Here is a 55,087-nt window from a genome sequence, read left to right as displayed (position 1 = left end):
GGGCTGTCGCGCTTCGTGTTCCGCGAGGAAGTCCCGCATCCAGTCGTCGGGGCGGGGCGCGCGCGGCGGCGCGCGAGGGGGCAGGGGACGCGGCGCGGCCGAGACGGGGCGGGGGAGGGGCGGGGACACGGGCACGCCGCCGCCCTGGCGCACCCGCGCGCGCAGCGTCCGCTCCGTCTCCGTGGGCCAGCCCGGGAGGGCGGCCAGGGCCTGCCGGGCGAGGTCGAGGAACTCCACCGTCCCGGCCTCGCGCGGCACCTTCACCTTCTCCGCGCGCAGCCACTCCGCCATGCGCGTGAGCAGGCCGGGGTGCTGCCGGCGGAGGAGGGCCACGTCGCCCTTCACCTCGTAGCCGCGCAGCTCCAGCTCCGCGACGGCCATGGCGCGGCTGGGCACCGGCAGCTCCATGCGGATCAACGCCTCCGGTCCCCGGTGTCCGGCCGCGTCCTCCTGCAGTTGGGCGAGCACGTCGTGGAGGACGCGCGACACCATGGGGCCGTTGGACGCGTTGCCCACCTGGAGCTCCGGAGGCACCGCCGGCCACGCCAGCACCACGCCCCGGCCCGCCGCGAGCACGTCCGGCCGGTCCCCCGGCAACAGCGCGTGGTAGCCGCGCGGCGCGGCGGGGCTCTCCGGCGTCGGCGTGTAGTGGAAGGCGTCCTGCGCGCCCTGCACCAGCCCCGCGAGCACGTCGCCGCGCGTCACCGTGAGCTGCCCCGGCACCCGCTGGGGGGCGCTCCCGGGCCAGGGGCCGGACAGGTGTCCGTAGAGGTACACGGGGTCGTTGAAGCCCTCCGCGTCGGCGGGGTGCTCCACCAGCTCCACCGCGAAGAAGAACAGCTCCGACGCGGCGATGCGCCGGGGCGTGCGCCCGGAGGCGACCTCGTGGTGCGCCAGCTGCGCCAGCGCCGACGCGGGCAGGAGGCCGCGCTCGCTCGCGGGGACGACGTGCAGCCCCCCCAGCGCGTCGATGCCCACCAGCCACTCGGGCTCCAGCACCTGGGTCGACTCCAGGTGGAAGGTGTCCACCACGTGCGTGATGGCGGTGGCGTCCGAGGAGACGGGCTCCGGCGGCGTGGCGGCGTGGGGGATGAAGTAGCGGGGGAGGTTCACGGCGGTGCGGGAAGGCTTGCGCAACCGCCAGGGCCAGGCAAGTGGCCTATTTCCAGAAGCCCGCGTGGACGTCGCGCGCTTCCCTCAGGTCCACCGGGCCCTCGACCTGGGTGGGACGGCTGCCCCGCTCGAGGACCTCGCGGCACGACATGAAGAGGCCGGCCCGCTTGTCACCCACCATCTTCCCGAACTCCGCCGACGACAGCGCGAAGACGACGCGGCCCACGCCGCCCCAGAAGATGGCGCCCGCGCACATCGCGCACGGCTCCGTGCTCGCGTACATCGTGCTGCTGGCGAGCACGTCCGGGGGATAGCGCCTGGTCGCCTCCCGCATGATGTTGGCCTCCGCGTGGCCGGTGCAGTCGCGCTCGGTGACGGCGGTGTTCTCGCCCTCCAGCAGCACCTTCCCCGCCGCGTCCACCAGCACCGCGCCGAAGGGCTGGTTGCCCCGTGCGCCCGCGCGGCGGGCCGCGTCGATGGCCTGGTGAAGGAACCGTGTCTCCTCGGGACGCATGGGCCTGCCTCCGTGTTCGGGGGCGGCAACCTAACGGCGGGGAGGAGGGAGCGCCACGGTTCCAGGGGGAGGCGCGACGTCGTGTTTCGGCTCCTCGACCCCTGGCGGCCCGGCGCGGTACCGCCCCCGGAGAGGGCCGGGCCTTCTTCCGGGGGCGGGCGCGGGATGAATCAGGTGTTCGTGACTACTGGTCGTCGCAGGGCGTGCCCAGGCGGATGCCCTCGTAGACGCCCAGGTCGTTGTAGATGAGCGGCAGGTTCTCCTCGACGGGCACCTGGCGCAGGTCGAGCGACTTCTTGGTGTTCTCGATCCACACCGACGACTTGGACTTGTCGAGCACCAGCCGCAGGTCGCCCTTCTTGGTGGAGAAGATTTCTCCCTCCGAGTCCGCGATGACGTTGGTCATCTTCTGCGGCTTGAGGCTGCCGCGCGGCCCGATGAAGACGCGGAAGTTCTTCTGCTCGGTGGGCTTCGCGCCGCGGTCCACGAAGTAGTAGTTGCCCTTGGTGTCACGCAGGAGCGCGTACGGCGCGAACTGGTTGGGGCTGGGGGCGTAGGACGCCTTGCGCAGCAGGTCCGCGCCGGCCTCCGGCTCCATGATGGTGAGGGGGATGGTCTTGTCGCCGCAGCGCAGGGAGCACTTCTTCTCCTTGCGCTCCAGCTCCACCTCGGAGACCACCCGGTAGTCGATGCCCCGGAAGTTGGGGTTGGCGGACTTGTTGAAGAAGCGCGGGTCCAGGAAGCTGGCGCCCGAGGTGTACGGGATGCGGTCCACCTGGGTGAAGTTCTTGCCGTCCCCGTAGAAGAGGTGGGTCCCGTTGGTCTCCTCGTCGGGAGAGAGGACGACGTAGTGGCCCTTGCCGTCCGCGCAGACGGACGTGGCCTCCATCACCATCTTCTGGCCCAGGTTCTGCTCCGTGCCCCAGGGGGGCTGGAGGTTGGACTCGGCGGCCAGGGTCGTGCTGCAAGCGAAGGACACCGCCACGGCGGCGAGACGCTGGAAGTTCATCGAAGGCTCTCGGGGACTACAGGGTCGTCTTGAAGAACTTCGTGGCGAAGTCCTGCTGATTGGAGGCGTCACGGGTGGTCGTCCAGATGAGGCGGTCCGCGTCGAGCTTCGGGTCCAGGCTGTCGCCGAGGCGGCAGGTGATCTGCTTCACGCGCGCCTGCACGGTCTTCTTCGCCACGTTGGAGGCGTCGCACAGCTGCTTGAGCGACTCGAGCGGCGGCTCGCAGTAGCCGGAGATGCTCAGCTCCTTGAGCTGGTCGTCGCTGACGCTCTTCCAGTCGATGCTCGCGGCCACGGACGCGCCGCACGCGGTGTTCATCTCCCGCAGCGTCTCCGCGAAGTCCTTGTCGTGACGGGCGGACTCGCCCGCGCGGTCGAACGCCATCAGCTTCTTCAGCGTGCCGTCCGCGTCCTGCTTCTGGTGCTCCTTGTAGACCTCCTCCGGCTTGAGCGCCTGGGTGCGCTTCTCGTCGAAGCTGACGCGGATCTCCTTGCCGCGGCCGGGGACGTACAGCTCGTAGTTCGAGTTGCGCACGTACAGCACGGTGTAGCCACGCCCGCCCCACTGGGTGACGTAGTTGTGCTGGAGCGAGCTGCTGGTGCTGTAGTCCTTGAGGTCGAAGGGCAGCACCTTGCCGTCGATGGGCGAACCCGTGCCCTTCACGCGCAGGATGTACTTCTTCGACTCCCGGGGCGTCAGCGGGATGACGGCGACCTCCTCGCCCTCGGCGCCGGAGTAGACCTTGCCCGCCTCGACGGGGGCGCCCGCCAGGCTGGGGGTGGCCCCCAGCGTGAGCGCCGTGACGAATACCGCGACCATGTGTCTCAAGCGATTCACCTCGTGATGCGGGCCCCCCCTCGGGCGACCCTCGTTCGGAGCCCGACCTCAGAGCTCGATGTCGTGCTGCTTGCAGTACTTCCGGACCTTGGCCTGTTCCGCCCGGGTGACCTTGGGCCACTGGGCCTTCGCGTTGCTCAGGTCCCCCTGGCGGCAGAAGGCCCGGGTGAGCAGCGAATAGGACGCCTGTGGGATGTTCTTGGGTTCCCTTCGCTGACTGCTCCGAGCCAACCGGATGGCTTCCGTCGTGTCTCCTCCCGTCAGGGCGCGCTCCGCGTCGTCCAGGAGCTTACGGACCTCGTCCGACAACTTCTCCGGCACCTCCGGGCGCGAGCTCGGGCGCGTGGACGGCGGCGGCGTCGGGCTCGTCGTGGCGATGGTGGGCAGGGCGTTCGGAGGCGCGACGTCCGGATCGGTGTGCGGCTCGTCGGTGGGGCCGGGGTTCGTCTGGGGCGTCGTCGGCGGCGGGGTCGCCACGGCGGTGGGTTGGGTCGGCGGAGGGGGGGGCGAGGCCACCTGCGTCGGAGTCGTGGGCGTGGGCGCCGTGGGCCCGCCGCCGGTCGGGTTCGCGCTGGCGGGGGGGCGCGTGGCCCAGAAGCCCACGCCGGCCACGACGATGAGGCAGGCCGCGACGATGGCCGCCACCGGCGCGCGCTTCTTCTCGGGCGGCGCGGCGACCGGGGGCGGCGCGGTCGCGACGGCGGGCGCCACGGTGGGCACCGGGACGGGCACCACGGTGTGCGGGGCGACGGCGGCCACCGGCGGACCCACCGCGACGACCTGCTTGGAGATGAGCGTCGGCTCCAGGCCCGGCGGGTCCATCAGCGGCGCGGCCTGGGGCTGCACGAGGCCCATCTGCCCGGTGCCACCGCTGGCGAACGCGGCGGGCGTGGGCTGGGGCTGCACGAGGCCCATCTGCCCGGTGCCACCGCTGGCGAACGCGGCCGGAGGCTGGATGCCGCTGGTGCGGCCGGTGCCCGGCGCCATCGTGGCGTCGAAGCCGTGCTCCGGGACGGGCCGCGACGCGGCGGAGCCGGGAGGCAGCGTGGAGGACAGCGACGGCGGGCCGTCCGAGGGCAGCGCGACGCCGGAGGGCGAGGCGCCCGAGCGGGTGCCCACCGAGTACGTGCCCGCGGACGGGGTGAGCGTCTGCAGGGGGCTGCCGGTCAGGTCCGCGACGAAGGCGGCGACGTCCGGGTAGCGCTCCTCGGCCTTCTTGGCGAGCGCGCGGTCCACCGCGGCGATGGCGTGCGGCGGGGCCTCCGGACACAGCGGGGCGAGCGGCGCGGGCGGCTCGTAGACGACGCGGAAGATCATCTGCGCGATGCCGCCGGCGCCGAAGGCGGGCGTGCCGGTCATCATCTCGTAGACGATGCAGCCGAACGCGAAGATGTCCGTGCGCGCGTCGATCTCCTTGTTGCGGCCCTGGGCCTGCTCCGGCGACATGTACTGCGGCGTGCCGATGAGCGTCGCCTCCTGGGTCTGCACCGTCCCGGAGTCGAGGACCTTGGAGATGCCGAAGTCGAGCAGCTTGAGCCGCTCGGCCACCACGCCCCCGGAGTCGGTGGGGATGAGGAAGACGTTGGCGGGCTTGAGGTCGCGGTGGACGATGCCCGCCGCGTGCGCGGCCTGGAGCGCGGAGCCCATCTGCCGGGCGAAGGACATGACGTCCGACAGCGGCAGCCGTCCGCGCTCGAGCCGGGCCTGGAGGCTCTCGCCCCGCAGGAACTCCAGCACGAGGAACGGCGTCCCGTCGTCCAGGGTGTCGTAGTCGAGCACCTCGACGATGTTGGGGTGTCCCAACCGGGAGGCGATTTCGGCCTCCCGCCGGAAGCGCGCGAAGATTTCGGGCGTCAGGTGGTCGCCGCCGCGCAGCACCTTCACCGCGACTTGCTTGCCGGGGAGGCGCAGGTGCTGGGCGAGATACACCGAGCCCATCCCCCCGCGCCCAAGGAGGGAGACGACCTTGTAGGTGTTTCTCAGGACTGAGTCGATGTCGAGGTCGCCGTCAGACGGTCGGCTCATGGGGATGGGGCTCGCACTGGGGTTCCATGGGGTGTTCAGCCCCATTCCATCCTCCCACCCTGCCATGAGGCAACCCTCCCGAGGCGGGATTCCGGACGGAGCCCCTCCCCGCCCGCTGGAACCGCTGGTGGCTTTCCGCCAGCCTGCTAAGGAAGCAGGTTGTATGACGAAAGCCGTTTCTCAGGACGCCCTCGAGGTCCGAGTCCGCCGCATCCACCGCCGTGACCTGAACCGCACCTGGGAGTTCCTCAAACTCGTTTTCCGAGACGTCAATCGGGAGACGGTCGAGTACCAGCGCCCTCGCTCGAAGCGCCGCTTCATGGAGGTCTACACCTCCGAGTGGATCGAGCAGTTGCTGTATGAGGTGGACGGGGAGATCGTCGGCTACTCCGAGTGCGCCTACGAGGCGACGGGAGACGACAACTGGGTGAACCCGCGCTGGTTCGAGAAGCGGGGCATGCGGCCGCTCTTCGTGGAGGAGCTGGCGGTGCACCCCAACTACCAGGGGCGCGGGGTGGGCAGCTTCATGCTGGATCAGCTCCAGCACCTGGCCCGGACGCGCGGCTGCACGCACCTGGTGTTGGAGGTGGCGGAGAACAACGAGTCCGCCCTGGCGTGGTACCGGGCCCGGACGTTCTACAAGCTGGATGCGGCCATCTTCCTCGCGCAGAAGGTGCCGGGAGAGCCGGACCTGCTTCCGCCGCGCCGCATCAAGCGCAAGCTGAAGCCGGCCGAAGAGGGCGCGGCCACGCCCGCCACCGGGCCCACGCCGGCCTCGCCCAACACGCGCGGCGGGGCGCGGCGGGGCCGCACGCCCACGGCGAAGTCCGCGAAGAAGGGGAGCTGAGGCGCCCTCGCGGAGGCCGTGGTCGAAGGCGTGGCGCTGATGCCCGACGTGAGGCCAGCGCCGCGTCGCGAGTCGAGCGGCGCCGAGGCACTCTCGCGGCGAGCCCTGCTGGCGGAAGTGGCGCTGATGCCTGACGTGAGGCCGGCGCCGACTCGCGTTGGTTGCGAGGATGAGAAGGATCCGGCGCGGAGGGCGGGGCTGGCGTTTCCGCGTGGCGGGCAGTCGGCCACGGAGGATGTGTGGCGCTGGCGGTCGTCGGTGGCTCCGGATGGTGACGCGGCTCTGCGAAGGTGGCCCCGACGGTGGGTGTCAGCGCTCCTGCCCGGTGGTCGTGAGCGTGCGGCGGAAGAAGCGCTCGGCGTCGTCCGCCAGCTGCTGGTGGAGCTTCACGCGGTCCACGCCCGTGGGGTCCACGCACAGCTCGGGGACGACGGCGACCATCTTCTCCCGGCAGGGCGCGAGGAACACGTAGTGCCCCGCGCGAGGCAGGGTCGTGTACTCCGGTGGCCGTGGGAGGCTGTCGCGGACGTTCACGGCGTTGGAGCTGATGGGGAGCACCACGTCCTCCTCCGCCGCGTAGAGCCTGACGGGGACGGTCACGTCCCGCAGGCCCCGCGCATCGAAGGGGATTCCGACGGGAGCCATGGAGAAGACGGCGCGCACCCGGGGCTCCGCGGTGGCGCGCAGCTCCGGGCGGTTGGTGCGGCGCACCTCGCTCAGGTCGGTGCACAGCTCGGACTGCCGGTTCACCTCGAGCGCGCAGGCGGGCTCGAAGCGGTCGAGGTCCGGCACCGCGCCCGCGAGCAGCAGCACGGTGTAGCCCCCCATGGAGAAGCCCATGGCCCCCACGCGCGCGGGGTCGACGCGTGGGCCCATCACGGCATCCCCGAGCACGGAGTCCAGCAGCGCGCGCACCTGGAGGGCGCGGCCGAGCCACACCTCGTCCGAGCCCGCGCGCTCGTTGTCCCCATACGTGTTTCCCGCATGGTCGAGCGCGGCGACGACGAAGCCCCGGCGCGCGAGCGCGGTGGCCAGGTCGCTGTGTCCCCAGCGTGTACCGCCATGGCCGTGTGAGACGAGCACCAGCGGATGCCGACCCGGCTCGGGCTCCAGGTCCTGGCTCGCCTCGACGCGCGCGAGGTCGTGGTCGACGGCGCCGGAGGACCGCGGGGACGGATAGAAGACGACGCCCTTCATGGGGCCGCCTCCCACGGGGTCCTTCATCGTCAGCTCGCGATAGCCCACGCCCCGCGTCCCGGTGGCACATGCCGACAGCGCGAGCAGCAGGGCGAGGGGGGCGAGGCGTTGGAGTCGAAGGAACAGGTCCGAGGGCGACATGGCCAGGGAACGTCCAGGGGCCGGGGATATTGCACGGGCGCCACGCTCGCCTGGCGCGGGGCCTCGTTACGACTTCCCCGGTTCGAGGTCCGAGAAGGCTTCGATGTTGCCAGGAGGATTGCGGTCGTGGCGGAAGCCCGCGAGGGAGCGCAGGACCTCGAGGGGGACGTCGAAGACGGCGTCCACGTTCGGCTTGCCCGTGCGTTGCTTCTGGAGGTGGCGCTCTCGAATCTCCGCGAGGCAGTCCGGTGGGGTCCCGGTCACCAGGAGATGCTCCCGGCCCTCGCCCGGGTCGTGGATGAGCTCCCAGCACTTGGCGCCGCCGCGGTAGGCCGAGGCGCGGGAGCTCATCACGGCCTCGTCGAGGTCACCCGCCAGCACGTCCGCTTGTCTCGAGAGGGCGAGCAGCGCGCCTTCCTCCAGGACGGGGCTCCACCCCTCCTTGCAGACGATGACGTACCAGCCCGCCTCCGTCTTCGCGCCCGCGTAGGGGCTCTCGTGGAAGTCCCGCAACTTCCAGCCCGTATCCACCAGCCCCAGCTCCTCCAGTGCCCTTGCGGGCGTGATTCCCTTCACGGCGACCCAGCTGAGGCGGAACCCCATGTGGCGCATTCCTTTCGTGCGGCGAGCCTACGTGTGCGAGCCGACCTGTCGCGAACCCGCGCCTGGGGCCCGGGTGCTTCCCCTCGAGACGCGGGTGCGTCGCGCGCGGACGCTCTCGACAGGCGGGGCGCGACCGAGGCGCTGGGTCTTGATGGAGTGATACCCGGGGCATGGCGTGTGCAGTTGCGTGCGGCGCTTGTTCGTCACGGGGGGGATACGCACATGCCCATGGTCGGGAAGATCAGCGGAGGCAGCACCATCATCGAGGACGTGAGCCGCAAGAGTTTCACGTTGGCTTCCGCGGTCGAAGGGAAGACCGGCGACAAGGTCCTCTTCGAGGAGTCGGACGACGGTGACGGCAAGGTGGTCATCATCGAAGAGGGGACGCTGCGACCGGTGTTCCGCCAACGCGCGCCCAGGGACTGCGCCCTGGCCGCGGTGCGCATGGCCTTCATCACCATCACCAGCGAGGACGTGGGGTTCGATGCCATCGTCGATGTCTTCGGGGACCTGAAGGCCTACGACAAGGCGCTCGGTGCCAGTGTCGAGGCCATTCCCAAGGTCATGAACCAGTTGTTCAAGCAGACCCATTACTGGCGCAACAGGACCCTGGACGTCCAGAAGATGTACCAGAAGCGTCTGGCGACCGTGGTGAGCGACCGCCGGCCCGCCTTCGCCATCCTCAAGGACCCGAACCACGTGGTGGTGGTCGACAGCGTCGTGCGAGGCGAGTTCCCCAAGGTGACCATCCACTACCGGGACCCGGCCTGCTCCTCGGTCCAGGTGTTCGACAAGGCGGCGTCCGGCAAGGAGACCGGCGAGTTCGGGGTCCGCGCGACGGGGTTGTTCTTCGTCAACCAGTGAGTCCTGGTGACTCGCGGACCGCGACCTGGGAGCGCCGACCCATGGGGACGGGCGTGACGTCGATGTCGCTCGCCCCGGGCCTTCGCACGTCTGCTCGCGTGTGGGCCGCTAGAAGCTCAGCGTCCCCAGGAGTTCGAAGGTGTTGCGGTACACGTGGACGGGCGCGGTGACGAAACCGGTGAACGCGCCTGGCGAGGACTGGGCCTTCACTCCCAGCTCGTGGCGGGACAGCGCGTAGCCGGCCCTCAGGCCTCCTCCCAGTCCGGGCAGCCCGGGGAAGAACCCCTTCACGAGGATGACGTCGAACCCCACGCCGAAGTGGAAGGTGTTGGGCCACAGGTTGCGGAAGAAGCCGGGCAGCCGCACCCAGTACGAGTTCGGGTTCGCCATGCGCTGGCCATTCACCGTGCCATCCTCCAGCCGGTACCACGTCAACCCGTAGCCGACCTTCACGTAGGGCTGGAAGCCGCCGGGCAGGAGGTTGTAGCGGATGCTGCCCGCGTACTCCCACATGTCGAGCCGGGTGCGGACCTGGAACGTGGAGAGGCCGTTCGCCAGGGGCACGTCGAGCCCCAGCGTGCTGCGCGAGTGCAGCAGCGTGTTCTCCGACGTGAAGTGATTGCCCAGGTAGAAGCTCACCTTCAGCGTGGCGGAGACGGCCGTGTCCACCACCGGTCGCACGAAGGCGGCCGCCGAGCCCTCGACGGATGGATCCGCGGCCAGGAGCTGCGGTCCCCACTCGGCGAACTGACGGTCGTTCAGCAGCAGCGCCGCGAAGTCGCTGTCCAACAACTGGATGCTGAGGCCCGCCTCCACGCTCATGCGTCGCCGGGGGAGGCTGGTGGCGGGCGTGTACACCGGCTCGTGTTTCTCCACCGCGGCGCGCACCGGCAACCCCAGCACCCGGTAGACGAAGTCCAGCGGCGGCAGGCTGATGAGCACCGCCACCGGCCCGTTGAGGAACCCCAGGTTGTTGGAGAAGTCGTCCTGGACGTCCAGGGGGAAGAACCAGGGCAGCTCGCTCGGCACGTACGCGGTGAAGCCCGCGTTGGGGGCGGGGCGGTTCCAGCCCTCGCTGAAGGCGGGCCCGGTGATGGAGAGGTTGCCCTCGTCCGCGTGCGCGACGATGCCCGCCAGGGGTGATGCGGCGGAGGGATAGCCCCAGCGCAAGGGCAACACCAGCCACGACCACTCGCGCCGCACCTGTGGGTCGACGATGGCCAGGTCGTAGACGCGCTCCCAGTCGGGGACGATTTCGATGCGCTCCGCGCGGTCGTAGCGCACCACGTCCTCGGGGAGGGGCCTGTCCGGGAACGTGAGGAAGTCCTGGTGCTTGAAGTGCTTGGGGACCTTCTCCGTGGAGTCCGCCGGGCCCACGCCCTTGAAGACGCCGGGAAGGGGATATGTGGCGTGCGACTCCCTCCCATGGGGCCCGGGCGCGGCGAGCAGCTGCTCCAGGCCCTTCGAGTCCGCGCCGATGTACGCGATGGGGTGCGTGTTGATGACGCGCTCCTCCGCGTCCGCCCAGACGTAGCTGCGCACCCGCTCCAGCAACGACTCCTGGCCCGGCCGGTCGTCGCGGCGCGCCTCCACCTGTGCGCGCCACGCGTCCCTCGGCTGGTAGGCGTTGGGGCTCGCGAAGTCGAACACCATCGCGTTGTGGTGGAACATGTACTCGGTGCGCTTGAGCACCAGCGGGTCCTCGCCGTCCGCGGGCCACTCACCGGCGAGGATGCGCCGCAGCTCGTCCTCGGACAGCGCCCGCTCCACCGCGGACCGCGGGGAGATGACCACGCCGATGTGCTCCCAGTCGCCCTCGTGGTTGTTGCCCCCGGCATTGAATGGATAGAAGAACCAGAACTGGATGAGCAGCTCGTAGCCGAGCAGCCCCTTCTCCGAGTCGCGCACCTCCGCGAGGAACGGGTGGGCGTAGACCTTCTCCGAGCCCTGGTATCGACGCGCGATCTGGTCCGGCGTGGGGCCGGCGTACGCCGCGTGCCAGGTCGCCGGGTCGTAGCCGGGGAAGTCGAAGTACATCACCGTGAAGGGGGCGTGCTCGGCGGGCACCGCGTCCCGGTCCAGGCGGGGCAGGGTGGGGTGGTCCGGGTGGAACTCCTGGAGGAGCGCCACCAGCCGGCAGTCGTCGCGCGCGTCCCGGCCCGCGCTCGCGGTGCGCAGGGTGGACTCCGGGACGCCGTCCTCCGGGCAGGGCTTGCCCAGGGAGGAGAAGTTGATGGAGTCGCTGCGCATCAGCACCGCGCCGGGCTGGGCCAGGTCCCACGTGTCCAGCGTGAGGAGCAGGCCCCCCGGCAGGTCGCGGAACACCTTGTGGTCCATGGGGAAGGTGTACGTGTTCCTCACCATGATGGGCGCGAAGCGCACGGCCAGCGCCTGGAGCACCTGGTGGCGCCGGTCGTCGATGCCGTCACGCGGGGCCTCGTCGCGATAGGCCGGGTCCGCCGTGTCGCCGTACAGCGAGAGGGCCACGCTCGCCTCGGTCTGCCGGACGATGCGGGGATAGGTCAGCGGGACGAAGCGGAAGTACTCCTCGCGCGTGGGCGGGCCCGAGCCCGCGGCGTCGCGTGAGGCCGCCAGGAGTCCCAGCGCGAGCAGCACGCGCGCGGCGTGGATGACGTGAGCTGGGCCCATGGCTTCCCCCGAGCAACCGCTGGACGGACGGCCCGTGGGTGGGCGTCCGGGAGGGCAGCGAGCCTAGGGGCGCGGTGGCGGCGGGCCCATCCGGAGCGAGGGGAGCGTCCGGCACCACACGCTGTCCGGCGCGGAGGCGGAGCGCGTCCGCCTCGACACACCGGCTGGTCAACAGTCCCGCGCGACGCGGATGGGGGCTCCACCGCGTCGCGCGAGGCGGGGACGGCTCAGGCGGGCAGCGGCTCCGTCGAGCGGGTGTGCGGCTCGCTCGGCGTGGTGCCCGGCGCGGCGGCGGGCGCCACGGGGGCGGGCACGGACTCGCCGCCGAGCGTCTCGCCGTGCTGGCTCAGGTCGAGCCCCATCTCCTCCGCCTCGCGGGTGACGCGCAACGGGACGATGCGGTCCACGACCTTGTAGAGCACGTACGAGCCGACGAAGGAGAAGACGGACACCAGCACCAGCGCCATCATGTGCATGAGGAACGTCGTCGTCTCGCCGTACAGCAGGCCCACGTCCTTGGCGAGCACGCCGGTGAGCACCATGCCCACCACGCCGCCCAGGCCGTGGCAGGGGAAGACGTCCAGCGTGTCGTCGATGGCGGTGCGGCTCTTGAAGTACACCGCCGCGTTGCTCACGAAGCTGGCGACGAGGCCGACGAGGATGCTCTGGCCCACGGTGATGAAGCCCGCGGCGGGCGTCACCGCGACCAGGCCCACCACCGCGCCCACGCACGCGCCCATGGCGCTGGGCTTGCGCCCGCGCAGCCAGTCGAAGGCGATCCACCCCAGCATCGCCGCGGCGGACGCGGTGTTGGTGGTGGCGAACGCGAGCGTCGCCAGCGACGAGGCCGCCAGCGCCGAGCCCGCGTTGAAGCCGAACCAGCCGAACCACAGCATGCCCGTGCCCAGCATCACGAAGGGCAGGTTGGCGGGGGCGTGCGACGTGTTCTCCAGGTGCACCTGCCGGCGCCCCAGCACCAGCGCGCCCGCCAGCGCCGCGAAGCCCGCGGACATGTGGACGACCGTGCCGCCCGCGAAGTCGAGCACGCCCAGCTTGCGCAGGAAGCCCTCGGGGTGCCACGTCCAGTGCGCCAGCGGCGCGTAGATGAACAGCGTGAAGAGCACCATGAAGAGCACGTACGCCTTGAAGCGCACGCGCTCCGCGAACGCGCCGGTGATGAGCGCCGGGGTGATGATGGCGAACTTCAACTGGAACAGCGCGAACAGCAGCAGGGGAATGGTGGGCGCCAGGTCCGGATGCGTCTCACCCCCCACGCCGCTGAACATGAAGAAGGTCCGCGGGTCGCCGATGAGGCCGTGGAAGCTGTCGCCGAAGCACAGGCTGAAGCCCACCACCACCCAGAGCAGGCTGATGACCGCCATGGCGATGAAGCTCTGCAACAGCGTGGACACCACGTTCTTCGTCCGCACCATGCCGCCGTAGAAGAACGACAGGCCCGGCGTCATCAGCAGCACCAGCGCCGTCGCGGTGAGGATCCACGCGGTGTCCGCCGCGTTGAGCGGGCCTCCCTGCTTCACCTGCGCCGCCGGGGTCACCAGCATCCCCGCGACTCCCACCCCCACCAGCAAGGCCACTGCCAGCCACTTCTTCATTGCGCCTCCACCCGGAAGACCTGACGCAACGCAGTATGGGGCCGATCAACGCCGGATTCAACGACCTGGAGGCTTGGTGTTTGTGTGCGGAGGCTAAATCCTCGGGTTTTTGACCTAGTTTCGAGGTCTGGAGCGGAATCCCTGGGGGCGCCAACTACTGGATGAGGATGCGGCCGTTCTTGATGTCGAGGTTCTCGCCGCCCTTGAGGACGACGGGGCCCCCGTCTGTCTGGACGGTGCAGGGGCCGGAGCCCTGGATGGTGACGGAGGCGGTCTGGCTCTTGCCGAACGTGACGCGGGTCTTCACGCCGCTGCACACGGCGGCCCAGGTGTAGTCGCGCGAGTCGCGGTTGTAGTAGCGCACGGTGACGGCCGCCGCCCACGCGGTCGTCGAGGCGAGAAGGCAGGCCGCGAGCGCGGCCAGCGGAAGTCGTGTCTTCATGCGTCCATCCCTCGAGGTGTGGATCGGCGCTGTCATAGCCGCTGCCCCTGACGTTCGCTCGTGGCGCGTGCGTGCCGCACCAGGCGACGCGCCGGATTCCATCCGCGCGTGGAGTCGTTCGCGCGCGTAGGACCGGGTGCGAGAGGTCGGATGGGCGGAGCGGACGCCTCAGGTCGGAGAGGCGTCGCCCGAGGTCGTCGAGGGCTTCGCGGCGACGGTGCGCTCGAACTCCTCGGGGTGGAGGCTGAACCAGCGCGCGACGAGCATGACCTCCTGGGCCTCGTGCGCGCGCAGGGCGAGGGTCTCCGGCTCCGGGCGGTCGAAGAGGGCGCGCGTCCGGGCGTCGAGGGCGCGCCGCTCCGCGGCGGTGCGGGGCGCGGGCAGCTCGTCCCGCACGATGCCCCGGCGGAGGAGGTAGACGCGGTCCTCCCCGTCGTGGCCGGGCACGGTGTAGACGAAGGAGAGGCGCTTCATCGTGCCGCCGAGCCGGACGATCCACCCGCGCAGCGCGTCCAGGCGCTCGGCCTTGTCGCGCAGCTCCGCCGCGTACTCGAACTGGAGGCGGCGGGCGGCCTGGGCCATGCGCTCGTGCAGGAGCAGGAGCGGCGCGTCGGACGTGCCCTCCAGGAAGGCGCGCGCCTGGGCGACGTGCGCGTGGTACTCCGCGCGGGTGCAGCGGCCGGCGCACGGGGCGAGGCAGCGCGCGAGCTGGCCGCGCATGCACAGGGGCTCGAGCTTCAGCGGGAACAACTGCCCCTGGTCCGCCAGCCGCATGGGGGTGTCCGCGGCGCAGTCGCGCAGCTCCAGCAGGTCGCTCACCGCGCGCACGACCTCGGAGACGGCGCCGTGGCCGTGGAACGGGCCGAAGTAGTCGCCGCTCGCGCCGGTGACGCGCCCCACCACGTGCAGGCGGGGGACGGCCTCGCGCGTGAGGTGGATGAAGCAGTGGTCGCGGTCGCGCTTGTGCTCGACGTTGTAGGGCGGGCGGTGGAGCTTGATGAGCCGCAGCTCCCGCAGCAGCGCCGCGAACTCGCTGGGCTGGTGCTCCCACTCCACCTGGTGCGCGTGGGCGATGATCTCCCCCGCCTTCTCCCGGGCGTCCGCGCGGAAGTAGGAGAGCAGCCGCGAGCGCACCCGCACGGACTTGCCCACGTAGAGGACCTCCCCCGAGGGCCCCAGCATCCGGTACACGCCGGGCCGGTTCTCCGCGTTCTCGCGGACGTGGGTGAGCAGGGCTGCGACGCGGGAGGACATGTGCGGCGGAGGCGGGTCACGGCGGCGGGCCGGACAGGGCACCGTACACCTCGCGGGCACAGGGGCGTGGACGTCGTGGGGCCGAGTGGTCGCGGCAGGCCGGAGGGCGGGCGACCCGGTGGGGCTCACGGCGAGCGGGCGGACCCGCGCTCGCGGCGGCGCGAAGGGGTGGGGCGGGAGGCGTCGCCGGAGGCCCGGAGGGGCCACCAGCGACGACCCGCCGCGCGCGGTCAGGCGGGCTCGATGAAGTTGAGCCGGTAGCCGTCCGGGTCGGTGATGACGACCTCGCGCGTGTGCCAGGGCTGCACGGTGGGACCTTCCACGAGGGCGCCCTGGGCCTGGGCGCGCAGCAGCAGCTCGTCGAGCCCCGAGGGGCCCTCCGTACGGAAGCCCACGAGCACGCCCAGCCCTCGCCGTCCCTCCAGCTTGAGCTGGGGCGGAGGGGCGACGAGGTAGAGGTCCACCTTCCCCGCCCACACCAGGTGGACGAAGGGCGGCTCGTACTGGGTGCGTTCGAAGCCGAGCGCCTCGTAGAACGCCCGCGAGCGCTCCGGGTCCGAGACGAGCAGCTTGACGAAGCCCGCTGTCACTTCGTCAGGCCTTCGGCGGCCATCGCGGCCTGGACCTGCGGACGCGCCGCCACGCGGGCGTGGTACTCGACCACCGCCGGGTACGGCGACAGGTCGATCTGCATGGGCCTGGTCCAGTTCAGCACGGTGAAGAGGTACGCATCCGCCACGGTGAACTGCTCACCGGTGAGGTAGGGGCTCTTCTTCAGCTGGGCGTCCAGCGTCGCCAGGCGCGCGGCGATGCGGTCGCGGAAGATCTTCTTCCCCTCGTCCGGGAACGCGGGGTTGAACAGCGGGCTGAACGCCTTGTGCAGCTCCGTGGAGACGAAGTTGAGCGCCTCCTGCAACTGGTAGCGCGCGACGGTGCCGTTGGCGGGAGCGAGCTTCGACTGGGGCGCCTGGTCCGCGATGTACTGGACGATGGCGGGACCCTCGGTCAGCACCGTGCCGTCATCCAGCTTCAGCGCGGGCACATAGCCCTTGGGGTTCACCGCGGTGAAGTCCGCACCGGACTCGGTCTTCTTGGTGCGCAGGTCCACCTTCTCGACCTCGAAGCTCAGGCCCGCCTCGCGCAGGGTGATGTGCGGGGACAGCGAACAGGCTCCAGGAGTGTAGAAGAGCTTCATGGGCACGCATTCCTCATGGGAAAGGGGTTTTTGCGGGCGCAGTTCTGCAACGTCCGGGCGCCGCGCGCCACCGTTTCGAACGCCGCCTCAGCCCTCGAGAATCGGTCGGTCGCCCGGCGCGCGACATGTGGGACGCGGCAGGCTCCTGGGTCCGAGGGGCCCCGCTGCCCGGGGAACTCCCGGAATGGTAGTTCTGCTCGCCTGCTCAGACACCGTCAGGCGACGGTGCGGAAGGACCCCTATGCGTTTCAAAGCTACTTGGCTGCTGCCCGCCGCGCTGCTGGCGCTGGGCATGACGCCGGCCTGCTCCGGTGACGACGACGAGACGCCGGACTCCGGGACGGCGGATTCGGGCACGCCGGATTCGGGCGCGCCGGATTCGGGCACGCCGGACGGTGGTGGCCCCTCGGGTGACGGCGGCAGCACCGGCACGGCGTCGTGCCCGTCGCACGCGTTCCTGTGTGAGTCGTTCGACAACGGGACGAACGGCTGGGAGCCGCTGGTCCAGAACGCCACCATCCAGGCGGATGGCACCAAGCCGCGCAACGGCTCCGGCGCGTTGCACGTGGTGACGAAGGACGGCATCGACGAGAAGACGGGCGGCGGTCAGGCGCTCGCCCAGTGGAGCAAGACCATCACCCCGTTCAGCACGCAGTTGTTCGCGCGCGCGCACGTGTTCATGAACTCGCTGCCGGGTGACCCGGGGCAGATGGGCACGTTCTTCGTGCTCTTCTCCAGCGAGAACTCGGACTTCGGCGGCATCGAGCTCCAGGTCATCCGCGATACGGGCTTCGCGCTGGATGACTGGTCCAGCCGCCCCGGGCAGGGGTGGAACCGCCAGGGCCCGCCGGTCAACCTGGGGATGTCCACCGGCCGCTGGGTGTGTCTGGAGTGGGAGGTGCGCCGCGCGAGCGCGTCCGCCACCCACGGCAACGCGCGCGTCTACGTGGATGGCGCGGAGGCCCACAACTTCACCGACATCGGCATGCGCTCCTTCGAGCGCTTCACCGTGGGCTACGGCTTCGTCCACCCGCAGGGGCCCTCCGCCTCCGAGACGTGGATCGACAACCTGGCCATCAGCAACACCCAGCGCGTCGGCTGCGAGTAGCCCCTCGCCCACCCCCGGTCCGCGGGCGGCCCCCGTGCTTCGCCGCTCGCGGACATTGCCCCCGTCAGGGGGCGTGAGGCATCTTCGTGTGTAAGTGACACGAACCGGCCGGGCGAGGTCCGCCCGTCGTGCCGGACCTCACGCGGGGAGCGGTCATGTCGTTGAAGGGATTGGCGCAGGAGTCGCTGCGCATCATGGAGGGTGGGACGTACGTCTCGCCGTCCGGCAGGAGCGTCGACCTCCGGGACGCCGTGGCCCGCGCCGTGGAAGGCACGGTGCTCTACGGGCCGGAGGACTTCTCGGGGCTGCGCGGCGCCGAGCCGCGCGAGGACGCGCGTCCACCGCGCCTCGAGGTGACGGCGGAGAAGACGGGCGAGGCGGCCCGGCGGCTGGTGGAGGAGGAGGGACTGGCGCGCGTGGTCGCGCTCAACTTCGCCTCCGCGAAGAACCCGGGCGGCGGCTTCCTGGGCGGCGCGAAGGCGCAGGAGGAGGACCTGGCGCGCTGCTCGGCGCTCTACACCTGCCTCCTGTCGCAGCCGGGGTACTACGAGGCCAACCGCTGGGAGCACTCGGCGCTGTACACGGACCACGTCATCTACTCCCCCGACGTGCCGTTCTTCCGGGACGAGTCGCTGGCGCTGCTGGAGCAGCCCTTCCACGTCTCGCTCGTGACGGCGCCCGCGCCCAACGCGGGGGTGGTGCAGCGGGAGGGGGGCCGCGGACGGGACGCGCTGCCGGGCGTGCTGCGGGCCCGGGCGCGCAAGGTGCTCCAGGTGATGGCGCACCAGGGCCACACCACGCTGGTGCTCGGGGCGTGGGGCTGTGGCGTGTTCCGCAACGACCCGACGGAGGTGGCGCGCGCCTTCGCCCGGGCGCTGGAGTCGCTGCCGGGGGCCTTCGAGCGCGTGGTGTTCGCGGTGTACGAGCGGGGCGGCGACGGGCCCAACCTGCGCGCCTTCCGCGAGTTCTTCGGGTGAGCCCCCCGCCGGGCGCGGACGGCGGATTTAACTCGGCTTAATCCCACGCGTCCCCGGTTTCGCGAGACAACTCCCGGGCTGGTGATTTCAGGGGGAGTCACATGCTGGGGGAGCTGGGACGCGGTCGAGGGGACCCGCGGGTGGGACAGACGCGGGTGGTGCACGGCGCGGCGTTCGTGGAGACGCCGCTCGTGGGCCTGTTCGAGGCGCTGGGACGCTGGGCCGGCGTGCCGGGACACACGGAGGTCGAGCGGGCGGGGGGGACGTCGCTCGCCATCCAGCGGGTGGACGCGGGCACGGTGCGTGTCCTCGTGGGCCCCCCGGCGCTGCTCTCGGGGCTGGCGCCGGGTGGGGGCCTGGAGGACGTCGCGGTGTCCGGTCCGCCCGGAGAGGTCCAGGCGTGGTCCGGCCGGCGGGTGGACTTCCGCGTGGACCGGCCCGAGGGGGTGGAGGCCTGTCGCCGGCTCCTGACGCTCGGCGTGCCGCCGGAGGAGGGCCGCGGGGGGCGGCTCGCGACGGTGCGCCGGGTGACGGGGGCGTGGTCCTTCGACCGGGCGCGTGGGACTGGGCGCGAGGAGTCCGTCTTCACCACGTACGACGCGGACGGGCGCGAGGACTTCGTCCACACGGCGCTCCTGGGGGAGGTCTCCCTGCGCACCCGGGGTCGGGTGGAGGACGCGACGAGTCACGTCTACGAGGCGACGCTCACGTCCCTGGCGCCCTGGGCGCTGGAGCCGCTGCGCCAACTGCATCCGCGGTCCGCGGCGCACGGCGACACGGTGGTGCTCGTGCTCACCGCGGAGGAGGCGGAGCGGCTGCGTCAGGGGGCGCGGGACTGGGTCTGGGAGGTGGCGTCGCCGGACGTGGCGGGCGGGCGGCAGGCGCCGGAGTGGCTCGAGGCCATGGCCCGCATGGAGACGGCGGAGGAGGCGATGGCCGTGCTCCTGACGCCCTCGCACGGCGCCGCGCTCCAGGTGGCGGAGCGGCTGGTGATGCTGGGGCTGTTCATCGGTGAGGCGGAGGTGTCGGACGCCTCGGGGTGGGCCTGAAGCCCTGGGGCCTGGGGGGCCTCTCGAAAGCGAGGTCGCCGGGCCGGTGGCGACGTCAGAAGTGGCGCGCCATCATGGGGAGCGCCATGGGCGCGGGCTCCGACGACAGGTCGGACTCGGTGGGGACGAGCGGTGAATACGTGTCCACGGGCGCCGCGCAGCCCACGACGAACTCGGCGGCCTCCCGGAGTTTCTCCAGGGCGCGGTCGGTGCAGTGCAGGGTGACGAGGGGAAAAAAGCCCGGCTCGCTGATCCACCTCACCGCATCCAGCAGGTGGTGTGTGCTCAAGAATCCCACCACGGAGTCCCGGAGGGCCTGACTCTCCTCCCCGGCTGCCTTGAGCACGGCCCTTCGGTCCCGGGAGGGCGAGGCTGGTCGGAGCCCTGGCTCTTCCCGGGGCATGATGATGGTCTCGATCCACATCGGAGCGCCCTCCGGACGGAAATCCCGATGGCGCGCTGACCAGACGCGATGCGTGCTCTTGGCCATCGGGAAGTCTGGGAATGATGCGCGATTTCTTTTTCGGCGGTTTCATTCCTGGCGCCAATTCCTTCTTGGAGGGCGACAAACTGTGAATAAGCGGAGTGACCCTGGAACACACCCGGGCGCGGCAATCCCTACCTGAGACGGCCCGCACGTGGGGGACGGGCACCTCACCCGTCCACGAGAGGACATGGGGCCGCGGCCCCAGGGTGTGTCAGGCTGTGTCGTCAGCCAGCCCGACATGCGCATCGGACCGTCCAGCCACCGCAGCCGCAGGCGCGTCACGTCTCCCTCCGTGGATCGCGACGCGGCGCGCGGCGCGCGGCCTCCTTCGCCCAAGGGATTGGGGCCACCCGCGGTGTTCGTGGGGCGCACCGAGGAGGTGCGGCGGTTGGGGACGCTGCTGCGGCGCGTGCGCACGGCGGTGGTGTACGGGCTGGCGGGCGTAGGCAAGTCCGCGCTGGTGGCGGCGGTGGCCGCGCGCTACCGCGGCCTCGTCATCCACCGGCGCATCGTTCCGGGAGACACGCTGGACACGGTGGTGGACGACGCGCGCCGGCAGTTGCGCGAGGCGCCCGTGGCGCAGGCGCTGTCGGATGCCTCGCGGTTGGAGGACCTGGCGCGCGAGCTGGAGTCGCGCCGCGCGCTGTGTGTGCTGGACGACCTGCACGCGCTCGCGCCGGAGGCGCGCTCCGCGCTGCTGGAGGGGCTCGGGGGGCGGCTGCGCCACGGCGCGCTGCTGGCCACCTCGCGCGAGGTGGTTCCCCGGCACGCCGCGAGCCCGGACCGCATCGAGCTGCGCCTGGATGGGCTGCCGGAGTCCGCGGCGCGGATGTTGTGGCGCCAGCTCGACCAGCTCTACGGCGCGCGCGAGGGCTTCGCGGCGGCGTGGGCCCGCTCGCGGGGCGTGCCGTTCCTCCTGCGACGCGCGCACGCCAACGACGCGGACGTGGAGGAGCCGGTGCGCGCGGCCCTCTCCGCGCTGCCCCCGGACGAACGCAAGCTGGCGGCGGTGCTCGCCCTGAGCGAGGTGCCCCTGCCGGCCGCGTCGCTCGGGGCCGTGCTCCCGGGGGGCGCGGCGGAGGTGGCGCTGGCGCGGCTGGGCGCGCGGCTCCTGGTGGAGGCGGACGCGCAGGGGCGGCAGGGCGTCCACGACCTGGTGCGCGAGGCCCTCCAGTCGTTGCTCGGTGAGCGCGAGGCCCGCGACGCCCACGAGACGCTGCTCGCCGTCCTCGCGCGTGAGCCGCTGCCGGAGGTGGTGCGGGTGCGGGCCATGTGCCGGCACCTTCAGGCGCTGGGGCGGCACGCGGAGCGCGTGGCCTTCGTCATCGAGCAGGCGGAGGCGTTGGTGCGTCAGGGGGCCGCGGGCGAGCTGCTCGCGCTGCTCGGCTCCGTGCCGGAGCCGCTGCGCACGCCGCACGTGGGCCTGGCCCGGGCCCGCGCCCTGGTGCGGTTGTTGGACCTGCGCCGCGCGTACGCGGAGCTGCTGGCGCTGTCGTCGTCGCTGGGCGAGGCGTCCGACGACGAGGGGCTGGCCCTGCGGGAGCAGGTGGGCACCGTGCTGGTGCGCGTGGCGCTGTTCTCGCTGGAGCTGGACGCCTGTGAGCGCACGCTCGGCGCCATGCCCATGCCGCGCGACCCGGAGGTCTTCCTGCAGCAACTGCTCGCCTGGGCCGCGCTGCGCTTCTTCCAGGGCCGGCTGGACGAGTCGTTGGAGATGCTCGGCGCCGCGTGCGCCGCGACGAACGACCCGCGCGTGCTGGGCTGGTGCGCCTACGCGCGGGCGTTGATGTGTTGGATCGACGGACGCGACGACGAGCTCGAGGCGCCCTTGAGCCAGTGCCTGTCCCTCCTGGGCGGGGAGCCGCTGCACTCGCGCGGTCCGCTGGTGGCCGCGATGTCCGCGGGCATCGTCAGCCGCCTGGGGCGCTTCGAGGCGGCGGAGACGGCGCTGGCGGGCGTGCGCGAGCGGCTGGAGGAGCTGGGCGCGCCCCGGCTGGCGCTGGAGCTGGACTGCATCGCGGCGCTGGTGCGCGGGGAGCGAGGCGAGCGCCGCGCCGCGCTCGCGGGGCTGCGGCAGACGGAGGCGCGCGCGGAGCAGGGGGGCTACCTCTTCGTGCACCACCTCTCGCGCGTCTGCGCCGGGCGCATGCTGCTGGAGCTGGGGCGGCGCGCGGAGGGGCTCGCGCTCCTGGACGAGGCGGCGGCCTCGGCGCGTGCCCGCGGGGCGGAGGGGTTGGCCCGGGGCGCGGACGCGGCGCGGGCGTCGGACGTCCAGCGGCAGTTGGAGCGCGCCGTCGACGTGGAGCCCCGGGAGGTGCGGCCGGGTGTGGCCGCGCGTCAGCGGGCGCTGGCCGCGCTGGCCGCCGCGACGGCGGGAGACAGCGTCCGGGCCGCGGGGCTGCTGGCGTCGCTCCGGCCGCTCGCGGTGGGGGCGGACTTCGCGATGGAGCGCGCGCTGGCGCACCTGGCCCACGCCATGCTGCACCGGCTCGCGGGCCGCGCCACCGACACCCGCGACGCGCTGGAGGCCGCGGCGCGCGCCGCCGCCGAGGGCGAGGCGGACCCGGAGCTGGTCCCGGAGCTGGCCCGCTCGCTGGCCTCCCTGCGGGTGGTGACGTCCTCCGGCGCGCGGCTGGCCACCGAGGCCCCCGCCGCCCAGGACGCGGTGGTGCTCGACGCGCGTCACCACGAGCTGCGCGTGGGTGGGCGCACCCACTCCCTGGCGAAGCGCGTGCTGCCGCGCCGGCTCCTGTACGCGCTGGCCCGCCAGCCCGGCAAGACGCTGTCGAAGGAGGCGTGCGTGCGCGCCATGTGGGAGGCGGACTACGACCCGCGGCTCCACGACAACTCGCTGCGCGTCCACGTCCGCCACCTGCGGGAGCTGCTGGAGGGCTCCGGCGCGCGGCTGGTGTTCGAGGACCCCGGCTACCGGTTGGAGGTGGCGGAGGGGTTCGCGTTCGTCCGCGACGAGTCGACCTCCGGCTGAGGCGCGTCCGCCTGGAGCGGCAGCTCCACGACGAACGTGGCGCCGCCGCCGGGAGAGTCCTCGACGTGGATGCGGCCCGAGTGGGCCTCGACAATCTGGCGGACGATGTAGAGGCCCAGGCCCATGCCCCCCTGGCGGCGGGCGTTGTCGCCCTGGGTGAAGCGCTCGAAGACGCGGTCCCGGTCCTTCTCGGGGACGCCCGGCCCCGCGTCGCGCACGAGGAGCTGGATGCCGCTGCCGTGGCGCATGAGCGACAGGTGGACGGGCTTGCCTCCGCCGTAGCGCAGGGCGTTGGAGAGGAGGTTGCTCACCACCTGCTCCATGCGCAGCCGGTCGAACCGGCCCACGATGAAGCCGTCGACGCGCGCATGCAGCATCACGCCGGTGTGCCGCGCCTCGTCCCCGAAGCGCGCGACGAGGTCCGCCACCACGGCGCTCAGGTCGCCCTCGCTGAAGTGGAAGTCGAGCTTGCCGGTGCGGATGCGGCCGACGTCGAGCAGGTTGTCCACGAGCGCGCCCAGCCGGCGCAGCTGTCGCTCGGTGCCCTCCAGCTTCGCGAGGACCTTGGGGGAGCCGAGCGCCTCGTCCGGGTGGCTCTCCCCCAGCCGCCGCAGCAGCTGGGCCTGCAGTCGCAGCGACGTCAGCGGCGTGCGCAGCTCGTGGCTGGCCAGCGACAGGAAGTCGTCGCGCGTGCGCACCGCCTCCTGGAGCGCCGCCTCCGTCTCCTTCAGCGCGGTGATGTCGAGGATGGCGCCGCGGACCACCACCACCTTGCCCGTCGCGTCGCGCAGCACGCGCGCGCGGCTGGTGAGCCAGTGCCACGTCCCGTCCGGCCAGTGGGTCCGGAACGTGGAGGTGTAGGAGTCCACGTCGTTGGCGAACACGGCGCCCAGCTGGTCCTGGACCTGCTCGCGGTCGTCCGGGTGGAGCGATTCGATGAACCGCTCGTGGGTCCATTCGTCGAGCGTCCGGGGATAGCCGTAGAGCCGGTCGTGCCCCGCGGAGCGGAACACGTGGCCGGTGGCGAGGTTCGTTTCCCAGACGGCCATCTGCGCGGAGTCGAGCGCCACCTGGAAGCGCTCCCCCAACTGGCGGAAGCGCTCCTCGGTGCGCGCCACCTCGCTCTCCGCGAGCCGCCGCCTCGTGACGTCCGCGGCCAGCACCCACGTCTCCTCGCCCACGGCGCGCACCGTCACGTCCAGCCAGGTTCGCGAGGGCAGCTCCGCCAGGAAGCGCGCCCCCTCGCGCGAGGCGAGCGCGGCCATCAACCGCTCGTGCAACTGGGTGCCTGCGAGCTCGGGGGCCGCGACCCACGGCTCCTGGCCCTGGAGCTGCTCGATGGGGATGCCCAGCATCGAGGCCGCGCGGCCATTCAGCTCGAGGATGCGGCCCTGCGCGTCCAGCGAGAGGAAGGCCTCGCTCATCATCTCCCGCAGCATCTCCAGGCGGGCCTGGGCGGAGCGCTGGTCCTCGTCCGAGGGCAGCGCGGGGAGGGGGGACATGTCGACAGTCGCTTCCTGCGAGGGGCCGGACGCGGTGGACTGCGGGGGGCTCATGTAGAAATGAACCGTCCCCTGGCGCTCCAAATGCGTCAAGTCGCCCCCGTCGCCTGGGGACGCGTGTCCCGGCCTTCCGGCCGCTCGGTGGGTCCGTCTCCGGGCGGCGCCGCGAGCCCTCCGCTCCCATGGTGTGCGGTAGAAGACCCCGCGTAGGGTGGGAGTCGCCCGAGACGTTGCGTTCTGGCAACGACCTGGCGCTCCTTCATCTGGGCGTCGACCTCACGGTGGTTCGAATGCCGTATCCGTTCTGTCAGGCACTTCAAGACGTCTTCTGTCGTTCTGGACGCAGCAGCCCGTTCACCGAAGACACCACCTCCCGCAGTCCTCGGACCTCCGCTTTCACCACCTCCAGCTCCACAGTGGTCTCATCCTTCTTCAGCACGAAGTTCCGTTCGGTTCGCGCCAGCTCCGTGGCCAGTCCCTTCATGGCCTCCTTGTCGCCGCTCAAGAGGGCCACTTCGACAGCGATGGCCTTTGCATCAAGATTGGTGAGCTCGTTCTGGAAATACTTCGTCTCCTGGACGCTCGACCTGTACAGACGCAAGAAGAAGAAGGAGAAGAACTCGACGAAGAGGACGATGGAGATCCTTGGGATCAGCATGTGTGGCAGGTTCATGAGGTAGTCATAGCTGCTGATGTTTGTCGCGGTCGGAGGGGCGGGAACAAATGCCGTGAAGACCAGGAGGGAGATTGCCGCGAGGGTAATGAGGCAGCCCAAGGCCAGATTCGAACTCCCCCTCCGTTGAATGACATCGATCTCCCGCTGGATTCTCGTACGAGCGAGCCTGATGTGCTCTTGCAGGCCGGCATAGCAGTCTGCGTTCGAGACGCCGAGGGATGAATCGTCCTCGATACCGATGTCACTCCGGCGAGGGTCCAAGCGGGGGCTCGGTGAAGCATCGGCAGCAGGCTGCGTGCCACGGTCGACGACAGACGCGGCCTCGCCAGAGGGGCCTGGTTCGCCTGCTTCACTCTCTCTGGTCTTGGTATGTGTATGCCGTTGGAAGAGGCTTCGGACCGCGGCGAGCCTGGGACCCCTGGGGAGCTCGTCCAGGGCCAGCTCCATTCGGGGGTGGGTGCCAGAAGTGCCCGAGGGGGGCGCCAATAGATTGCTGGCCCCTCCGGCTCGAGCAGGAGGGGTCTGGGGCCAGGGTGAATTCGGGTTATTGGGCGCAGAGGACGCATCGACCCTCGGAGCCCTGCTGCTGAAATACATCTCGAGTATGGAGGAGATGGCGAATATGGGTGCGGCTCCAGTGATGACTCCAAGCCACATGGAGAAGAACACAGACCATGGCGAGTCCTCGTGGCGCTTGGTGTATGCGCGCAATCCAGCTGCCAGCAGGCCGAGCCCCACGGTGGCCAGGAACATGTGCGGACGGAGTCGGGCCTGTTGTGCCCACAGGTAGGCGCGTCTCGTCGAGCGGCGTTCGATTTCAGGCACTCCGCGCTCGACGACTGCGACAGCCCGGGCCTCAGGAGGCGCCTTCCTGGAGCGCTTCTTCGCTCTATTCCTCATCTTCTCCCCCCTCTGGTGCCAGATCATACAGGGGAGAGGGTCACGCTGCCACGACTCCATGGGGGGAATCGGCTCGTGAGGAGGCCCGCACTGTCCGAGCCGCCACTGCGGGCGGATTGTATTGGTGCCAATTCAACACAGGAGTTGGACCAATGTAGAGTGGTCCATCGGCCCCGAGTCGGAGACGCTCTCGACTGCAACACACTCGGAGGTGCTCAAATGTCGAACTTGATGAAGTTGTTTGCTGGCCTGTTGTTTTTGGGCGTGTTCGTGGGCTGCGGGCCCGTGGATGCCACCGTCGAAGGTGGTTCTGATGTCCCACCCGTAACGACTGGTGACAACGAGGTGTCGGCCCAGAGTCTCGATGGGTTCTTCGATTGCCTCGGGGTCCTCGAGGGAGACCTGGAAGGAAACCTCTGTGTGACGAATTGCATCTTGGGCCTTCCCGACATTCAGTACGTCACCGCGTGTCTCGTCGTGAATTGCCGATTCACTCTCCAGGAAGTCACCGCGTGCCTGCCTGAGCTTGTCGAACTGTAGCCCCTGGGCCACTCCCAGAAACCGCACCGGCTCAAGGAAGGCGACGCCCTTCCTTGATTCGCCCATGAACACAATCGCCCCACGGTGCCAGCTGCCGTCCGATAGCTGACATCGAGCCCTCCCCGGGTTCCCGTCCTTCTTTGGGTGACATAACCACCCATTCAGTTTCAAACCAACAAGGGGTGGGCAGGTGAATCAGACCGAACTGGAGTCCAGGCTCAAGCCACTGCGTGAGGCTCACTCGAACAACGAAGACGCCTTCAACGAGCAGCTCAGGGAGATTGCCAATGCGGCGCTCGGGCTCATCCCGGGTTTCGGCTCCGTGCTGAGCGCGATCGTGGGCCTGTTCTGGCGCCCCAGCGGTATCGACCTCCAGAAGTTCTGGGATGCCATCACCGACTGGGTCAAGGATTACGTCGAGCAGCGCCTCGTGGAAGAACAAGTCCAACGGGCACTCGACCTCATGAATGGCTACCGGCGGAACCTGGAGGACGCGGATCGTCTCGTGGGTCCAGAGAAGCTCAATGTCATGGCGAGCCTACATGTCGACCTCAACAACCATGCAAACTTCTTTCTGACGGAAAACAACTACACCAACATGCAGCTGCTCCCCACGTTCACGCCCATGGCGGTGCTACATATCGCCCTGCTGAGCGAAATGGTGGAGCTGGCCTGGGAGCTCGACAATCCCAACGCACCCGCCTGGTCCGACATCCTCGTCGAGCGGTCGCGGTCCTACGCGACCGGAGGCCGCCGAGCCGTCGACCACGTCGTCCCCTGGCGAGGCGAACAGGTTGAAATCACCATCAAGACAATCATGGGAGGCTACCCTCCCAGGCCAAGGATCCATCTACGCTGGCATGATCGACTCTTGGGCAAGACGCATTTCGACGGCTTCCCGTCGGACATGTCCAAGATCGCGGAGGCGCAGAACAACAGGCGAGATATCATGGCGGACTGTCGCACGAACTTCAATCGCATCGTCGTTGACGTCTTGAAGGCGTGGGACGGCAACGGGCGAGGCGCATTGCCAAGCAGCGACAAGACAAACGACCCGAACCTCCAGGACGGCATGAAGGTTCTCGGTGAGCTTGTATTGGCGGAGCCCCCGTCAGCCCCCAAGTAGCTCAGCCCCTCCATCCGCGACGAGGGCCCGCCGCGAGCGCTCCGCTCACGGCGGGCCCGAAGGGGTGTCCTCCCCTCAGGGCGTGGCGGCGAGCGCCGTGGGGTCCACGATGGGACCCGGCATGACCCACAGGCCCCGGGGCTGGAGGTACGCCTGGTCGAAGGCGTACAGGATGCCCGTCCACCGGTCCATGAAGACGGCCCAGTTGTACTCGGTGGGCGGCGAGGTGAGGGGATTGCCGTCCCGGTCCGGCTGGCTGTACGCGAAGTCGGCGTAGTTCCAGACCACCGTCCCGAACTCCGTGCGCAGCAGCGGCGTGAGCAGCCGCAGCAGCTCGACGCGGGACACCTCGTCCGGCCGGGGGGACGCGGGCGAGAAGACGGGCTGGGCCATGTCGTGCTGCTCGCGCCAGGCGATGTAGTTGTTGCCCATGGCCACCAGCGCGTCGCGCTCGGTGGGGGTCGGCGCCACGCGGGCCTTCTCGTAGAGGGCGAAGGCGGCGACGAGCAGGCTCTTGTAGTGGATGCCCGGGAACACCTGCTCGAACAGGTAGGGACGCGGGGTGTCGTAGGCGTGCGCCAGCGCGTAGGCGTACGCCTGCGCCGCCTGCGACGGCACCGCGTCCACCAGCGTGAACTCCGCGAGCACCCGCTCGGGCGTCACCGCGCCCGCGGTGCGGCGCCAGTCGAGGTACAGCCGGCCGGAGCCGCCGATGTCGTCGAAGATGGCGAGGTTGCCCTCGTGCAGGGTGCGCTCCAGCGTGCGCACCACGCTCTCCGCCTTGTCGAGCGGCCAGAAGCCCGGGGCGCTCCAGTACAGCGCCGCCAGACGCAGGGCGGTGGCCGTCAGGGTGCGCACGTCCAACAGCGCCGCGCCGTTCATCGAGGTGATGAGCGAGCCGAGCGACGCGGCGGCGTCCGGTGACAGGCCCTGGAGCACCAGCTCCAGGCCCAACTGCTCGGGAGACACGCGCAGCTCGACGCCGAGCCCCGCGCGTTGCAGCGCCTGCGTCACGGAGAGCGAGGGCCGCAGGCGCGCGGCGGCGATGATGCGCTTGGCGATGGCGGCCGCCAGCATGCCCTCGCCGCCCGTGCGCGAGGCGTGGGGCGCGAAGGTGAACCAGTTGGGACGCACGGCGCTGCTGCCGCCCGGCGTCAACGTGGGGTCCAGCACCGCGCCCAGCTCGTAGGCGATGGCGATGTAGCCCTCGGTGATGCGCTGGTTGTCCTCCAGCGGTGTCGCGGGTGTCTGTGCCTGGGCCAGCGGGGCCGTCAGCAAGGTGGTCATCAGCAGCGCGAGGAAACGGTGGGACGAAGAGCGGGCAAGGAGCTGTCGCATGGCGGTGGATCCAGGAGGGGTGTCGATTGGGGCCCACGGGTAGTAGCCACGGCCCGGGGCCTTCCAACCCGAATCCACCGCGCGAAGCCGCGGCGGTGTCAGCCAGCGGACGCTCGCGGCCCCGCACCGCTTCGCGCACCCAGGCGAGCAGGCGCGAGCACCGGACAGGTCCACGACGCGCGCGTCACAGGTGCTGGAAGGCGCGCTCCACCCACAGCGAGCCGGGCGCGGTGAAGACGTCGGCGGCGGTGGCCTGCGTCACCCACCACGCGCCCCGGTCGATCTCCGACTCGAGCTGGCCCGGGCCCCACACGGCCAGGCCCTCGAAGGTGAGCGCGCGACCGACCGGCAACCGCGCCTCACGCCGTCCCAGGTGCCAGGAGAGGCCCTTCAGCAGGGGGATGGCTCCCTCGGGAGGCGGGTCCTCGAGGGTGAGGGTGACGTGGTTCCCCCGTTGGACCGGGCCACCCCAGCGGTCCACGTCCGGGGGCGGGGCCGCGTCGGGAGTGGGGCGCATGCGGTTGAGCACCACGCCCCACGTGCGGTCCGGACCGGTCTCCAGCAGCAGCACCACCGTCTCGTCGAAGGCACCGCTGACCCGACCCGGGCGCGCGACGAGGAGCACGCCGGGCCTCGGGGCCACGGGCACGTGCTCACGCTCCTTCAGGGCGTTGAGGAGCACCGGGAAGAGTACCAGCATCGGCAGCGCGAGCGCGAGCCACAGGGCCAACGGAGGTCGTTGGACGGTTTGCTTGATTCCCGCGCGCGTCATGGCGACGAAGGCCCGCGAGGGCGGGATGGCGACGCGGGCGTCACGGCTGCTTCGACCGCGCGAGCGCTTCCTCGGGCTCCGCCGACGCCCCTTCGATGGCGAGGAGGCGGATGAGGATGGGCCGCTGCTGCTCCATGGCTGGAAGTCCCCCTTCGACGGATGGCACCCGGCGTCGGGGCGGGAGCATAGAGCGGATGGCGGTGGGCTGATAGCCGCGCCGCGAAGTCCGCGTGCGTCAGGCCGGAGGGTCTCACGTCAGCGCAAGCGCGCGAGGTCCCTGGGGGTGTCCACGTCCTCGCCACCACCGGCGAGCGGCACCTCGGCGACCCGCGAGGGCTCGCGGGCAATCACTCCGCGCGCGCCCTGCTCGGGAGGCAGTGCGTCCAGCTCCTCGAACACCGCGCGGGCGAACAGCGCGGGGACGCCGCGCGTCCCGTCATAGGCGGAGGCCACCACGGGCCTTCCCGAGTCCCGCCACGCGGCGACCAGCGCGCGCAGGTGCGCGACATCGACGCGGAGCTGGTCACACAACATGACGAGCACCGCCTCCAGCCTTCCCGCATCGTCCCGCGCGAGCAGGGCCTGGAGCCCCGCGCGCAACGAGCCCCCGGGGCCCTGTGCCCAGCCTCCATGCGCCACGTGTTGCACGGGGAGGTCCCCGAGCTGGGGGGCCACGACGTCATGACTCGCGCCGAGCACCACCACCACGGGGCCTTCGCCGAGCGCCACCGCCGCGCCCGCCGCGCGGCGTACGAGGCTCTGCCCCTGGAGGGTGACGAGCTGCTTGGGTTGTCCCAGCCGGGAGGAGCCTCCCGCGGCGAGCAGCACCACGCCCACCGTCACGCCAGCCTCCGCGCGGGGGGCGGCGCCACCGTGTGGATGGGCGCGCGGCGGTCGCGCAGCTTGCCTCCCGCGCGGTCGGCCACCACGGCCTGGAGCTCCGCGACGATGGAGAGGGCAATCTCCTCCGCGCCCTCCGCGCCCAGGTCCAGGCCCACGGGCGCATGCAGCGCCTCGAGCTGCGCGGCGGTGGGCGTGAAGGCCAGTCCCTCCAGCAACCGCTCCGTCCGTGAGCGCGGGCCGAGCACGCCGAGATAGCGCAGCCTGCGCGGCAGCAGCGCCGCGAGCAGCTCCCGGTCCTGGGGCAGGCTGTGGGTCATCAACACCGCGAGCGTCCTCGACGAGAGGGACAGGGCGTCACCCGCGGCGCCCGCCTTCGCGGACACGACCGCGTGCGCGAGCGGGAAGCGGCGGCGCAGGGTGGGCGCGGGCCGGTCCGCCACGACGGTGACGTGCCAGCCGAGCCCGGCGGCCTGGGTCACCACGGGCGCGACGTCGAAGCCACTGCCGAAGACGACCAGCGAGTGCGGTGGCTCCACCACCTCCACCAGTACGTCCGCGCCGGCGCAGGGGCCGCTCCAGGTGTGGCCCACGGCGAGCGCCTCGCGCGCCGCCTCGCGCATGGCGTCGCCCAGGGCGCCGGACGCGTCGCCGGCCTCCAGCCCGTCGTCGCGAATCATCAGCCGCGTGCCCAGGGCGCTGGCGGGGCCCTGATACACGGTGGCCACCACCGCGCGACGCCCCTGACGCCGCGCCTCGTCCGCGAAGGCGAGCGCGTCGAGCGGGCCCGGCTCACAGCGCTCCAGCATCACGTCCACCACGCCGTTGCACCCGAGCGCGAAGGACAGTCCGCCCTCGTCCTCGGCGCCCTCACCCGTGGAGTCGTAGCGCAGCACGCGCGGGCCACTGCTCGTCCAGAAGAACGCCTTGCGGACGATGTCCGCCTCCAGGCAACCGCCGCTGACACCGCCCGCGAGCCACCCGTCCTCGCCCATCAGCATCCGGGCGCCGGGCTTGCGATAGGAAGAGCCGGAGACGGCGACCACGGTGGCCAGGACCCACGGTCCCCGGCTGCGCTCACGGGCGCGGAGAATGGCATCGAGGTCCTTCATGTCCGGCCCGCATCGTAGCACCGCGCCCCCCACGTCGCGCGCGGGCGGGACCCATTGTGCGACTCCTGTCACGATACGAGCAGCCGGGCGTCCAGGACGTCGGCGGGCGTCACCGCTTTCGTCAACGGGCGAGCGGTTCGTCGGAGGCGGCGGACGTGGGGACGGAAGGGCGGGAGAGGACCCGGGACGTCAGGCGGGACAGCTCCGCGCAGAAGAAGACGAGCAGCACCGGCTCGAGGAAGTACTTGAACCGCATGTTCTCGCCCTTCTCGAACATGATGCTCACCGTGAAGACGAAGAGCACGGGCAGGACCAGTCCCGCCGCGCGAAGCCACGCGTCACGGCCCTCCAGTCTCCGGGCGGCGCCGATGCCCAGGGCGAGCCCCAGGATTGCGAGCACCGGCCACGAGAACACGACGTCGAGTGGCTCCCGCCAGGGCAGCCGGTCCACGAGGGCATTGGGCTGGTAGCGGCTGGAGGGCTGACCGTACAGGGCGGCGTTCTCGACGAACGACGCCAGCGTCGCGGTGACGGGCCGCGCGAGCAGGGCCTGGCGACAGACGTGCTTCAGTCCCGCCGAGTACCTCAGGTAGTCCAGGTGGTTGTAGTTGAAGTGCCCTCCCAGCTTGTCCTCCACGCGCAACACCGCGGCGCTGGAGGGGGAGGGGAGCGAGGTGGGGAGCGCGCCCGGTGGCAGCTTCACCGCGCCCAGGTCCGGCTCCCCCATGCCGATGGCGCGGCAGAAGTTGAGCCCGTCGAACGTGGAGGTCATCGGCGTGCCGAAGAGCACCTGCTGCTTGAGGACGTAGGGGCCCGCGACCAGGAGCGTCACACCGAGGTATCGCGCCACCTGTCCGCGCGGGACTCGCATCGCGAGCAGGCACAGGGCCACCAGGGCGAAGAAGGGCCACTGGAAGATGGAGCGCAGGTAGAAGAGGACGAGTGACGCGGCGGCGAGCCGGGCCACGGAGCCCTCGGCGCGGTGGAAGCGCCACAGCTCGTAGCTGAACCAGAGGAACGCGGCGGCGCTGGCCAACGTGCCATCCAGCAGCGTGGCGAAGGCGAGCGCCGCTGGGTGGAGCGTGCTCACTGCCGCGCCCACCAGCGCGACGTTGCGCCCCGCGAGCCGGTATACCCAGCGGAAGACGAGCATGGTGATGAGCGCGAAGACGCCCGCCCACGCGACGTAGGTCCAGCGGTCCACGGCGTCGACCAGCGCCGCGCCGTCCAGGGAACGGTGGAGCTGCGCGAGCGTGGCGCGGAACACGTCCAACAGCGGCGGTTGGATGTGCAGATACCAGAGCGAGCGCAGCGGCTCGTCGCGCAGCTCCCGCAGCGACAGCGTCTGCATCATCCGCTCGGAGTCCCACGCCTGGAAACGCCAGCCCTCCGACGGGGGACGGCGCAGGAGCGCCTCCAACGCGAGGAGGAAGACGAAGGCCGTGGCGAAGACCGCGAGCGAACCACGCCAGCCCGGCGCGGGGGACGCGGGACGCGACGCGGGAGTCTGGGCGGGAGGAGCGGGGGCGACCACTGGGCGCAAGTCTCGCAGCCTGCCCCTGTTGTCGTACAGGGGGCAGCTCCGCGCAGGTTCCTCGACCCCAGCCCCTGCTGCTGGGCGTCTCCGAGGAGCGACCTCTCCGAACCCCCTTCGGAGCGACTACACACGGACCAGGCGTCGAGCGCGAGCGCGGCCGTCTCCAGTGAATCGAGGGGCTCTTCGGCCTGCTCGGCCGAGAAGTCCATGATGCCGGGATGGGGTTGGGTGGGAATGGTGACTCCAAAAACCCTTCCTCCAGACTCACCCGGATTTGCGCATGGATGAAGCCGTGGGTGCCGACGCCAACCCGGTGGTAGCGACCGATTCGGGGCTTGTCCTGCAAGGGGGATACACTCCCCTTCCATGTCGACTCCCGGTGCAATCGCTGTGTACACGACGGGCTCGGGGATTCCCGAGCACGTCTCCTCGCGGCCCTGGCGCGGCGTCTATCATCACTGGGATGGCTATCCCATCGGCCTCGGGCAACACCTCATGTGGCGTGTCAAGCGCGCCGGGGGGGACCTTGGGGCCGTGGTGGCGCGGCTCATCGACGAGGCCCCCTGGGGCTGGTCCACCTGCATGATGGGGGGCGATGGGGCGGAGGATGACCGCAAGGCGGATGAGGACTCGAGCCTCCCGGTCTCGCCGGATGCGACCGGGGGCGTGGCCTATGTCTATGTCTTCGACCTGGAGGCACGGCGACTCGACGCCTTCGCGACCTATGCCGGCGGGGGCGGCAAGCGGCTGGGCTCCGTGGTCTTCTCACCCGAGGGCATGCCGGACCGCCCCGCGCTCGACCTCCTGCCCGAGGAGACCGTCGTCGAACCGCCCCTGCCCGGCGAGGAACTCTCGGCCGAGGCGCTCCAGGCGTACCTCGAGGGACTGCCGAAGCTCGCCTCGGACTCCAAGGCCCTCGAGTGGGTGCTCACCCAGGAGGGCCCGGAGGGGTGGCTCCTCATCATCTTCCGGGTGCTCACCTTCGTGGAGGGCGCGCTGCACGAGGTGGCGGAGTATGAATGGGATGTCGTGACGCCCGCCGCGCGGCGGGAGCCGGAGCGGGTCCGGAACTTCCTCGACGCGCTCGTCGACGTGGTGCGCGAGGACCCGAGGTCGTACGCGGCGGTCTGGATCGCCAATCTGGACTCGCTGCGTCGTTCCGAGGCGCGTCGGCGTGAGAGCTTCGTGCGAATCCTGAAGGCCCACCGCTCCCGCGACTTCGACTCCGAGGAATCGTCGTAGGATGGCCTTGGAGTTGCGTCGGTTTCCACCTCAGCTCCGCGCTGGCCTCCTGCGCCGTGTGAGCGCCGCCAGGAAGAGCAGGCCGAGCGGGCCCGCGAAGCCTCCGCCCGTGGCGCCACAGCCTCCATCGTCATCGCCCGGTGGATTCGTCGTCCCCGAGTCCGGCGTGACCGGTCCCGCGTCGGGCGTCCCCGAGTCCTGCACATCGGGCCCCGCGTCGGGAGTCCCGGGGTCGGGAACGCCGGAGTCGGGAGTCTCTGGATCCGGCGAACCGGGGATGGGGTCGCCACTGTCACCGAAGGCGCCGATATGCGCGGGGCTGCTCACCACGCGCTGCTCCGCGCCGCGATGCTTCACGTATTGCCGGTCCACGAGCATGCCACGGGCCTCCGCGGGCGGCGCGACCGCCTTGCCCCGAAGCGGGGACGCCGGTTCCAGGTGGTAGTTCCCGGCCGGGTCCACGAAGCCTGGATTGCTGCCCGTGAGGTTTCCGCCTGTATCGACCACGGCGCCGGTGACCGGTCCGAACGCCGGGAGGTAGCCGGGGGCGTACCAGTTGCCGCCATGGCGCAGCGTCCCCGCCTCGTCAGAGAGCGACAGGTTGTTGCTACCGCTGGCGGTCACCATGACGACGTTGCTCGTCACATCGGCGGTCTGCGTGTTGTCGGACAGGCGCAGCAGCGTCGTGCGGTCCGTGCGCGTCGAGACGACGGTGTTGTGGAAGAGGTAGAGCTGGGGGCGGTAGTTCGCCACGTTCCCACTGTCCCCGCCGAAGTGGATGATCTGCCGGTTGCCGGCGCCATCGTGCTCGATGAGCACGTTTCCGTAGACGAACGTGCGTCCATACGACGCGTCGGCGAGCAGCTTCGGGCTCTCGGAGTCCACCAGGTCGAGCTGACGGTTGCCGCCTTCGATCCAGTTGTACCGGATGACGGTGCCGGCGGACCGGTCCTTCAGGTTGTTGCCCTGGCAGCCCACGCACAGCGGGCCGAAGCGGTTGAACTGATAGGTGATGCCCAGCGCCTCCGTGTACGCGTTGTGTTCCTTGATGCTGCCGGTATTGCCGTTGCCCCGGATTTCGTTGCGCTCGACGAGCACGTCCGACGTCTCGCTGGCGATGAACAGGCCGTTGCCGCTGTCCTCCAGGACGCAACCCCGGATGGTGATGTGCTCGCCCTTCTCGATGAAGATGGCCGCGGCGTTGGCGGTGTACGAGGAGGAGCCGGAGCGGCCCGTGAACGACCCGCGCGCGCGACGCAGGTGCAGGTCCTCCACCACGATGTAGGCGGGCAGGGTGTCCGCGGGCGAGTTGGCGCCACCAATCTTGAGGATGCCGCGCTGCTCGTTCCAGAAGTCGAGCTGCGAGCGGGTCGTCGCGTTCTCGCCGACGATGACCGGCAGGTTGCCCGCCTCATCGCGCACGCCGCGCACGGTGATGGGCGCCGTCGCGGTGCCCCTGCGTCCGAGCACCCACTTCTCCACGTACGGCGTGAGTCGCGCGTGGATGTACACCGTGTCACCGGGCTGGAGCGCTTCCCAGGGCACCGCTCCGATGCTGGCATACGCCTGGTCCGGGCCGACCCGATACTCGGCGGCCTGGGCAGCGAGCGACTGGAACAGGAGCACGAGGACGAGGCGTGACGGGCGCATCCGCCGAGTGTGGCGCGGTGGGCGGCACCGGTCCATCGCTCCATGGCCGGCGAGACCCTGGAGCGGTGGGACTGGATGATTCCGTGCGTCCGAGGTGTAGTTGCCCTCCGCATGCCCCTTCTGCGTCAGGTCCTCACCCTCCAGGCCCTTCGCGAGCTCGGCCGGCTGGCCCCGAACCTCGCCCGCATGCGTGCGGAGCAGTCACGCGATGCGTGCCTCCAGGGGCTGCGCGAGGCGTGCCTCACCACGCTCGGGATGGAGTTCGACACGCTGCTCCTGTTCGACGCGCGCTCCGTGGTGCGCCTGTTCGCCCACGCGGAGCAGGCGCGCATCCTCGCCCACCTGGTGGACGAGCGGGCGCGGGTGCTCGCGGCGCATGGCGAGTACGCGGAGGCGCTGTCGGACACCGTCTACGCGGGGCACCTGCTCGCGTGCTCGCGTCAGCGCTTCGGCGTGCTGCGCGACGCGGGCGCCGCGGAGGCCCTGGAGCGCGAGCTGCCGGCGCCCCCCGAGCCCCGCTGAGCAAACGTCACGAGGCCACGCGCGCCCGGGGGCGACGGACCCGGAGGGCGCCACAGGCCGCCGCGTGGCGGGCGAGCGTCTCGTCCAGCGCCGCGTCATCCAGCTTCACGCCCTTCTCGCGCCAGAGGTTGTCCACCTGCAGCTCGCCCTCGCGCACCCGCGCCTCCAGCCGCCCGACGAGCCGACCCCGGTGGAGCAACGGACACACGTACCACCCCCACTTGCGCTGGGCCGGGGGCTTGTAGACCTCCCAGATGTAGTCGAACCCGAACGCGACCCGCACGAGGCCCCGGTCCCACAACACCGGGTCCAGCGGCCCGAGGATGCGCATGCGCGCGTCGGGCTCCGGGAACGCGCGCTCGCGGAAGCCCCGTGGGGCCAGATAGCGCCGAGGTGAGCCCGGCACGGAGACCTCCTCCAGCATGCCTTCGCGCACGAGCGTGTCCGGGAGCCCCGAGGTGCGCACCGGGGCCAGCATCGACCAGTGGGGTCCGCTGGCGCGGCTGAGCAGCCCCGCGGCCTCCACGCGCTCCAGCAGCGCCCAGCGCTCGAAGGTGTGCTTCGTCGTGGCGGCGGCCATGCGGGGCAGGGCGCGGTGGGGCACGTCGTAGACCTTGCCTCCCTGGACGCGCCCGCACACCACCACCTCGCAGCGGGCCCACAACACCTCCAGCGCCATGGCGGTGGCGCGCGCGGTGCCCTTCCAGCCACTCCAGTCGATGGGCACCACCGCGCCATGGTCCTTCAAGTCCCGGGGCGAGGAGGGCCCCCGGGACACCACCTCGTCCAGCACCGCGCGCAGCACCGGCTCCGGCACGCGCCGCAGGCGCTCCTCCAGGCTCCACCAGGGCGTCCGCGTGGCGGCCTGCTCCCGGTAGTACGGGAAGGCGCTGGCGGGCAGCAGGCAGCGCTCCTTCGCGAAGTGCTCGAAGGCGTGTCCGGGCATCAGGTGGCGGTACACGTCGCCGCGCTTCAAGCCGTCCACGCGCGCCAGCGCCACCAGGTCCGCGTTGGTGCCGATGACGTCCAGCGGATCCAACTGGATGCAGCGCAGCGACTTGAGCAGGGCCCGGACACCGCGCGCGCCCGGGGGCAGGAGCGGGCCCGCGAGCCCGAGCTGACCGACGAGGAAGCGCCGCGCCTCGTCGGGCTGGAGCGTGACGGGGGAGGGGAGCGAGGTGGAAGCCACGGCGCGACGTTAACAGGGGCTCCCGGACGCGGGGCGGCGCGCTCGGGGCCCGCCTCCGCGCGTCGCCTCAATCCCGCTCGGGGGGCGGCCGGGCCTCCGGCGACTCGGCGTCCTCGGGCTCGGGCTCCAGGCGGGCCTGACGTTCGCTGGCCTTCCAGGACTCCTCGGCGTCGTGGGCGTGGACGCGCGAGGCGGCGGCGTCGTCCTGGGCGCTCACCCACGTCGTGTGACCTCCCGCGTAGCCCTCCAGGGGGCGCGTGCCCCGGCGGGCCTCGACCTCCAGGTCTCTCCCCTCTTGTTCACGCAGGCGGCGCCGCTCCTCCTCGCGCTCCCGCTGATGCTTCCGGTCCAGGGTGTCATCCGCCATGGCGTGCTCCTCACGGATGCAAGGTGTGACCGCCGCGCCGCGGGGGACAGGGCGCGGCGGCGAGCCCGCCCGCACGGCGGGTGGGCGTCCGCGAGGCGCGCGTCAGCCGGGCTTGATGCGCAGCACGACCTTGCCGGTGGCGCGGCGGGTCTCCAGCTCTCGCAGCGCCTGCGTCCCCTGCTCGAGGGGGAAGACGGCGCCCACCACCGGCTCGAGCACGCCCTGGTCGGCCATGGCCTCCAGGTCCTTGGCGATGGTGGCCGTCAGCGACGGCTCGTGGATGAGGAAGCCGCCCCACGCCACGCCCACCACGTCGACGTTGCGCAGCAGCAGCCGGTTCACCGCCACCTCCGGGATGCGCCCTCCGGCGAAGCCCACCACGAGCAGGCGCCCCTCCGGCGCGAGCACCTTGAGGCTCTTGTCGAAGATGTCGCCGCCCACCGGGTCCAGCACCACGTTGGCGCCCAGCCCGCCCGTCTTCTCCTTCACCTGGGCGGGCCAGTCCCCGGTGGACAACAGCACCTCGTGCGCGCCGGCCTGCTTCGCCACCTGCGCCTTGCGCTCGTCGCTCACCACCGCGAGCACTCGGGCCCCGGCGCCCCGCGCCACCTGCACGGAGGCCGTGCCCACGCCCCCCGCGGCGCCGTGGACGACCACCGTCTCTCCGGCCTTCAGCCGCCCGCGACGGTGCAGCGCGAAGTGCGCCGTGTGGTAGTTCATCACCACGCCCGCGGCGGCCTCGAAGCTCCACCGCGCGGGGATGCGGAACACCATCTCCGCGGGGATGGCCACCACCTCCGCGAAGCCGCCCAGCCCGAAGCTGAACGCCATCACCCGGTCGCCCGTCTTCACGCTCGCGCCCGCGGGCGCGCTGCGCACCACGCCCGCCACCTCCACGCCCGGCACGAACGGCACCGGTGGCTTCATCTGGTACTGCCCTCGTGTCAGCAGCAGGTCCGGGAAGCTCACGCCCGCGGCCACCACGTCGATGAGCACCGCGTCCGCGGCCTCGGGCTCCGGCATGTCCACCAACGCGAGCCCCTCGGGCCCGTCGAGTCGCTGCAGCTGCAGTGCGCGCATGTCCCTTCCTCCCGGGCGCGAAGCCTCGCGCAGCCCCTCATGCACGCAAAGCGCGACGCGCGCCGACCTGCTGCTTTCTCCCAAGGGAAAGCCCGCAGCGCGCTCGCCAGGAAAATGCTGGGAAAATTCCTCTTTCCTCGCGCGCGCGGACTCCGCTGGAATGTCTTCGGCCACCACTTTTTCGAGGAATTCGACACAAGCTGGGGTTACCCACTACGTCACACGAATCTCCGGAGACGGGGGTGGTGAGTGCCCTAAGTCGATGAAAAACATGGCGATTTTGGCCAAGACTCGGAAAATAAGAATAGGGCACTTAGTAAAATTATCGCGCAACCTTGAAATGGGCGACCGTCCTGTGACACTGTGCTTCCTAATCTTTCCGCTTAGGAGGATTACATGGCGAATCACCGAGTGCGCAGTGTGCTGGGCGTAGCAGCGTTGTCGTTCCTGGTTGGTTGCAACGAGTCCACCCCTGCCCCCGAGGCGAAGCCGCAGGAGACCGCCAGCAAGACGGCGGCCCTGGGTTCCGCGGGGACCCAGGTCATCCATGTCGATGCCGACAAGGTGCCTGATCTCATCACCTTCGGTCCCGCGAGCGCCCTGCCCTCGCTGACCGTTCCTCCCGCGGGCATCGCCGCCCTGGGCAAGGCGGAGCTGACCACGGCGCTGGCCGCGGTTGCCCCGCACTTCAACCTGAACGCGGGCGACCTGTTCCTGAAGAAGGCCTACACGGATCGTCAGGGCGACAGCCACTTCCGCTTTGGTGCGACCATCAATGGCTTCGCGGTGGAGGGCGGTGACTTCCGCATCCACACCCGCGCGGGCCAGATCATCGCGGCGAACGGCAACATCCGCAGCGACCTGAAGACCGAGCTGAAGCCGACCGTGTCGGCCGAGGACGCGGTGGCCTCGGTGCTCGCGGACCGCAGCAACCACGAGGGTCTGACCACGCACAAGGACGCGCAGCTCGTCTACTGGCGTGACGGCAGCGACCTCCTGCTGGTCTACAAGATCAAGCGGACGGGCGAGACGCCGGAGGGCCTGAAGGTCGACGACGACGTGCTGGTGAACTCGAAGAACGGCGACGTCATCGAGATCCTCCACAACGTGCACCCGGCGCTCAACCGCCGCATGTACAACGGCAACAACACCTCCACGCTGCCCGGTACGCTGGTGCGCACCGAGGGCCAGCCGGAGCACGCCGACCCGGTCGTCAACACCAACTACGACCACCTGGGCACGGTGTACGACTGCTACAACGAGCTGTTCGGCCGTGACTCCATCGACAACGCGGGCGCGGCGCTCATCAGCACCGTGCACCACCGCGTCGCCTACGTGAACGCCTTCTGGGACGGTACCCAGATGGTGTACGGCGACGGTGACGGCGTGAACGCCAGCAACCTGGCGAACTCGCTGGACGTGACGGCGCACGAGCTGACCCACGCCGTGACCGACTACGAGTCCGAGCTCATCTACTCCGGTGAGTCCGGCGGCCTGAACGAGTCCTTCTCGGACATCTTCGGCGCGGTCTGCGAGTGGTACGGCGACGGCAAGGTGGTCAGCGCCCGCACGTGGCTGGTCGGCGACGACATCTGGACGCCGTCCATCCCGAACGACGCCCTGCGCTACATGGCGAACCCCACGCAGGACGGCGACTCGCTGGACTACTTCCCGGACTACAGCTCCGGCGTGGACGTGCACTACAGCTCCGGTATCTCCAACCTCGCGTTCTACCTGCTGTCCGAGGGCGGCACGCACCCGCGTAACAAGACGACCACCGTCGTCGCGGGCATCGGCATCGAGAAGGCCGCGCGCATCTTCTACAAGGCCAACGCGGACATCCTCATCGCCACCTCGAACTTCGAGGCCGCGAAGAACGCGACCGAGCTGGCCGCCACGCAGCTCGGCTACGACGCCGCCACCGTCACCTCGGTGAGCAACGCCTGGAAGGCCGTGGGCGTGGGCGTGCCCATCATCGTGGACGACCTGCCCATCGAGAAGGACCTGCCGGTCACCAACATCGGTGGCGCGAAGGGCGAGAAGAAGTACTACTCCATCACGGTCCCCGAGGGTGCGTTCGACCTGAACTTCACCATCACCGGTGGCACGGGTGACGCGGACATGTACGTCCGCTTCAACAACGCCCCGACGACCAGCCAGTACGACTGCCGTCCGTACAAGTCCGGCAACGAGGAGACGTGCCTCTTCGCCGCGCCGAGCCACGGCAAGTGGTTCGTGATGCTCAACGGCTACAGCGCCTTCACGGGCGTGACGCTGAAGGTGACCTGGAAGGGTGGCTACATCCCCGTGCAGAGCGGCGTGGCGGTGAAGAACCTCTCCGGCGTGGCCGGCTCCTCCACGGTGTTCACCATCGACGTCCCGGAGCGCAAGCCCGGCACCGGCATCAACAGCCTCTACGTCCAGACGGGCGAGGGCGAGGGCAACCCGGACATCTACGTCAAGCTGGGCTCGCCCCCGTCGAAGTTCGACTACGACTGCCGCAGCGTGAAGGAGCACCAGTCCGAGGTGTGCAACCTCCTGAACGTGCCGGCCGGCAAGTACTACATCGAGGTCTACGGCGCCAAGGGCGGCTACCAGGGCATCGCGTTCATCGCGTCGCACAAGTAGTCGACTGAGGTGAAGTGACGGCGCGGCCCTCGCGGGTCGCGCCGGGCAGGCCCCGGGCTCGTCCGTTTCCTCACGGACCGCCCGGGGCTTCGCCGTTCCAGGGGCCCCCCGTCCCGCTCAAGGGACGCGCGGCGCGGGGCCCGGCAGGATTTCGCGCAGGCAGTCCTCCAGCGAGCCCCGGTGCCGCCACTGCTGCGGGTAGCCGAGCGACACCTCCTCGAAGCGCACGCCGTCCCGCCAGTGGGTGAGCGGGATGTGGAGGTGGCCGGTGACGACGACCTCGGCGCGGTAGCGCAGGTGCCAGTCCTCGGTCTGCTTCGTGCCACACCAGATGGAGAAGCGGGGGATGCGCGGCAGCCACGCGTGCTCGTGTCGCAGCGGGTAGTGGTTGACGAGGATGGTGGCGCAGTCCGCGGGGAGCGTCTCCAACCGGGCCCGCGTGGCCTGGACGCGCGCGGCGCACCACGCGGCGCGCGTGGGGTGGGGCTCCGGATGCAGCAGCACCTCGTCCGTGCAGAGCAGGTCGTGCTCCGCCGCCCACGCCAGCGCCTGGTGCTCCGGCACGTGGTCCGGGCGGAACGAATAGTCGTAGCCCAGGAACATGGGGACGATGACGCGGTGGGGCCCCGGGCCCGGCCAGCGCGGATACGGGTCCTCCGGGGTGAGCGCGCCGTGCGCTCGGCACACCTCCACCAGCCGCTGGTAGCGGGCCTCGCCCTTCAGCGACGGCTGCTCCGTGGGCAGCGTCCACAGCTCGTGGTTGCCCGGCACCCAGAGGACCTGCTGGAAGCGCGCCTTCAACCGCGTGAGCAGGAACTCCAGGTCCGCCACCGTCTCGCCCACGTCCCCCGCGACGATGAGCCAGTCGTCGGGGTAGGCGGGCAGGTGCTCGAGCGCGCGCCGGTTGTCGGCGTGGCGCAGGTGCAGGTCGCTGATGGCGTAGAGCTTCATGGCGTGGACGGGGCACCTTAACGCGGACCTCTCCGCGCCGCCGGGGGCGGAGGTCCGACCCGACGTGCCACGTCCTCCGCCGTCACCTCACGCGAGGGGGCCCGTGCCCAACCTGCGCAGCAGCGCGTGGACCTCCGCGGGCGGCGCGGCGCGGTCCAGCCAGGTGATGGGGCGCGAGCAGGGGCGCTGGGGCGGGAGCACCGCGTTCAGCGCGCAGGCGGTGCGCGGATGGCGCGCGCCCACCTGCTCCAGCAAGCCCAGCCCGTCGCCGTCCGGCAGCAGGGCTCCACTCACCAGCACCCGCGGCGGCTCGTCGCGCACCAGCACGAGGGCCTCGCACATGCCTCGCGCGAATCGCTTGCAACCCGGCAGGTCCCTCGCGAGGCGCCGCAGCGCGGCGAGCGCGAGCGGGTCTTCATCCACGAACAGGAAGGTGAGCATGGGCTTCGCGGTCGTCACTGCGAGAGCGTCACCCGGGGTAACGCATGGAGTCTTGCTCCCTCAAGACTACCTGGGAAGTTCTTGGATGCCAACCTCTCAAGTCATATCGACATAGATGAACCCGTTAGGTTAACGAACATGGAAAAGACCCTCGCATCCCGCCTCGGAGGCGCTGCGCGCATCGCCCGGACCCGCCTGAACCTGACGCAGGCCGACGTCGCCGAGCGCATCGGTATCGCGAGCGAGGTCTACGGGCGACTGGAGCGCGGGCACATGCTGCCGAGCATCCAGACCTTCCGGCGGTTGTGCGTGGTGCTCTCCATCTCCGCGGACGAGGCGCTCGGCCTCAAGCCGTCGCAGGAGGTGAAGTGGGCCGCGGAGCCGCCCAGCGACTACGGCGAGTCCGCGGAGCTGCGCCGCCTCCTGCGCCGCGCCAAGCAGCTCGACCGCAGCGCCATCCGCCTGCTCAGCGTCCTCGCCGCCCAGTTCCGGCCCAAGGGCGGCTGACCTCCCCGCCGTCAGCCCGGCGCGAGCTTCGTCAGCCGCTCGCGCAGCTTCCGCGCGGACGGGAAGCCGTGGAAGAGCATGACCTGCGGGTGCGTCTCCAGCGTCTCGCGCTCCGCGGACTCCTTCGCCAGCGCGCGGTCCACGCCCAACAGCAGCCCCGCGTCCGGGCGCGTGCGCAGCTCCGCCAGCCGGCGCGTCAGCGGCCCCGCGTGCCACGGGTGGAACAGCTCCAGCGCCACCTCCCGCTTCGACTTCCGGTGGCGGAAGAGCAGGTCCGGCACGCACAGCCCGGCGGCGCCCACGTGGCGCGGCAGCGGCGTGAGGTCCAGCTCCCACGCGTCGTCCTCGAAGCCGGTGGCCAGCGCCGCGACCTCGTCGGGCACGTGCCCCAGCGCGGCGGGCAGCGGCGAGACGAGCGGGTCCTTGTCTCCGAGCACCAGCGTCACCGGCTTGCGCGCCGGCTCCACCGTGGCCTTCAGCTCCCAGCGCTCCAGCACCGGCACCACGGACAGGAACGTGGCCAGTTGCAGGCCGTACTTCTTCTGCATCGCCAGCATGGCGCCGGGCCCCTCCACCTCCAGCTCCCAGTCCTCCCCGTCGCGGCGCACCTCCGCCACCAGCCGACAGAACTTCAGCCACCGCAGCGCCTTGCGCACGCGCAGCAGCTCCGGCGCGCGCGCCCGCAGCGTGAGCCTGCGCGCGGACAACAGCGGCCCCTGCGCGAGCGCCAGGTTGTAGCGGTCCACCAGCGCCTGGGGCGCCAGCGCGTCGCCGTCCCAGCCCACCAGCTTCCGGTGCCCGGGGAGGTCCGCATACAGCGCGGCGCGCGCGTCCGGCAGCGGCGCGGCCAGCGCTTCGCCCAAGCGTGCCTCGTACACCTCCACCGTGGCGTCGGCGGGCAGCGCGCGCAGCACGCGGGCCGCGTCCCGGAAGCGCTCCCAGCGCTGCCCGGAGATGCCCTCCGCGGCCTCCTCGAAGACGAGCCGGTCGACGAGCAGCTTCACGAAGCCCCGGGCGACCTTGGGCTTGGAGAAGGCCCCGGCCGAAAGCCCCAGCGTCTCCTCCACGTCGTCGCACGCCACGCCCTTGGAGGCCTCCACCGTCGCGAGCAGGTCCGCCGCGAGCGTCAGCAGCGCCGCGTCGTCGCGCTTCACGAAGGCCGGGCGCAGCACGCCCTCTCGCACGCGGAAGGCGAGCAGCTCGCGCGTCAGCATCTCAGCCCTCCTCCTGATAGGCGTCGTGCTGCCGCCGCCGCTCGCTGATGCCGCTCTCCGCCGTCTGCGCCGAGCACACCTCGTACAGGAGGGCCCGCTTCCCGGGGCGCTTGCGGAGGATGCGTCCCAGCCGCTGCACGTGCTCGCGCACGCTCCCGCTGCCGCTGAGCACCACGCCCACCCGCGCGTCCGGCACGTCCACGCCCTCGTTCAGCACGCGCGAGGTGAGCAGCACCGGCAGCTCGCCGGAGGCGAACGCGGCCAGCAGCGCCTTGCGCTCCGGCACCGGCGTGTGGTGCGTGAGGGCGGGCAGGAAGAGGCGGCGCGCCAGCGTGTAGACCGTCTCGTTGTCGTCGGTGAAGACGAGCACCCGGTCCTCGCGGTGCTCCATCAGGATGCGCCACAGCACCTGCTGCTTGGCGCTGGAGGTGAGCGCGATGCGGCGCTGCTCGCGGTAGGCCCGGTACGCCGCGCGGCCCTCGTCGCTGCGCTGGCTCTGCGCCAGGAAGCGCGCCCACCCGTCCGGCGCGGACAGGCGCACGCCCAGCTTGCGCACGAAGTTCAGGTACAGCGCCCGCGCCGTGTCGTAGCGCGCCTTCTCGTCCTCCGTCAGGGGCACCTCCACCCGCTTCACCTCGTAGGGCGCCAGGTATTCGCCCTGCAGTTCGCGGATGTCCGTGCGGTGCACGCGCGGGCCGATGAGCCGCTCGCACACGCGCTCGCCGCCGTCGGTGCGCTCCAGCGTCGCGGTGAGGCCCAGCCGGTACGGCGCCAGCGAACCCTCCGCGATGAAGCGGTAGCTGGGCGCGGGCAGGTGGTGGCACTCGTCGCACACCAGCAGGCCGAAGCGGTTGCCGTGGAACTCCGTCTGCAACGCGGCCGAGTCGTACGTCGTCACCGTCAACGGCTGCCGGTCGTTGACGCCCCCGCCGAGCATCCCCACCGGCTGCGCCAGGTGGCGCGACAGCACGCCCTGCCACTGCGCCATCAGGTCCAGCGTGGGCACCACGACGAGGGTGGGGCGCTTGACGTGCGCGATGGCGAGCACCGCCAGCAGCGTCTTGCCCGCGCCCGTGGGCAGCTCCACCAGCCCCCGGCCCCCGGCCTTCGTCCACGCGTCCAGCGCCTGCCGCTGGTGGGGGAACGGGGTGATGGGCGTGGCGAGCGAGACCTCCAGCGGCTCGAAGCGCTTCGCGCGGTCCTCGTACGCGACGCCCAGCTCGCGCAGCCGCAGCACCACCTCCCGGTAGTGCCAGGCGGGGGCGCGGTACACGCCCGTGCGCCCGTCCTTCTGGAAGAGCCCGAGCAGCCGCGCGTCCTCCGGCAGCGAGGGCGCCACCAGCGTGCCGCAGTCGAAGTGGAGCTCGAGGGGGGCGTCCATGGGCGAAGCGGGGACGTAGCCGGTCATACCGCGATGCGCCAGCCCGATGCGTGGATCCGCGCGGCTGGCCGGGGCCGCGCCTGGCTTCTTGCAGGGGCCCCCGCGTTCGGGGTACTGGCCCGCGCCCATGCGTTTTGTCTCGCTCGTTCCCCTGCTGTGTGGGCTGGCGGTCGTCGCCCAGGGTGGTCTCAATCGTCGCTTCGCCGGCCAGTGGGGTCTGCTGGGCGCGGTGCTGTTGAACATGGTGGTCGCCACGGTGGCCACCTTCGGCGTCTACGCGTTGGTGCGCTCGGTGCCCGCCCTGTGGCCCGACGCGGGCGCCGAGGGGCGCTTCCCCGGCTTCACCATGTGGCACCTGCTGCCCGGGCTGTGTGGCGTCGTCATCGTCCTGGGGATGCCCTGGGCCATCGGCCGGATGGGCGCCGTCCAGTCCGTCCTGCTGCTCATGGCCGCGCAGCTCGTCACCAGCCTGGTCTGGGACGCCATGGTGGAGGGCCGGCCGGCCACCGTGGCCCGGGTGGTGGGCTCGGCGGTCGCCTTCACGGGCGCGGCGATCGCCGTCTGGAAGGGTTAGATTCGCTTCCTGATGCGCCGCGTCCTCGTCACCAGCCCCCACACCGCGTCCCGCGAGCTCCTGCGGCGCATCCTCGAGTCCGACGAACCCGGGCTCACCATCTCCGCCACGGGCGACACGGATGACGCCCTGGCCTCCATCGCCGCCGCCGCGCCCGCGGTGGTGGTGGTGGACCTGCGGCGGCCGGACGAGGACCACCCCCTGTTCCTGGGGCTCCTGCGCAAGCGCCACCCCACGCAGCCCGTCATCGCGCTGGTGCCAGGCAAGCTGCGCGTGTTCGACGGCCAGAAGGAGCACGTCCACGAGGCCCCGGGCGACAGCGCGGAGGCGCTGCACCAGCTGCTGGACACGCTGAAGGTGGCGGTGCGCGACCTGGTGGCCCAGGACTGGCTGAAGGTGTTCCGCACCCCCGTGGCGAAGGCCTGAGCGCGCTTCCGGCCGGCGGGCGTCACAGCCGCAGCCGGTACCCCAGCGCCCCCGCGAGGAAGCCGCCGACGTTCACGTCCCCGGTGGTGACCAGGTCCAGCGGCGCGAAGTGGTAGTGGGCCTCCAGGAAGGCGCCGCCCGTGCCCACCGGCAGCTCCACGCCCACCAGCGCCTGGAAGCCGAAGCCGCCCCCGCTCTCCGACGCGGTGGCGCCGAGGACGTCCGACGTGGCCCGGTGCAGGTAGAGCCCCGGGCCGCCCCCCACGTAGGGCGTCAGCGTGCCCACCGCGCGCTCGAAGCGGTAGACGGCGGAGAGGAGGAAGGCCGCCTCGCGGACCGCGACGGTGTACTCGGCGTCCGCCGCGTCGCCGCGCAGTTGCGGGTCCCCGAGCGTCCCCTTCTTCTGCGGCCGGTGGTAGCCCACCTCCAACGTCACCGCGAGCCTGCGCTTCAGCAGCGGGGTGACGTAGCCCAGCTCCATGGCGAGGTAGAGGTCTCCGCTCAGCGCCGCCGTGGACTTGAAGAACCCCACCTTGGGCGCGAGCAGCACGTGCCCCGGGACGGGCTCCTGCGCCTTGGGGGCGGGGCGCGCCGAGGCGAGCGTGGTGAGCACGACGACGAGCAGGCCACTCACGGCGCGGGCGCCTCCGCCTCGGGGGCGGCGTCGAGCGCTCCTCGCTGCGTCACGGTGAAGCCCCGCGCGTCGCGCAGCTCTCCGAAGGCCCCGTTGCTCGGGTCGATGACCTCCACGATGTACGGGCCACCCGGGGCCAGGCCATGGGGGCACCCCGGGTCGTCGACGGGCGCGCGCGCGCCCGAGCAGGTGGGCAGCACGGCGCGCAGGTCGGTGGGGGACTCCCGGACCACGTCGCGCAGCGGGATTCGCACGTGGTTCGTGGGCGCCAGCTTCAGGGGGGCCCAGACGAAGACACCGGGCACTCCGGTGAAGCCGTGCTCGCTCCCCGTGGGGACGGTCTGGATGTGGACGGTGACGTCGGCCTCCGCGTCGCCCGAGCGTGGGGACATCGTCAATGCGCCCAGGTGCGGGTACGTGACGTCCACCGCTCCCGCGAGGCGGGTCTGGCATCCCTCGGGCAGGCCGAGGACGAGGTCATAGCGTGCCTCGAGGATGAAGGGGCGCGTCTGGGCCTCGATGACGGTGGGGGACTCCGCGGCGACGGGGGTGAGCCGTTCGTCGTCGGGCGTCTCCCCGGGGCCCACCGGCACCGTCAGGAAGAGGGACGGTGGGGTGCCGGGTTGGAAGCCCGCGCCTTCCACGACGAGCGTGGCGGCCTCTCCGTAGCGGAAGCCCCCTGGTGGTGGCACCACCCGCGTCAGCGTGGCGGGTGGCCCCACGAGCACCGCGTCCTCCAGCGCGCTGGTTCCTCCGAGGGGGTTGGTCACCTCCACCGCGTAGCTGCCCGGGGCCAGCTCCACGGCCGGCTCGGTGTCCGACGTGGGCACGTCGACCTCCAGCGTCTCCGCATCGACGAAGACGACGCGCTCTCGCGGCAGCGTGTACGTGGAGGGGCCGCGCAAGGTGACCTGGGGAAGCTGCGCGAACGGCTCGCCGGTGAGCACACCGCCGGGCATGGGCGAGAAGCGCTTCCCCTTCAGCGTGAGGCGCCATCCCCGGACGACGCCGTTGGCGGACGCGCCCTGGGCGTTGCACAGCCGGGTCACCTGCGCCTCGGGGGTCCGGGGATTGATGACGCGCTCGACGGCTGGCACCGGGCCCTCGGTGGCGCTGGAGCACGCGGACAGGGCGACCAGGGTGGCGTTGAGCGCGGACCGACGCATGGGGACTCCTCCACGTCGACGACACGATCGACGGGAGCCGCACGTTAGGTCGGCTGTACGACAAGCCCGGAGATTTTTCCGGACGACCGGGTCGGGTGTTGGCCCCGCGGCACGCGGGAGACCCCGCAAGCCCATGGTGACACTGGGTTTTCGACACCGCGCGGGGCTCGGCACGCCAAATGCTATCGCCTGTCCCCGGCGGGGACGACGCGGGCCGCGAGGCGACGGGGGCGGGCGGGAGACGGAGCGCGTCGAGGGGCGGGGGCGAGGGTGGGACGGTGCCTGGAGTGGGGAGGCAGGTCTCGCCTGGGACGAGGTGGCTGGGGCGGGGAGGGGGACGGCACGCGAGGCCATGTCCGGAGTGGGGGGACGGGGGCGGGGGTCGTGGGTGGGAAGGTCGGGCGGGGAGGGGGAGGGCGCGCGAGGTCGTGTCCAGGGGTCGGGGACGCGGGCGTGTGCCGTGGAGGAGGGGGAGGGTGGGGCGGGCGAGACGGGCTCCGGTGGAAGGGTGGCGCCGGAGCCTCGTTCACCTGTGGGGGTGTTGGCGGTCGCGGGGGGCGTCACCATCGTATGGGGCATGAGGTGAGGCGAAGGGCCACCGAGAGCGTCGGTGGAAACGTCAGGAGCCGCGACGCATGGCGGCGGGCTGGGGTCGGGGGAATCCGTCGATGGGCAGGATGTCCACGCTCGTGGTGATGGTCGTGCTGCTGTCCGCTCCCGTCGCGCTGGCGGTGCCGCGGTTGGAGTCGCGGCGGGAGGCCACCCAGGATCCAGAGCGCATCGCGCCGTTCGGGCTGATGCTGGACGCGGGCATCCCCGAGGGGGCGGGGTTGTCCGTCGCGTTCCGTCCGACGCGGCTGGTCCGGCTGCACCTGGGCGCGACCCACAATGGCATCCGCGCGGGGGGGCGGGCGGGGCTGACGCTGTTGCCGATGCGGGGCTGGCTGACGCCGGCCATCAGCCTCGACTTCGGGCACGCGCAGCCCGCGGACGAGCGACGGTTGGAGCGCAGGCTGTCGGACCTGTCCCAGCCTCCCGTGCCGTCGCTCGAGCGCGTGGGCTACACGTACGTGAGCGCGTTGCTGGGGCTGGAGGTGCGCATGCCCTCGCGCATCACCTTCTTCGTGCGCGGCGGGCTGAGCTTCATGGAGCTGAATGCCCCGGGCCTGGAGGGGCTGGAGGAGCCGTTCCGCCGGGCAATCTCTCCCGCCGAGGAGAAGCCGTGGACGATGCGCCTCATCCGCCCCACGGCGAAGCTCGGCTTCCTGCTGTCGTTCGGCTAGCGCGCTGAGTTGGGCGCCGCGCCTACGCGCGGGTGCTGTCGAAGAAGGACAGCACCTCGTCCTCCGCCCAGAAGCGGGGGCGCCAGGCCTCGCCGCCGACGAAGCCCACGTGGCCGCCGTGGGACGTGAGCACCACGCTCAGGCGGGGATTGTCCCGCGCGCCGGGCGGGATGACGGGGGCCTCCAGCATGGGGTCGTCGGCCGCGCTGAGCAGCAGGGTGGGGCGGCGGATGGCGCCCAGGTGGGGGCCGGAGGACGACTCGGCGTAGTAGTGCTCGGCGCTGCGGAAGCCGTTGAGCGGCGCGGTGACGGCGTGGTCGAACGCGCGCACGGTGCGCGCGGCCTCCATGGCGCGCCGGTCGAACGCGTCCGGGAAGCGCTTCAGCTTGTCGCGCGCCTTCTGCTTCAGCGTGCGCAGGAAGCGCTCGCGGTAGATGAGGTGGAAGGGGCCCGGGCCATCCAGCCTGCGGCAGCACGCGTCCAGGTCGTATGGCGCGCTGACGGACGCGGCCGCGGCCACCGGCGCGGCGTCACCCTGGTCCTCCAGCAGCCGGCACAGCACGTTGGCGCCCAGCGAGAAGCCCACCGCGAAGAGGGGACCGGTGACGCGGCCCTTCAACTCCCGCAACACGCCGAGCGTGTCGCCGATGTCCCCCGAGTGGTACGAGCGCGCCAGCCGGTTGGGCTCGCCGCTGCACGAGCGGAAGTTGACCGCGGTGGCTCCCCAACCGCGCCGGGCCGCGCCCCGGAGGACGGCGGTGATGTAGCCGGCGCGCGACGAGCTCTCCAGGCCGTGCAGGGCCACGACGTGCGGCGCGCCCGAGGGCCCGTCGAAGGTGTCCAGGTCGATGAAGTCCCCGTCGGGCAGCTCGCGGCGCTCGCGCCTCAGCGGCGGGGCGTGACGGGGCCGCGCGAAGTTCGCGTAGATGGTCTGCGCGTGTTCGTTCGCGATGCCCGGCGCGGGCAGGAAGGGCTCGGAGGGCTGATAGGGCACGCCCCCGGGGATATCGCCCCGCCGGGACGCTGGACAAGGGCCCCGCGCGTGGCGCTACGGGCGACGTCCGCCAGCGGTCGATGAGGGCGGGGCGGAGAGCTTCCGGGCCAGCTTCATGGAGGGGCACGCCCGCTCCTTCACCGCGCGCGCCTCCTGGGTGAGGTCGAAGAGCGCCAGGTACTTGTGGACGCGCTCCTCCAGCGTGGGCGCCTCGATGAGCCGGCACACCTCGTCCGGCTGGTAGTCACGGCAGATGGCGGGGCGCCGCTCGTACATGGTGCAGAGGTTGTCCTCGCCCAGGTGCGGGCAGCGCAGGCCCAGCGGCTTGTCCAGCGCGGCGATGTCCGGCGCCACGCAGCAGGCGCCACAGCGGGTGCATTCCATGGCTCGATACCTCGCCCGCGCCCTTCAGCGCGGGACGACCTTCTCCACCTTCCCCAGGTTCGTCACGGTGAGCACGACGCCCTGACCTTTCCTCCACGTCAGGAAGTCGCGCTCGTTCGTCGGCTGGTGGACGTGCTCCTGGGCGCCCTTGGCCTGGTAGCGGATGTGGACGGCGTACTTCTCCTCGCGCCGCTGCCGGTCCTGCGCGCCCACGGCCAGCGTGGGCCAGCGGGGCGCGTCGTCGTGGCCCTTCTCCTCGCGCCGGTCCAGCGGCTTCCACTCGTAGGTGTCGTACGTGCACTGCTGCGCGTAGACGGGCTCGTTGCGGTAGCGCGTCTCGTTCTGGCAGTCCTCGTAGCTCTCGTTGCAGTACTTCGTGACGTCCTCGCAGACCTCCTCCGCGAAGCCGTTGCCCTTGTCCCGGCGCCGGCACTTCTCCTCGGTGCCGCAGGCTACCCGGCGGGACTTCGTGCGGCACACCCGCTCGGTGCCGTCCGCCACCCTGCGCGTGCCGCGCTGCCGACTCACGCAGTCGCGGACGTTCGCCACGCCCGCGACCTCGCCCGTGCCGTTGACGGGCATGCGCGCGCTGACGCGGCGCAACTGGTCCTCCCAGCCCGTCTTCGCCACGAGCGAGAAGCGCTCCTGCACCACCGCGCGCTCCCACTGGGTGCCGGTCACCTCGCCCTGGAGCTCGCGCGTGGAGTTGGCCCAGACGGCGAACGCGATGATGCCGAGGAAGACGGCGACCACCACGCCCGTCATCCACCGCTTCTTCTTCGCGGGCGGCTTCGGAGGCACCTCCGGGGGCAGCCGGGCCTCGTCCCGCGCCAGGTCCTGGGGCGTGGCCTTCTTCGCGTCCGGCGTGCGCTCCGCGCCGCAGTGCTTGCAGCGCGGCGAGTCGCCCCGGGTGGCCGCGCCGCAGTACGCGCAGAACCAGTCCTCGCCCGCGGCGGCGATCTCCAGCACCTTCTCGTCCGTCACGCCCTCGCGCAGCGACTTGCCGCTCTCCGCGTCGACGTCGCCGAAGTCGAACTCCGACTCCTGGCCCGTCAGCTCCCGAGGGTTGTTGCAGGTGGGGCAGCGCTTGTGGCGGGCGAGGATGCCCCGGGCGTCGCACGACGTGCAGTTCCAGGTGCCCTCGATGATGCGCGTGCGTTTGGCCATGTCCCGTCCTCGCTCGTCCCCTCAAACCCAGAGTGCGCGCGGGAAGTCAACCCGAGCGGCCGGCGGCAGCCCCGGGCGCAAGGGCCGCAGCATGGGCAGCGCTCCGTCGCGCGCCACCCGCGTCGCGTCCGCCACGCGCGCCACCCACGGCAGGGTGCCGGGCTCCTCCCAGAGGACCACGTTCGACAGTCCCGCCCGGTGGGCGACGCCACGCGCCGCCTCCAGCAGGGCCACCGCGTCGTCGAGCGACTCGGCGTCCATCATCAGCACCACCAACTGGTCGTAGCGCGCCATCATCGCCCACAGCGCGGTCGAGCGGCCCACCGTCGCGCCGCAGGCCTCCGGGCGGGGGCGGTGTAGCAGTTGCGCGTAGGCGCGCTCCCGCTCCAGGTGCCAGTCCACCTGCGCGGCGCTCGGCCAGAGATAGAAGGGCACGTCCGGCCGCCGCATCTGCCCGAGCAGGAGGGGCACGTCGCCATCACACAGGAGCGCGTCCACCGCGTGCGTGGAGAGGCCACCCGCGGCCGGGAGGTGCCAGTCCCACGCGGGCGCCTCCTGGTAGCCGGAGCGGCGGTAGAGCGGCGCGCCCACGTCGGAGAAGAGGAGGAGGGCGTGGTGTGGAGGGGTCTCCCCCGCCACCCGCTCCGCCAACAGGTCCATCAGCCGCGTGGCGTGGCCGTGGCCTCGCAGCGCCTCCTCCGTGAAGACGCTGGCGATGCCCTCGCTGGTGCCCTTCACGTGCGCGCCGTCCGGGCCGCGCAGGTAGCTGTCCATGCGCAGCGTCTCGCACGAGGCCAGCACCTGGCCGCCGTCCATCAACAGCCAGGTGCGCATGCCCTCGCGGCACCAGGGGTGGGCGCGCAGCCGCGCCTCGCGTTGCTGGAACTGCTCCACGGTGAGGGGGGAGCCCCAGGCGGCGTGCGTGACGCGGTCGCGCTCGGCCTTCTGCGTGTCGGTGGCGAGAACCAGTTCCATGCGGGTGCAGGTATCCCACCGCTTCCGCGCGGCCGACAACCGTGCGGCGCGTCGACCGGCTCACAGCCGCGTCGTGTAGGGGAAGCGGACGTGGAGCTGCAGGTAGGCCTGTCCCACGTGGAAGATGCCGTCGCGCAGGCGGTCGGGCAGGCCCAGGCCACCCAGCTCCTGGGGGATGTACAGCGCGGACTCCCAGCCCAGGCTCACCAGGAACGATTGGGAGAGCGCCAGCTCCAGCTCCACGCCCAGCTCCGCGCCCGGCCGGAGGAAGTGCGTGGAGGGCAGGGTGCTCGAGTGCATGTACGCGTACGTCAACAACAGCCCCGTGCCCACGGCGAGCCGCGCAGGTCCCGAGGACAGGGGCAACGTCAACGCCAGCGGCTTCCAGGTGGCGCCGTACATGCCGGTGTCGCGCAGCTTGGGCGAGACGATGAGCGCGTCGGGGATGAGCAGGGACGGGGAGATTCGCACCTCGTTCAGGGAGCGCGCGTACTTCCGGTAGCGCGTGGGGATGGCGCGCTGGTTCTTGCGCAGCCAGTCCTTGTCCAGCACCGCCTCGACGGAGAGCTTCAGCCCGGTGTGGACGGGCTGGTCCTCGAAGATGGGCCCGAAGAAGAGGAAGGCGGCGGGGCCCACCCCCACGTCCACGGGGACCTCCACCCGCTGGGCCAGGGCCACCTGGGGTAGCAGCAAGGCGCACGACAACACGAAGGAACGGGGATTCACGGGTGCGGGCCTCCTGGGTGCTCCTTGCCCCGCCCGGGAATTAACCACAGTCCACCAATCAACCATTGCCGCACGCGGCGTGTTTGGAGGAGGAAGGAGTCCGCGCCGGCCCCGGGGGGGCCCAAGGCCCTCGATTGACACGGGATCCTGTCCGCCGACGCCGCAGCCTTGGAGATTCGATGCTTTCCGCCGCGCTCTTGATTGCAACCAGCCTGCAGGCCCAGACGCCTGCGACCACCCCGCCCACCCAGGACGCGACTCCGCCCGCCGCCGCGCAGCCGTCCGCCGAGGAGCGCGCCGCCGCCGCCGCCGAGCGCGCCGCCGCCGCCGCC

Annotated in this window: 51 protein-coding genes; 15 read left to right on the top strand and 36 right to left on the bottom strand. The window is 71.4% G+C overall.

From position 1 onward, the window contains the following. From LZ198_RS38145 to LZ198_RS38125, 5 genes are all read right to left on the bottom strand, one after another. Positions 1-1,137, bottom strand: a 1,137-nt coding sequence (locus tag LZ198_RS38145) for a hypothetical protein (RefSeq protein ID WP_253977077.1), incomplete at its 3' end; no start/stop codon positions are given. Between the two features lie 22 nt (positions 1,138-1,159). Continuing rightward, positions 1,160-1,627, bottom strand: coding sequence for a nucleoside deaminase (locus LZ198_RS38140; protein WP_253977076.1), 468 nt, complete (start codon positions 1,625-1,627; stop codon positions 1,160-1,162). A 184-nt stretch (positions 1,628-1,811) separates the two neighbouring features. Next, positions 1,812-2,636, bottom strand: coding sequence for a hypothetical protein (locus tag LZ198_RS38135; RefSeq protein ID WP_253977075.1), 825 nt, complete (start codon positions 2,634-2,636; stop codon positions 1,812-1,814). Positions 2,637-2,652: 16 nt separating this feature from the next. Next, on the bottom strand, positions 2,653-3,456 hold the full coding sequence (locus LZ198_RS38130) for a hypothetical protein (RefSeq protein ID WP_253977078.1): 804 nt from the start codon (positions 3,454-3,456) through the stop codon (positions 2,653-2,655). Positions 3,457-3,522: 66 nt separating this feature from the next. Beyond that, positions 3,523-5,499, bottom strand: coding sequence for a serine/threonine-protein kinase (locus tag LZ198_RS38125; protein ID WP_253977074.1), 1,977 nt, complete (start codon positions 5,497-5,499; stop codon positions 3,523-3,525). A 163-nt stretch (positions 5,500-5,662) separates the two neighbouring features. Between LZ198_RS38125 and LZ198_RS38120 the strand changes: the two genes are divergently transcribed. Then, on the top strand, positions 5,663-6,346 hold the full coding sequence (locus LZ198_RS38120) for a GNAT family N-acetyltransferase (protein ID WP_253977073.1): 684 nt from the start codon (positions 5,663-5,665) through the stop codon (positions 6,344-6,346). Between the two features lie 309 nt (positions 6,347-6,655). Here the strand turns inward: LZ198_RS38120 and LZ198_RS38115 are convergent, their stop codons facing one another. Both LZ198_RS38115 and LZ198_RS38110 read right to left on the bottom strand, forming a co-directional pair. Continuing rightward, positions 6,656-7,684 (bottom strand): alpha/beta hydrolase family protein, encoded by a 1,029-nt coding sequence (locus LZ198_RS38115; RefSeq protein WP_253977072.1) that lies wholly within the window; start codon positions 7,682-7,684, stop codon positions 6,656-6,658. 66 nt (positions 7,685-7,750) lie between these two features. Further along, positions 7,751-8,287 (bottom strand): hypothetical protein, encoded by a 537-nt coding sequence (locus LZ198_RS38110; protein ID WP_253977071.1) that lies wholly within the window; start codon positions 8,285-8,287, stop codon positions 7,751-7,753. Positions 8,288-8,509: 222 nt separating this feature from the next. Between LZ198_RS38110 and LZ198_RS38105 the strand changes: the two genes are divergently transcribed. Continuing rightward, complete coding sequence (locus LZ198_RS38105) at positions 8,510-9,151, top strand: hypothetical protein (RefSeq protein WP_253977070.1); 642 nt, start codon at positions 8,510-8,512, stop codon at positions 9,149-9,151. A 108-nt stretch (positions 9,152-9,259) separates the two neighbouring features. Here LZ198_RS38105 and LZ198_RS38100 read toward each other — a convergent pair whose 3' ends face one another. The 6 genes from LZ198_RS38100 to gstA all read right to left on the bottom strand — a co-directional run bounded on the left by LZ198_RS38100 (position 9,260) and on the right by gstA (position 16,304). Then, positions 9,260-11,800 (bottom strand): hypothetical protein, encoded by a 2,541-nt coding sequence (locus tag LZ198_RS38100; RefSeq protein ID WP_253977069.1) that lies wholly within the window; start codon positions 11,798-11,800, stop codon positions 9,260-9,262. Between the two features lie 227 nt (positions 11,801-12,027). Next, the gene (locus tag LZ198_RS38095) at positions 12,028-13,413 is read right to left on the bottom strand and encodes an ammonium transporter (RefSeq protein WP_253977068.1); all 1,386 of its coding nucleotides are present in this window, start codon (positions 13,411-13,413) and stop codon (positions 12,028-12,030) included. A gap of 154 nt (positions 13,414-13,567) precedes the next feature. After that, the gene (locus LZ198_RS38090; protein WP_253977067.1) at positions 13,568-13,855 is read right to left on the bottom strand and encodes a hypothetical protein; all 288 of its coding nucleotides are present in this window, start codon (positions 13,853-13,855) and stop codon (positions 13,568-13,570) included. Between the two features lie 168 nt (positions 13,856-14,023). After that, the gene (locus tag LZ198_RS38085; protein ID WP_253977066.1) at positions 14,024-15,109 is read right to left on the bottom strand and encodes a GIY-YIG nuclease family protein; all 1,086 of its coding nucleotides are present in this window, start codon (positions 15,107-15,109) and stop codon (positions 14,024-14,026) included. Positions 15,110-15,339: 230 nt separating this feature from the next. Continuing rightward, complete coding sequence (locus LZ198_RS38080; RefSeq protein ID WP_253977065.1) at positions 15,340-15,699, bottom strand: VOC family protein; 360 nt, start codon at positions 15,697-15,699, stop codon at positions 15,340-15,342. Then, positions 15,696-16,304 carry a glutathione transferase GstA gene (gene gstA / locus LZ198_RS38075; RefSeq protein ID WP_253977064.1) on the bottom strand — a complete coding sequence of 203 codons (609 nt, stop codon included), beginning with the start codon at positions 16,302-16,304 and terminating at the stop codon, positions 15,696-15,698. The genes LZ198_RS38080 and gstA overlap by 4 nt, the downstream gene beginning before the upstream one ends. Positions 16,305-16,545: 241 nt before the next feature. Between gstA and LZ198_RS38070 the strand changes: the two genes are divergently transcribed. The 3 genes from LZ198_RS38070 to LZ198_RS38060 all read left to right on the top strand — a co-directional run bounded on the left by LZ198_RS38070 (position 16,546) and on the right by LZ198_RS38060 (position 19,438). Further along, positions 16,546-17,412, top strand: a complete 867-nt coding sequence (locus LZ198_RS38070; protein WP_253977063.1) for a hypothetical protein — start codon at positions 16,546-16,548, stop codon at positions 17,410-17,412. Positions 17,413-17,567: 155 nt separating this feature from the next. Beyond that, positions 17,568-18,389: a TIGR02452 family protein gene (locus tag LZ198_RS38065; protein WP_253977062.1), complete on the top strand. Its 822-nt coding sequence runs from the start codon at positions 17,568-17,570 to the stop codon at positions 18,387-18,389. 101 nt (positions 18,390-18,490) lie between these two features. Next, positions 18,491-19,438 (top strand): hypothetical protein, encoded by a 948-nt coding sequence (locus LZ198_RS38060; RefSeq protein WP_253977061.1) that lies wholly within the window; start codon positions 18,491-18,493, stop codon positions 19,436-19,438. A gap of 55 nt (positions 19,439-19,493) precedes the next feature. Here LZ198_RS38060 and LZ198_RS38055 read toward each other — a convergent pair whose 3' ends face one another. Continuing rightward, positions 19,494-19,727 carry a hypothetical protein gene (locus tag LZ198_RS38055; RefSeq protein WP_253977060.1) on the bottom strand — a complete coding sequence of 78 codons (234 nt, stop codon included), beginning with the start codon at positions 19,725-19,727 and terminating at the stop codon, positions 19,494-19,496. A gap of 436 nt (positions 19,728-20,163) precedes the next feature. On the opposite strand from LZ198_RS38055, the gene LZ198_RS38050 reads away from it, so the two are divergent. Further along, the gene (locus LZ198_RS38050) at positions 20,164-22,911 is read left to right on the top strand and encodes a winged helix-turn-helix domain-containing protein (RefSeq protein ID WP_253977059.1); all 2,748 of its coding nucleotides are present in this window, start codon (positions 20,164-20,166) and stop codon (positions 22,909-22,911) included. Here LZ198_RS38050 and LZ198_RS38045 read toward each other — a convergent pair. Next, positions 22,851-24,413: a sensor histidine kinase gene (locus LZ198_RS38045; RefSeq protein ID WP_253977058.1), complete on the bottom strand. Its 1,563-nt coding sequence runs from the start codon at positions 24,411-24,413 to the stop codon at positions 22,851-22,853. The genes LZ198_RS38050 and LZ198_RS38045 overlap by 61 nt on opposite strands. A gap of 316 nt (positions 24,414-24,729) precedes the next feature. Beyond that, entirely contained in the window at positions 24,730-26,049 is a 1,320-nt protein-coding gene (locus tag LZ198_RS38040) for a hypothetical protein (RefSeq protein WP_253977057.1), read from the bottom strand. A gap of 159 nt (positions 26,050-26,208) precedes the next feature. On the opposite strand from LZ198_RS38040, the gene LZ198_RS38035 reads away from it, so the two are divergent. Beyond that, positions 26,209-26,529 carry a hypothetical protein gene (locus LZ198_RS38035; protein WP_253977056.1) on the top strand — a complete coding sequence of 107 codons (321 nt, stop codon included), beginning with the start codon at positions 26,209-26,211 and terminating at the stop codon, positions 26,527-26,529. A gap of 190 nt (positions 26,530-26,719) precedes the next feature. Beyond that, positions 26,720-27,655 (top strand): insecticidal delta-endotoxin Cry8Ea1 family protein, encoded by a 936-nt coding sequence (locus LZ198_RS38030; RefSeq protein WP_253977055.1) that lies wholly within the window; start codon positions 26,720-26,722, stop codon positions 27,653-27,655. 75 nt (positions 27,656-27,730) lie between these two features. Here LZ198_RS38030 and LZ198_RS38025 read toward each other — a convergent pair whose 3' ends face one another. From LZ198_RS38025 to LZ198_RS38005, 5 genes are all read right to left on the bottom strand, one after another. Next, positions 27,731-28,993, bottom strand: a complete 1,263-nt coding sequence (locus LZ198_RS38025) for a hypothetical protein (RefSeq protein WP_253977054.1) — start codon at positions 28,991-28,993, stop codon at positions 27,731-27,733. Positions 28,994-29,177: 184 nt separating this feature from the next. Continuing rightward, a complete protein-coding gene (locus LZ198_RS38020) occupies positions 29,178-29,723 on the bottom strand; it encodes a YqgE/AlgH family protein (RefSeq protein WP_253977053.1) in 546 nt (181 codons plus the stop codon). A gap of 297 nt (positions 29,724-30,020) precedes the next feature. Next, a complete protein-coding gene (locus tag LZ198_RS38015) occupies positions 30,021-30,608 on the bottom strand; it encodes a nucleotidyltransferase family protein (protein WP_253977052.1) in 588 nt (195 codons plus the stop codon). Next, positions 30,605-31,717, bottom strand: a complete 1,113-nt coding sequence (locus LZ198_RS38010; protein ID WP_253977051.1) for an XdhC family protein — start codon at positions 31,715-31,717, stop codon at positions 30,605-30,607. Before LZ198_RS38010 ends, LZ198_RS38015 begins: the two co-directional genes overlap by 4 nt. A gap of 121 nt (positions 31,718-31,838) precedes the next feature. Next, positions 31,839-33,260: a hypothetical protein gene (locus tag LZ198_RS38005; RefSeq protein WP_253977050.1), complete on the bottom strand. Its 1,422-nt coding sequence runs from the start codon at positions 33,258-33,260 to the stop codon at positions 31,839-31,841. A gap of 360 nt (positions 33,261-33,620) precedes the next feature. Here LZ198_RS38005 and LZ198_RS38000 point away from each other — a divergent pair, with 360 nt between their 5' ends. Continuing rightward, on the top strand, positions 33,621-34,496 hold the full coding sequence (locus tag LZ198_RS38000) for a hypothetical protein (protein WP_253977049.1): 876 nt from the start codon (positions 33,621-33,623) through the stop codon (positions 34,494-34,496). A 30-nt stretch (positions 34,497-34,526) separates the two neighbouring features. On the opposite strand, the gene LZ198_RS37995 is transcribed toward LZ198_RS38000, so the two are convergent. Beyond that, positions 34,527-36,146 carry an MYXO-CTERM sorting domain-containing protein gene (locus LZ198_RS37995; protein ID WP_253977048.1) on the bottom strand — a complete coding sequence of 540 codons (1,620 nt, stop codon included), beginning with the start codon at positions 36,144-36,146 and terminating at the stop codon, positions 34,527-34,529. Between the two features lie 111 nt (positions 36,147-36,257). Here LZ198_RS37995 and LZ198_RS37990 point away from each other — a divergent pair, with 111 nt between their 5' ends. Then, complete coding sequence (locus tag LZ198_RS37990; protein WP_253977047.1) at positions 36,258-36,668, top strand: hypothetical protein; 411 nt, start codon at positions 36,258-36,260, stop codon at positions 36,666-36,668. A gap of 7 nt (positions 36,669-36,675) precedes the next feature. Here the strand turns inward: LZ198_RS37990 and LZ198_RS37985 are convergent, their stop codons facing one another. The 3 genes from LZ198_RS37985 to LZ198_RS37975 form a co-directional block, all read right to left on the bottom strand. Continuing rightward, positions 36,676-37,857, bottom strand: a complete 1,182-nt coding sequence (locus tag LZ198_RS37985) for a winged helix-turn-helix domain-containing protein (protein ID WP_253977046.1) — start codon at positions 37,855-37,857, stop codon at positions 36,676-36,678. A gap of 67 nt (positions 37,858-37,924) precedes the next feature. After that, positions 37,925-38,224 carry a hypothetical protein gene (locus tag LZ198_RS37980; protein ID WP_253977045.1) on the bottom strand — a complete coding sequence of 100 codons (300 nt, stop codon included), beginning with the start codon at positions 38,222-38,224 and terminating at the stop codon, positions 37,925-37,927. 102 nt (positions 38,225-38,326) lie between these two features. Next, positions 38,327-39,304, bottom strand: a complete 978-nt coding sequence (locus LZ198_RS37975) for an NADPH:quinone oxidoreductase family protein (protein WP_253977044.1) — start codon at positions 39,302-39,304, stop codon at positions 38,327-38,329. 396 nt (positions 39,305-39,700) lie between these two features. Here LZ198_RS37975 and LZ198_RS37970 point away from each other — a divergent pair, with 396 nt between their 5' ends. Then, the gene (locus LZ198_RS37970) at positions 39,701-41,932 is read left to right on the top strand and encodes a M4 family metallopeptidase (RefSeq protein WP_253977043.1); all 2,232 of its coding nucleotides are present in this window, start codon (positions 39,701-39,703) and stop codon (positions 41,930-41,932) included. Positions 41,933-42,049: 117 nt separating this feature from the next. Here LZ198_RS37970 and LZ198_RS37965 read toward each other — a convergent pair whose 3' ends face one another. Further along, the gene (locus LZ198_RS37965; RefSeq protein ID WP_253977042.1) at positions 42,050-42,883 is read right to left on the bottom strand and encodes a metallophosphoesterase family protein; all 834 of its coding nucleotides are present in this window, start codon (positions 42,881-42,883) and stop codon (positions 42,050-42,052) included. Positions 42,884-42,970: 87 nt separating this feature from the next. Further along, entirely contained in the window at positions 42,971-43,342 is a 372-nt protein-coding gene (locus tag LZ198_RS37960; RefSeq protein WP_253977041.1) for a response regulator, read from the bottom strand. A gap of 120 nt (positions 43,343-43,462) precedes the next feature. On the opposite strand from LZ198_RS37960, the gene LZ198_RS37955 reads away from it, so the two are divergent. Next, positions 43,463-43,831, top strand: coding sequence for a helix-turn-helix transcriptional regulator (locus tag LZ198_RS37955; protein WP_253977040.1), 369 nt, complete (start codon positions 43,463-43,465; stop codon positions 43,829-43,831). Between the two features lie 11 nt (positions 43,832-43,842). Here LZ198_RS37955 and LZ198_RS37950 read toward each other — a convergent pair whose 3' ends face one another. Continuing rightward, the gene (locus LZ198_RS37950; protein WP_253977039.1) at positions 43,843-45,045 is read right to left on the bottom strand and encodes a DUF790 family protein; all 1,203 of its coding nucleotides are present in this window, start codon (positions 45,043-45,045) and stop codon (positions 43,843-43,845) included. A gap of 1 nt (position 45,046) precedes the next feature. Next, positions 45,047-46,426, bottom strand: a complete 1,380-nt coding sequence (locus LZ198_RS37945) for a DEAD/DEAH box helicase family protein (RefSeq protein ID WP_253977038.1) — start codon at positions 46,424-46,426, stop codon at positions 45,047-45,049. Between the two features lie 127 nt (positions 46,427-46,553). Here LZ198_RS37945 and LZ198_RS37940 point away from each other — a divergent pair, with 127 nt between their 5' ends. Together LZ198_RS37940 and LZ198_RS37935 are read left to right on the top strand one after the other, a co-directional pair. Next, complete coding sequence (locus LZ198_RS37940) at positions 46,554-47,000, top strand: DMT family transporter (RefSeq protein ID WP_253977037.1); 447 nt, start codon at positions 46,554-46,556, stop codon at positions 46,998-47,000. 12 nt (positions 47,001-47,012) lie between these two features. Further along, positions 47,013-47,426 carry a DNA-binding response regulator gene (locus tag LZ198_RS37935; RefSeq protein ID WP_253977036.1) on the top strand — a complete coding sequence of 138 codons (414 nt, stop codon included), beginning with the start codon at positions 47,013-47,015 and terminating at the stop codon, positions 47,424-47,426. Positions 47,427-47,448: 22 nt separating this feature from the next. Here the strand turns inward: LZ198_RS37935 and LZ198_RS37930 are convergent, their stop codons facing one another. Both LZ198_RS37930 and LZ198_RS37925 read right to left on the bottom strand, forming a co-directional pair. Next, positions 47,449-48,060: a hypothetical protein gene (locus tag LZ198_RS37930; RefSeq protein WP_253977035.1), complete on the bottom strand. Its 612-nt coding sequence runs from the start codon at positions 48,058-48,060 to the stop codon at positions 47,449-47,451. Continuing rightward, entirely contained in the window at positions 48,057-49,226 is a 1,170-nt protein-coding gene (locus LZ198_RS37925) for a hypothetical protein (protein WP_253977034.1), read from the bottom strand. The genes LZ198_RS37930 and LZ198_RS37925 overlap by 4 nt, the downstream gene beginning before the upstream one ends. Before the next feature lie 677 nt (positions 49,227-49,903). On the opposite strand from LZ198_RS37925, the gene LZ198_RS37920 reads away from it, so the two are divergent. Further along, positions 49,904-50,509 (top strand): hypothetical protein, encoded by a 606-nt coding sequence (locus tag LZ198_RS37920; protein ID WP_253977033.1) that lies wholly within the window; start codon positions 49,904-49,906, stop codon positions 50,507-50,509. Positions 50,510-50,531: 22 nt separating this feature from the next. Here LZ198_RS37920 and LZ198_RS37915 read toward each other — a convergent pair whose 3' ends face one another. The 5 genes from LZ198_RS37915 to LZ198_RS37895 are packed head-to-tail and all read right to left on the bottom strand — an operon-like array spanning position 50,532 to position 54,755. Next, the gene (locus tag LZ198_RS37915) at positions 50,532-51,503 is read right to left on the bottom strand and encodes a YheT family hydrolase (protein WP_253977032.1); all 972 of its coding nucleotides are present in this window, start codon (positions 51,501-51,503) and stop codon (positions 50,532-50,534) included. Between the two features lie 54 nt (positions 51,504-51,557). Continuing rightward, on the bottom strand, positions 51,558-51,887 hold the full coding sequence (locus LZ198_RS37910) for a YkgJ family cysteine cluster protein (protein ID WP_253977031.1): 330 nt from the start codon (positions 51,885-51,887) through the stop codon (positions 51,558-51,560). Between the two features lie 24 nt (positions 51,888-51,911). Beyond that, complete coding sequence (locus LZ198_RS37905; RefSeq protein ID WP_253977030.1) at positions 51,912-53,054, bottom strand: hypothetical protein; 1,143 nt, start codon at positions 53,052-53,054, stop codon at positions 51,912-51,914. Between the two features lie 21 nt (positions 53,055-53,075). Beyond that, positions 53,076-54,029 carry a GNAT family N-acetyltransferase gene (locus LZ198_RS37900; protein ID WP_253977029.1) on the bottom strand — a complete coding sequence of 318 codons (954 nt, stop codon included), beginning with the start codon at positions 54,027-54,029 and terminating at the stop codon, positions 53,076-53,078. Positions 54,030-54,089: 60 nt separating this feature from the next. Further along, the gene (locus LZ198_RS37895; RefSeq protein ID WP_253977028.1) at positions 54,090-54,755 is read right to left on the bottom strand and encodes a hypothetical protein; all 666 of its coding nucleotides are present in this window, start codon (positions 54,753-54,755) and stop codon (positions 54,090-54,092) included. Between the last annotated feature and the right edge of the window lie 332 nt (positions 54,756-55,087).

Source organism: Myxococcus dinghuensis (assembly GCF_024198235.1).
GTDB lineage: Bacteria > Myxococcota > Myxococcia > Myxococcales > Myxococcaceae > Myxococcus > Myxococcus dinghuensis.
This window is presented reverse-complemented; position numbering and strand designations above follow the sequence as displayed.

What these genes read in the sequence shown, in the direction of transcription:
- LZ198_RS38140 (WP_253977076.1), bottom strand. Translation starts at nt 1,627, where the DNA reads ATGCGTCCCGAGGAGACACGGTTCCTTCACCAGGCCATCGACGCGGCC.
- LZ198_RS38135 (WP_253977075.1), bottom strand. Translation starts at nt 2,636, where the DNA reads ATGAACTTCCAGCGTCTCGCCGCCGTGGCGGTGTCCTTCGCTTGCAGC.
- LZ198_RS38130 (WP_253977078.1), bottom strand. Translation starts at nt 3,456, where the DNA reads ATGGTCGCGGTATTCGTCACGGCGCTCACGCTGGGGGCCACCCCCAGC.
- LZ198_RS38125 (WP_253977074.1), bottom strand. Translation starts at nt 5,499, where the DNA reads ATGAGCCGACCGTCTGACGGCGACCTCGACATCGACTCAGTCCTGAGA.
- LZ198_RS38120 (WP_253977073.1), top strand. Translation starts at nt 5,663, where the DNA reads ATGACGAAAGCCGTTTCTCAGGACGCCCTCGAGGTCCGAGTCCGCCGC.
- LZ198_RS38115 (WP_253977072.1), bottom strand. Translation starts at nt 7,684, where the DNA reads ATGTCGCCCTCGGACCTGTTCCTTCGACTCCAACGCCTCGCCCCCCTC.
- LZ198_RS38110 (WP_253977071.1), bottom strand. Translation starts at nt 8,287, where the DNA reads ATGGGGTTCCGCCTCAGCTGGGTCGCCGTGAAGGGAATCACGCCCGCA.
- LZ198_RS38105 (WP_253977070.1), top strand. Translation starts at nt 8,510, where the DNA reads ATGCCCATGGTCGGGAAGATCAGCGGAGGCAGCACCATCATCGAGGAC.
- LZ198_RS38100 (WP_253977069.1), bottom strand. Translation starts at nt 11,800, where the DNA reads ATGGGCCCAGCTCACGTCATCCACGCCGCGCGCGTGCTGCTCGCGCTG.
- LZ198_RS38095 (WP_253977068.1), bottom strand. Translation starts at nt 13,413, where the DNA reads ATGAAGAAGTGGCTGGCAGTGGCCTTGCTGGTGGGGGTGGGAGTCGCG.
- LZ198_RS38090 (WP_253977067.1), bottom strand. Translation starts at nt 13,855, where the DNA reads ATGAAGACACGACTTCCGCTGGCCGCGCTCGCGGCCTGCCTTCTCGCC.
- LZ198_RS38085 (WP_253977066.1), bottom strand. Translation starts at nt 15,109, where the DNA reads ATGTCCTCCCGCGTCGCAGCCCTGCTCACCCACGTCCGCGAGAACGCG.
- gstA (WP_253977064.1), bottom strand. Translation starts at nt 16,304, where the DNA reads ATGAAGCTCTTCTACACTCCTGGAGCCTGTTCGCTGTCCCCGCACATC.
- LZ198_RS38070 (WP_253977063.1), top strand. Translation starts at nt 16,546, where the DNA reads ATGCGTTTCAAAGCTACTTGGCTGCTGCCCGCCGCGCTGCTGGCGCTG.
- LZ198_RS38065 (WP_253977062.1), top strand. Translation starts at nt 17,568, where the DNA reads ATGTCGTTGAAGGGATTGGCGCAGGAGTCGCTGCGCATCATGGAGGGT.
- LZ198_RS38060 (WP_253977061.1), top strand. Translation starts at nt 18,491, where the DNA reads ATGCTGGGGGAGCTGGGACGCGGTCGAGGGGACCCGCGGGTGGGACAG.
- LZ198_RS38050 (WP_253977059.1), top strand. Translation starts at nt 20,164, where the DNA reads ATGCGCATCGGACCGTCCAGCCACCGCAGCCGCAGGCGCGTCACGTCT.
- LZ198_RS38045 (WP_253977058.1), bottom strand. Translation starts at nt 24,413, where the DNA reads ATGTCCCCCCTCCCCGCGCTGCCCTCGGACGAGGACCAGCGCTCCGCC.
- LZ198_RS38040 (WP_253977057.1), bottom strand. Translation starts at nt 26,049, where the DNA reads ATGGAGTCGTGGCAGCGTGACCCTCTCCCCTGTATGATCTGGCACCAG.
- LZ198_RS38035 (WP_253977056.1), top strand. Translation starts at nt 26,209, where the DNA reads ATGTCGAACTTGATGAAGTTGTTTGCTGGCCTGTTGTTTTTGGGCGTG.
- LZ198_RS38025 (WP_253977054.1), bottom strand. Translation starts at nt 28,993, where the DNA reads ATGCGACAGCTCCTTGCCCGCTCTTCGTCCCACCGTTTCCTCGCGCTG.
- LZ198_RS38010 (WP_253977051.1), bottom strand. Translation starts at nt 31,717, where the DNA reads ATGAAGGACCTCGATGCCATTCTCCGCGCCCGTGAGCGCAGCCGGGGA.
- LZ198_RS38000 (WP_253977049.1), top strand. Translation starts at nt 33,621, where the DNA reads ATGTCGACTCCCGGTGCAATCGCTGTGTACACGACGGGCTCGGGGATT.
- LZ198_RS37995 (WP_253977048.1), bottom strand. Translation starts at nt 36,146, where the DNA reads ATGCGCCCGTCACGCCTCGTCCTCGTGCTCCTGTTCCAGTCGCTCGCT.
- LZ198_RS37990 (WP_253977047.1), top strand. Translation starts at nt 36,258, where the DNA reads ATGCCCCTTCTGCGTCAGGTCCTCACCCTCCAGGCCCTTCGCGAGCTC.
- LZ198_RS37980 (WP_253977045.1), bottom strand. Translation starts at nt 38,224, where the DNA reads ATGGCGGATGACACCCTGGACCGGAAGCATCAGCGGGAGCGCGAGGAG.
- LZ198_RS37975 (WP_253977044.1), bottom strand. Translation starts at nt 39,304, where the DNA reads ATGCGCGCACTGCAGCTGCAGCGACTCGACGGGCCCGAGGGGCTCGCG.
- LZ198_RS37970 (WP_253977043.1), top strand. Translation starts at nt 39,701, where the DNA reads ATGGCGAATCACCGAGTGCGCAGTGTGCTGGGCGTAGCAGCGTTGTCG.
- LZ198_RS37965 (WP_253977042.1), bottom strand. Translation starts at nt 42,883, where the DNA reads ATGAAGCTCTACGCCATCAGCGACCTGCACCTGCGCCACGCCGACAAC.
- LZ198_RS37955 (WP_253977040.1), top strand. Translation starts at nt 43,463, where the DNA reads ATGGAAAAGACCCTCGCATCCCGCCTCGGAGGCGCTGCGCGCATCGCC.
- LZ198_RS37950 (WP_253977039.1), bottom strand. Translation starts at nt 45,045, where the DNA reads ATGCTGACGCGCGAGCTGCTCGCCTTCCGCGTGCGAGAGGGCGTGCTG.
- LZ198_RS37945 (WP_253977038.1), bottom strand. Translation starts at nt 46,426, where the DNA reads ATGGACGCCCCCCTCGAGCTCCACTTCGACTGCGGCACGCTGGTGGCG.
- LZ198_RS37940 (WP_253977037.1), top strand. Translation starts at nt 46,554, where the DNA reads ATGCGTTTTGTCTCGCTCGTTCCCCTGCTGTGTGGGCTGGCGGTCGTC.
- LZ198_RS37935 (WP_253977036.1), top strand. Translation starts at nt 47,013, where the DNA reads ATGCGCCGCGTCCTCGTCACCAGCCCCCACACCGCGTCCCGCGAGCTC.
- LZ198_RS37925 (WP_253977034.1), bottom strand. Translation starts at nt 49,226, where the DNA reads ATGCGTCGGTCCGCGCTCAACGCCACCCTGGTCGCCCTGTCCGCGTGC.
- LZ198_RS37920 (WP_253977033.1), top strand. Translation starts at nt 49,904, where the DNA reads ATGTCCACGCTCGTGGTGATGGTCGTGCTGCTGTCCGCTCCCGTCGCG.
- LZ198_RS37910 (WP_253977031.1), bottom strand. Translation starts at nt 51,887, where the DNA reads ATGGAATGCACCCGCTGTGGCGCCTGCTGCGTGGCGCCGGACATCGCC.
- LZ198_RS37905 (WP_253977030.1), bottom strand. Translation starts at nt 53,054, where the DNA reads ATGGCCAAACGCACGCGCATCATCGAGGGCACCTGGAACTGCACGTCG.
- LZ198_RS37900 (WP_253977029.1), bottom strand. Translation starts at nt 54,029, where the DNA reads ATGGAACTGGTTCTCGCCACCGACACGCAGAAGGCCGAGCGCGACCGC.